Here is a 49731-nt window from a genome sequence, read left to right as displayed (position 1 = left end):
GGGGCCGTCGTCGGGAAGCGGAATTCCCGACGACGGCCCCTCGCCCGTGTCTGCCCGGGTCAGCCGGCACTGCCGCGGGTGAAGATGGCCTCGCGGATGTCGTCGTCGTCCTCGAGGCCGGCGCCGAGGGCCGAGCCGATCGTGGCCAGGCCGCCGATGAACCAGGCGAGCTTGCAGTACTGCCAGAACGTGGCCGGGTCCCCGGTGACCTCCTCGAAGACCGTGTCGTCCACGAACATCAGCGCACCCACCAGGGACAGCAGCGTCAGGGCGGCGTGCAGGACGAGGACGCCGATCAGCACCGTGATGACCGTGGCGATGTTGAAGACCATCACCTGCTCGCGCTCGCCCTTGCGGCGCGGCTTCTCCCACAGCTTCGCGCCCACGATCATCGAGATCGTCACGGACAGGATTGCGAGGCTGCCGACCAGCGCCATCTGGATGCCGCTGTACTCCGCGGACAGCATCCACAGGTCCGTGGTCATCAGGGTCAGCAAGCCCGCGGCGAGCGCTGCGGACAGGGACTTCGAGAGCGTCGCCGCCAGCATCCAGGGACGGTTCGCGCGGATCGTCTGCCAGAGCAGGCTCAGGTTCGCCGCACCCACGCGCCAGGCGTAGAGCAGGGGGACCTCGCGGCCGCGGTCCTCCACGTCCGTGGCCAGCTGACGGGCCGCCCGGGACGCCGCGCGCCGCTCGGACTCGGTGGGGGCGTCGCCGTCCTCGTCGTTGTCCAGGCCGAGGATCTTGCCCACCACCCGGGCCACCGCCGCCTCGACCGGCTCCTCCACGAGCTCCAGTGCCAGCACGCCCACCGCGTGCGCCGGGGACACCTGGCTGCGCAGCGTGTGCTTGCCCTGCTCCAGTGGCTCGTTGCGGACCGCCACCGCCAGGTCCCAGCCCTCGTCCAGCATCCGGTCGCGGGCGATCTCCAGCAGGTCGAGGGAGTCGCCCTCCTCGTCGTCCAGGTGGTGCGGGAGTGCCGAGACCTGCCACTCCAGGTCCGGGTAGGTGGCGTGCAGGTCCTCCTTCAGGACGTTCAGGTCCGGGTCCGGGATCGCCGGGTCCACGAGCACGCCCAGGCTGACCAGGGTGCCCGTCGCCGTACCGGCGGCCGGCCCATCCCCGACGGTCGGCCGCTCCCCGGGCGACGCCGATCCGCCCGCCGCCGCGGAGCCGCCGGAGGCGGCCTGACGGGGCGAGGACGGGGCGGGCCGGGAGCCGGAGGGGCGGGGGCCGTCGTCGGGAAGGGGGTGCTGAGGATGCTCGGTCACGGCGACCATCCTCCCAGGTCCGCAGGTCCACGCACTGACGGCGGACTCCCGAGCAGACGCACTGTGGGCTCCTTCTGGCTGGGCGTTGTCCTTCCAGGCGACGTCTCCCCCTGCAGGCGGAGGTGCCCGGTCCGGCTCCTGCCTAGGGTGGAGGTCATGTCCGTCCCCACCGCAGCCTCCCCGCGACCGGACGCCGACTCCGCCGCGGACAGCACATCCCCGGCGGCCGCGCCGGCACCCGACCGCCCGACCCGCACCCTGCCGGAGCGCTGGCTGCGCAAGGACATCATCATCGCGGCGGTCCTGGCGATCGCCTCGGTGGAGATGGCCTACCTGGGCCAGTGGGCCGGCATGGACGCCGTGTACCGGTCCTCCGTCCATGTGGTGGCTGCCACCGGCGCCGCCGCCGCGCTGCTGCTGGGGTTCCGCCGCCGCGCCCCCATGACGGTGGCCGTGCTCTACGCGGCCGCCTACATCGCCCTGGCCTCGTCGGTGGGCGTGGAGATGTACGCCTCCCAGGTGCTGCTGTTCATGAGCTTCTACACGGTGGGCGCCTGGTGCCCGGACCGGCGCCGCGCCTTCTGGGTCCGCCTGGCGATCGTGGCGGCGATGGCGTCCTGGCTGCTGATCGCCTCCGTGCTCGGCTTCTCCTCGGGCACGGCCGGCGAGCGCGGTGTGAACGCCTACTTCGCGTTCCTGCTGATCCAGTGGCTCATCAACGCCGCGTACTTCACCGGTGCGTGGATGTTCGGCGACCGCGCCTGGCAGCAGGCGATGGAACGGCAGGAGCTGGAGCGGGCCCACGCGGAGATCCGCGCCCAGCAGGAGCAGCTGGCCGAGCAGGCGGTGTCCTTGGAGCGGGTGCGCATCGCCCGCGAGCTGCACGACGTGGTGGCCCACCACGTCACCGCCATGGGCGTACAGGCCGGCGCCGCCCGCATGCTCCAGGCGAAGGACCCGGAGGCCGCCGCCGGCCACCTCAAGGGCGTGGAGGACTCCTCCCGCCAGGCGGTGCGGGAGCTCCAGTCCCTCGTCCACACCCTCAGGGACGACGACGGCGCCGTCGCCTCGGTGCCCCGTCTGTCCGACCTCGACACGCTCGCCGAGAAGGCACGCTCCACGGGCACGCAGCAGGTGGTCCTCGAACGGATCGGGCCGGCCCCGGCGCTGCCGCCCGCGGCCGAGCTGGCCCTCTACCGTGTGGCCCAGGAGGGCCTGACCAACGCCCGCAAGCACGCCGGCCCCCGGGCGGCCGTGACGCTCCGCCTGCGCACCGAGGAGGACCGCGTGGAGCTGGAGGTGTCCGACGACGGCCGCGGCACCCGGGGCCGGCTCCTGGTCCCCGGCACCCACCTGGGTCTGCGCGGCATGCGCGAGCGCATGGACTCCGTGGGCGGCACGGTGGACGCCGGCCCCAAGCCCACCGGAGGATGGCTGGTGCGCGCCACCGTGCCGACCGCCGGGGCCGCCGCCACCGCACCCGCCGCATCCGCTGAGGAGACCCGATGAGCATCCGCGTCCTGCTGGTGGACGACCAGCCCCTGATCCGCCTCGGCTTCGCCGCGATCCTCGGCTCGGAGGACGGCCTCGAGGTGGTCGGCGAGGCCGGCGACGGCCGCGAGGCCCTCGAGAAGGTCGCAGAGCTGGACCCGGACGTGGTCTGCATGGACGTGCAGATGCCGGTGATGGACGGCATCGCGGCCACCCGGGCCCTTGCGGAGTCCGACGCCCGCGCCGCGATCCTCATCCTCACGACCTTCGACCGGGACGACTTCCTCTTCGACACCCTCACCGCCGGTGCCTCCGGGTTCCTGCTGAAGTCCGCCGGACCGGAGGAGCTGATCGAGGCCGTCCGTGTGCTCGGCCGCGGCGACGCCCTGCTGGACCCCCAGGTCACCCGCCGCGTGCTCGCCCGCCTCGCCACCGGCGCCCAGGGCGCGGGGACAGCGGACACCCCCGCCGTCGTCCCTGCCGAGGACGGGGCGGCCGCCCCCTCCGAGCCGGCCTCCATGCCCGAGCCGGCCTCCACGCCCGGGCCGGCCGAGGAGCCCGGTACGGGGCAGGCGGAGGCCAGTGCCGCCGTCGGGACGGCGGGGCTGACCGCCCGGGAGACGGAGATCCTGCGGCTGATGGCGCGCGGGCTGTCCAACGGGGAGATCGCGCAGGAGCTGGTCGTGGGCGAGTCCACCGTGAAGACCCACGTGTCCAACGTGCTGATGAAGCTGCAGGCCCGGGACCGCGTGCATGCGGTGATCTGGGCCTTCGAGCACGGCTTCGCCGACTGACCCGGGGCCGTTCCCACCGCCGGAGGCGACGCCCTGCCCTGACCCGTCTCCTCCCCCGGCAGGAGGAGGCCGCCCCTGCAGGCCGACGTCGCAGATCTCCCCCGCCGGGCGGATCCGCCGGGTGGTCCGCGGCACATAACGTGGCAGACATGATCAGCGTCAGAGACCTCAACAAGTCCTACGGCGGCACCCACGTCCTCCACGACCTGTCCTTCGACATCAAGCCCGGCCTGATGACAGGCTTCGTGGGCGGCAACGGTGCCGGCAAGACCACCACCATGCGCATCCTGCTGGGCGTGCTCTCCCACGACTCCGGCGAGATCCTCGTGCACGGCTCCCCCATCACAGCGGCCTACCGCGCCGGCATCGGCTACATGCCGGAGGAGCGCGGCCTCTACCCGAAGATGCCGGTGATCGACCAGCTCGTCTACCTGGCCCGCCTGCACGGCTCCTCCGCGAAGGCCGCCAAGGCCCGCGCCACAGACCTGCTCGAGCGCCTGGACCTGAACCACCGCGCCAAGGACAAGCTCGAGGAGCTCTCCCTCGGCAACCAGCAGCGCGCCCAGGTGGCCGCCGCCCTGGTGCACGAGCCGAACGCCCTGGTGCTGGACGAGCCGTTCTCCGGCCTGGACCCGCACGCGGTGGACACCACCCTGCAGGTGCTGCGCGAGACCGCGGACACCGGCGTCCCGGTGCTGTTCTCCTCCCACCAGCTGGACGTGGTGGAGCGGCTCTGCGACGAGCTCGTCATCCTCGCCGACGGCCGCGTGGTGGCGAACGGCACCCGCCAGGAGCTCATCGAGCAGCACGCCGAGACCGAATGGGAGCTGATCGCCGGCACGGACACCGGCTGGGTCCGTTCCATGTCCGGTGTGGACGTCACCAGCTTCGACGGCGGCCACGTCCGCTTCCGGGCCGCCGACGCGGAGGCCGCCAACGCGGTGCTGCGCGAGGCGAGCGCCCGCGGCACCGTCACCCGCTTCGGCACCGTCCGCCACTCCCTGCACGAGATCTTCACGGAGGTCACCCGATGAACGCCTCGACCCAGAACCAGATCCTCACCCACGACGACCGACCCGCAGCAGGCGGAACCGGCACCTCGGGCGCCGGCACGCAGGCCGGCCGCACCCCCTTCTGGACCGCCGTCGGCCTGGTGGCCGGCCGCGAGATGAAGGTCAAGATGATGTCCAAGGCGTTCGTGGTGACCACCGCGATCATGCTCGGCCTGCTCCTGCTGGCCGTGCTGCTGGCCCCGCGCCTGGGCGACCTCTTCGGCGGCGGCGACGGCGACAAGGTGGCCGTGACCGCGGAGACCTCCCAGGCGGTGGGTGCGCTCGGCGACGCCTACGACCCGCAGACCGTGGACTCCCCGGACGCCGCGAAGGAGGCCGTGCGCGCCGGCGACGTCGAGGCCGCGGTCATCCCGGACGACGCCGGCCCGGCGGGCATCGCCGTGATCGGCCTGGACTCCGCGCCGACCGGCCTGGTGGAGGCGCTCTCCGTCTCCCCGTCCGTGGAGCTGCTGGACCCGAACGCCCCGAATCCGGGCCTGCAGTATCTGATCGCCTTCGGCTTCGGCATCGTGTTCTTCATGATCGCCATCACCTACGGCCAGCAGATCGCGGTCTCGGTGATCGAGGAGAAGCAGTCCCGCGTGGTGGAGATCCTGCTCGCCGCCATCCCGGCGAAGGCCATGATGGCCGGCAAGGTGATCGGCAACTCCGCGATGGCCCTGTTCCAGGTGGCGCTGATCGCCGGCGTGCTCCTGCTGGGCATGCAGGTCAACGAGGCGGTCCTGCCGCTGGACGGCCTGGGCGCACCGATCCTGTGGTTCGTGCTGCTGTTCGCGATCGGGTTCGTGATGATCGCCTCGCTGTACGCGGCGGCCGCCTCCCTGGTCTCCCGCCAGGAGGACATCGGCTCCACCTCGATGCCGGTGATGATGCTGATCATGCTCCCGTACTTCGCGGTGATCTTCTTCAACGACAACCCGGAGGCCCTGCGGATCATGGCCCTGGTGCCGTTCTCCGCCCCGGTGGCCACGCCGCTGCGGGTGTTCCTGGACCAGGGGGCGATGTGGGAGCACCTGCTCTCCCTCGGCATCCTGATCGCGTCCACCGCCCTGGCGATCTGGTTCGCGGCGAAGATCTACGAGCGCTCCATCCTGCGCACCGGCAAGGCCCTGAAGTGGTCCGAGGCGCTGCGCGCGAAGAAGGACTGATCCCCCGGCGCTGATAATCGACGGTTCGTCACCGGATCGCAGAGATTCTCCGCGATCCGGTGACGAACCGTCGATCCGCGCGCACGGCCGGAGGCGCGGCCCGGACCTACAGTGGTCTGCATGAGCACCGCCACCGCCACCCGCTCGCGAGCCGCGGAGGACCGCTCGGCCCGGCTCGCGGTCAGCGTCTTCCCCCTGCTCGTGCTGGCTGCCGCCGTGATCGGCTTCCTGGCACCGGAGGCCACCAAGCAGCTGATCCCGCAGGTCAACCTGTTCCTGGGGATCATCATGTTCGGCATGGGCCTGACCCTGACCTGGCCGGATTTCGCCCTGGTCTTCAAGCGCCCGCTGCCGATCCTGCTCGGCGTGGTGGCGCAGTACGCGATCATGCCGCTGCTGGGCCTGGGCGTGGCCCTGATCCTGGAGCTGCCGCCGGAACTGGCGGCGGGCGTGATCCTCGTGGGCTCGGCCCCGGGCGGCACCGCCTCGAACGTGGTCGCCTACCTGTCCCGCGCGGACACCGCACTCTCGGTGACCATGACCTCCGTCTCCACGCTCCTGGCGCCCCTGCTGACCCCGCTGCTCACCCTGTGGCTGGCCGGCCAGTACATGGACGTGGACGCCGGCGCCATGGCGATGTCGATCGTGAACATCGTGCTGCTGCCCGTGCTCGGCGGACTGGTCGTCCGCATGCTGCTGCGCCGCGCAGTGGAGATCGTCCTGCCGGCGCTGCCGTGGATCTCGGTCCTCTTCATCTCCCTGGTGGCCGCCGCGGTGGTGGGCAACTCGGCCGAGACGGTGCTCTCCGCCGGCTTCCTGGTGCTGCTCGCGGTGGTCCTGCACAACGGCCTCGGCTACGCACTGGGCTACGCCGGCGCCCACCTCTGCGGCCTGCCGCGGCCCTCGGCCCGCACGGTGTCCATCGAGGTCGGCATGCAGAACTCCGGCCTCGCCGCCGGCCTGGCCGCCCAGTACCTCTCCCCCGCCGCCGCCCTGCCTGCCGCCGTCTTCTCCATCTGGCACAACCTCTCCGGCGCCGTCCTCGCGATGGTCTTCCGCCGTTCGGACAAGCCGATGGAGCACGACGAGCCCCTCACCGAGGGCCGCGCCCGCGACTGAGCCGGCGGCAGGCCCCTCCGGGCGCCGAACACGGGCCCGAACTCAACCGACAGTGCGGAGGGGAGGGGAACGCGCGGAGGGGAGGGTCAGAACAGCGGGTCGGCCGCGATCCCCTCGAGCACCGAGCACAGCAGCGGAGCCAGCCCGTGGCCGTCCGGAGCCTGCGGCGCCGCCGGGTCGAGCCAGGTCAGGTCCGCGATCTCGGCGGCCTTCACCGGGGCTTCGTGCTCGGCCAGCGGACGGGCGAGGGCGAAGACGTGACCCACCACGCGGAAGCCGGCCTCGTTGGCGGCGGCTGCCTCGTGGACGCCCAGGCAGGTCAGCTCGTCCGGGCGCAGGCGGATGCCGGTCTCCTCGGCCACCTCGCGCACGGCGGCCTCCCGTGCCGTCTCTCCGGGCTCGGGCTTGCCGCCGGGGAACATGTACATCCTCGTGCCGCCCTTGCGGACCGACAGGGTGCGGCCGTCCGGGCGTCGCAGCACCACGGCGGAGACGCGGATCGTCTGCACGTCCGGTCCGGCGGGGTCCTGGGCGTCGTTCACGTCAGCGGCGGGCATGCCGTCCATTCAACACCCGCGGGGATCAGAACAGGGTGAAGGTGATCTTCACCGCGATGCCGATCATCAGCACGCCCACCACGGAGTCCACGATCCGCCACATCTTCGGCGAGTTCATGAACGGGGCGATCTTGGTGCCGCCCCAGCCCAGCAGGACGATCCACAGCGTGGAGGCGAGGATGGCACCGCCGGCGAACAGCCAGCGGCCGTCTCCGTAGGCCTGGGAGACGGTGCCGAGCATGACGACCATGTCCAGGATCGCGTGCGGGTTCAGCAGGGACACGGACAGGGCGAGCATGATCGCCTTGCCCAGCGGGGTCTGCGGGGCGTCGAGGGCGACCGTCCGGACCTTCGGCGTGGCCTGCACGGCCACCGAGCCGCTGCCGGAGGGCTTGACGACGACGGACGGGCGGGCGGGCTCGGCCGGCTCACCGGAGCGCGGGGCCCGGTGGACGGTGCCGTCCTCGGTGAGGTGTCCGGAGCGGTGGGCGGCGAGCATCTCGCTGTCGATGACCGGCAGCTGGCCCGTCAGGGTGACCACATCGGTGAGGGAGGGCGCGTGCTCCGGGTCGTTCTGCTGGGCCTCGGCGGCCGCGGAGGCGAGGGTGGTCTGTCCCTTCCAGGCCGACCTCAGGGAGGCGAAGGCGAACCAGAGCAGGTAGGCGATGCCGGCCACGGTCATCGCGGGGATGAGCCACGGCACAGCGTCGGCGACGACTCCCACGCCGGCGACTCCGGCGGCGAGCAGGATCATGTCACCGGCCAGGCAGATGCCGAGCGAGAGCAGCACGCGGTCTCGTCGGACGACCTGGCGCAGCAGGAACAGAGTCTGCGCGCCCACGGCGACGACGAGGGCGAGGTTGGTCAGGAACCCGGTGGCGAAGATGGTCACGGGAAGAGAGTAGGAGCGCCTCGGCAACCGCCTCCAGCGCAGAATCCTTCAGGTTCTGAAGCTGTCCTTCAGACCTTGGCGTAGGCTGTGCTCGTGTGAACTCCGACCACCTGCGCGCCCTCGCCGCCGCCGTCGACGAAGGCACCTTCGACGCCGCCGCCGCCTCCCTCCGCATCTCCGGCTCCGCCCTCTCTCAGCGCATCCGCGCCCTGGAGAAGCAGGTCGGCCAGGTCCTGCTGACGCGCACCGTGCCGGTGCAGGCCACCTCGGCCGGCGAGCACATGCTGCGTCTGGCCCGTCAGGTCCTGGCGCTGGAGGACGACGCCCTCAGCACCCTCGGTGTGGGCGAGCAGGGCCGCACCCGTCTGCCGATCGCCGTGAACGCAGACTCTCTGGACACCTGGTTCCTGGGGGTCCTCAAACGGGCCGCCACCTGGGACGACGTGGTCCTCAACATCCACGCCGAGGACCAGGCCCACACGGCCCGGCTGCTGCGCTCCGGCACCGTGATGGCGGTGGTCACGGCGGTCCCGGAGCCGGTCTCCGGCTGCGTGGTGGTCCCGTTGGGCACCATGCGGTACCACGCAGTGACCACCCGATTCCTCGCGGACCTGCACCGGAGGGAGGACGGCACCCCTGACCTCACCACGCTCCCGGCGGTGGACTACGGCGTGCGCGATCTGCTCCAGCACCAGGTGCTCGTCCGCGCCGGCCTCGGCACTCCCCCACACCATCTGATCCCCTCGGTCACCGCCTACTATCGCGCCGTGACCGGCGGCCTGGGCTGGGGCATGATCCCGGATTCCCAGATGCCGGCCGGCGTGCTCGAGGGCACCCACCCGGAACTGACGACCATCCCGGACCTCGGGGACATGGACGTGGAGCTGCACTGGCAGCGCTGGAACTCCGGACCGGACTCGCTGGACCGGTTGACGGAGGCCGTCATCGCAGCGGCCCAGGACATGCGCTGACCGATGCGGTCGGCAGCCGGGGCCGGCTGCGGCACGGCCGGGTCAGCCGCGGAGAGTGCCGTCGTCGTCCACGGCGGGCAGGGTCACCACCATGCGGGTGCGACCCGGCTCGGAGTCCGCCGTGATGGTGCCGCCGTGGGCCTCCACCACGGCCCTGACGATCGCCAGACCCAGGCCGGTGGAGCCCTCCACCGGCTCGCGGGCGGCCGAGGCGCGGATGAAGCGGTCGAAGAGGACGGGCATGATCTGTTCGGGGACTCCGGGGCCGTCGTCCTGCACCACCAGACGCACGCCCCTGCCGGACGGGGCCTCCGGGAACGGGACCACGTCCACGTACACCCAGACCGTGGTGCCGGCAGGGGTGTGCTTGCGGGCATTGGAGAGCAGGTTGCCCACCACGCGCTCGAGCTGGTGCAGGTCACCGCAGACCCTGGGGCCCTGGGAGAGCTTCTCCTCCGAGATCTCCACGTCCCACTCGTGGTCCGGCGCAGCGGCCCGGGCATCCGCGACGGCGTCCACCGCGAGCTCGGCCACGGAGACGAGGCGGCGTTCGGTGTCGCCGGGCCCTCCGGAGGCGAGGCGGCGCTGTTCCTCTCGGTCCATGCGGGCCAGGAAGAGGAGGTCGTCCACGAGCCGGGTCATGCGGTCCGACTGCGCCAGCACCCGGTTCAGCGACTCACGGCCCCGCTCGGACAGCGGCTCGGTGAAGCCGATCATCTCCGAATAGCCGCGGATCGAGGCGAGCGGGGTGCGCAGCTCGTGGGAGGCGTCCGCCACGAAGCGGCGGAGCTTGTCCTCGAGGTGCTGGCGCTCGTCGAGGGATTCGTCCATGGAGGTGAGCATGTGGTTGAACGCAGAGGCCACCACGGCCATCTCGTCCTCGCGGCGGCTGGCCGACTCCGGCACCCGATAGTCCGCCAGATGCACCCCCGGTGTGCCCACCGGCAGCGCGGAGACCGCGTTCGCGCTGGCAGAGATGTCCGCCAGCGGCCCCAGGGATCGGCGCACCCACGCCCAGGAGCCGATGGCCACCACGATGATGACGACCGCAATGCTGCCGAGGGTGCCGACGCGGCTGTCGTTGAGGACCTTGAGCTGGCTGTCGATCGGGACGCCCACCACCAGGAAGCGACCCCCGGAGGCCGCCGCGACGGCGGGGGACAGACGCTTCCCCTGGACCACGTAGGCCGCCCCTTCGAAGTCGACCTCGGTGGCCTCCTCCACCGGGCCGTCTGCGAGGCCATCGATCAGCTCACGCCTCTCCTTCGAGGTGAGCGCACGCTGGCCGCCCACCGCATCCAGGATGTAGCCGTCGACGCTCTGGCCGGAGTGATCGGACAGCCCTTCCTCCGCGGCGATCGTCACCAGCGTGCCGGACTCGAGGCCGGCACCGGTGGGCAGGGGCGTCCCGGCGCCCATGGCGGACAGCGGCGCGCTGAACCCGGCTGTGGGTCCACGGTGCTCCAGCTGCACCCAGGCGCGGTGCAGCGTGGCCCCCAGATCCTCTGCGATCCTGTCCCGGATGGTCTGCTCGGCGACGCTCAGCGTGAAGACCGCGTAGAGGCAGAACACCAGGGTGACGAAGGCGACGAGCCCTGCCGAGATGCGAACCGCCAGGGACTGCGGCCGCCCCGCCTCCCGCCTGCGCTCAGGGGCCGGGGCGGTCGGTGTGCCCGGGACCGGTTCAGGCCGGTCGGATGACATAGCCCGCGCCGCGGACCGTGTGGATCATCGGGTCACGGCCGACGTCGATCTTCTTGCGCAGGTAGGAGATGTAGAGCTCCACGATGTTCGCCCGGCCTCCGAAGTCATAGCCCCAGACGTGGTCGAGGATCTGGGACTTGGAGAGCACGGTGCGCACGTTGAGCATCAGGTACTGCAGCAGGTTGTACTGGGTGGCGGTCAGGTCGATGAGGTCGCCGCCACGGGTCACCTCGTGGGTGCGGGTGTTCATCACCAGGTCGCCGACCACGATCACCTCGTTGGCTGCGGCCATCAGACCGGAGCGCTGCACGAGGCGGTGGAGGCGGATGAGGACCTCCTCCATGGAGAACGGCTTGGTGACGTAGTCGTCGCCGCCGGCTGCCAGGCCGGAGATGCGGTCGTCCGTGGAGTCCTTCGCGGTGAGGAACATGACCGGCAGGTCCGGCCAGAACGCGCGCAGGCGGTCCAGCACCTCGAACCCGTCGAAGTCCGGGAGCATGATGTCCAGCACGGCGACGTCGGGCTGCTTCTCCTTGCTCTTCTCCAGAGCGGTCGCGCCGTCATGGGCCACCACGACCTCCCAGCCGCACAGGGACAGGCCGATGGACATGAGGTCGGCGATCATCGGCTCGTCGTCCACCACCAGGGCGCGCACCGGCGAGCCGTCCGGGTGGGACAGCTTCGGGAGGATCTCCTGCAGCTCGGCCACAGAGGTGGGGGTGCCGACGGTCCGAGGCTCGGTCACTGGAGGCTCCTTCGTATGGGGCAGAGGGCCGCCCTTCGGCGGAGGGGAACGGGGACCCGACGGTGCGGTCACCCTATGACGGAATTGTCTGTGATGAAACCGTTATCTGTCCACGTCGCGACGATCCTACGCCGTGATCACCGAGATCGCCGAGTCGGATCCTGTGCATCTCATCAGACGACCGGCTTCATGGCCCAGTGGACGGCCAGGGTGCCGAAGAGGAAGGTCTCGTGGCCCACGTTCACGAAGCCTGCGTCCTCCAGCAGCGCGGCGATCTGCGCCGGGGACTTGAAGGCACGGCTGGACTCGGAGAGGTAGGCGTAGGCCTCCGGGGTCTTCGTGATCATCTTCGCCACCCGGGGCACCACGTTCCGGATGTAGAAGGTGGAGAAGGGCTTGAAGACGTCGTCGGGCGCCGGAGAGGTCTCGAGCGCCGCCATCCACCCGCCGGGACGCAGCACGCGGAACTGCTCGGCGAGCGTGGTCGGGATGTCAGCGACGTTCCGCAGCAGATAGCCGTGGGTGACGGAGTCGAAGGATTCGTCTTCGAAGGGCAGGTCCATGGCGTCGGCCTCGACCCACTCCACCCTGTCCCCGTTCGGCCGGGCGCGGCCGACCTCCATCATCTCGGGGGCGAAGTCCACGCCGACCACCCGGGCGTCCGGGTCTCGGCGCAGCACCTCGAGGGCGATGTCCCCCGTGCCCGTCGCCAGGTCCAGGACGCGGCCGCCGGCCGGGATGTGCGCGTGGTCCACCGTGCGGCGGACGAAGCGCGGCTCCTGCCCCCACGTCATGACCAGGTTCATCAGGTCGTAGCGGCCTGCGATGCCGTTGAACATGGAGGCGACCCGCGCACCGTGGTCGGCGGGGCGCGGCTGATCGCCGCCGGCGGAGGAGGTGTTCTGCTGACTCACAGGTCCACGGTATCCGTTCGGACGCCGGACGCCTGCCATACGTGCCCCCGGGACCGGCGCCGGGTGCCCGGCGCCCGGCGAGCGCAGCCGGGCCCGCGCAGCCCCTCCCAGGCAACTGCCAGGAGAATCTGCGGTGAGTCCTGGTTGTCCGGAGAACTTAGGGTGGGCTAACCTCCCGCATTAGGGCATATCGATGTTCCGTAATCGAACTCGAGTGCCGCTGGCTCCGTCGGCGGGCTCTCGTCCAGCCGCCGCACAGAGCCGACCCGTGAGCGTCGTCGGCACGTCACGGCCCTACTCCCAGGGGGCCGGGCGTGCCGACGCCGTGTCCGCACCCCCGCCGTCGCCCGACGACGGGGCACCGCCCCAGAGAAAGGCTCTCTCCGTGCCGTCTTCCTCCCAGCTCTCCCGCCGCACCCTCCTGGGCGCGGGCGGATCCAGCCTGGCACTGCTCCTGGCCTCCTGCGCCACGGGCCCGGCCGGCGGCTCGGATTCCTCCACCACCTCCGCGTCGTCCTCGTCCGGTGCAGACGCCGAGACCTTCCCCGTGACGATCGAGCATGTCTACGGCAGCACCGAGATCCCGGCGGCACCGCAGCGCGTTGTCACGGTCTCCTGGGTCAACCAGGACGTCTGCGTCGCCCTCGGCGTGGTGCCGGTGGGCATGGCCGCCGTGGAGTTCGGGGGCAACAGCAACAAGTCCACCGACTGGTTCGACGCCGCCCTGGAGAAGATCGACGGCGCAGAGCGCCCGACCACTTGGTCCGAGGCGGACGGCCTGGACGTGCAGGCGATCGCCGCGGTGAAGCCGGACCTGATCCTGGCGGTCTACTCCGGGATCACGCAGGAGGACTACGACCGTCTGTCCAAGATCGCCCGGACTGTGGCCTATCCGAAGGACGTCCCGGCGTTCGGCACCTCGTGGCAGCAGTCCACGGAGATCATCGGCCGGGCTCTGGGCCGCGCGGAGCAGGCGAGGGAGCTGGTCTCCGACCTGGAGGGACAGATCGCCGAGGCCGGTGCCGAGCATGAGGCGTTGAAGGGCGCCACGTTCGTGTACGGCACGATCGACCCGGCCGCGGCGGACCAGATCAGCATCTACACGGATGTGGACAACCGCCCGAAGTTCCTGGAACTGCTGGGCATGGAGCAGGCAGAGGTGGTGCGAAAGAACTCGCCGAAGGACCAGGAGTTCTTCTTCACCTGGTCCCCTGAGCGGGCCGACGAGCTGGAGTCGGACGTGTTCGTCTCCTGGGCCGCGTCCGAAGACGTGCGGAAGGACATCGAGTCCGACCCCCTGCTCGGAAAGATCCCGGCGGTGGAGTCCGGCGGGCTGGTCCTCCAGGTGGACGAGCAGCAGGTGCTCTCCGTGTCCGCGATCTCGCCCCTGTCCATCCCGTATGCACTGAAGGAGATCGTCCCGCCCCTCGCCGAGGCCGCCGCGGCCTCGAAGGGCTGATACGCCGCCCATGACCCCTGTTTCCGTCGCCCCAACGACAGAGCACCGGAACCGCTCGGCCGTGCCGATGGCTGCCGCCGTCCTGCCCGTGGTGCTCCCGCTCGGCCTGCTGGCGGTGGCGGCGGTCGCCGGGCTGGCGCTCGGCGCCCGCACCGTGGACCCGACGACGGCCCTGCGCACCCTGACGGCGATGCTCTCCGGACAGCCCCTGCCCGGAGGCATCGACGCCGCCGCCGTCGCCTCCCGGGTGCCCCGCACCGTCACCGCAGCGCTGGTCGGGTCCTCCCTGGCCGTGGCCGGTGCCTGCCTGCAGGGCGCCACTCGCAACCCGCTCGGGGACCCGGGGCTGCTCGGCCTGTCCGGCGGAGCCTCTTTGGCGATGGCGATCGGTCTCGCGCTCGGCGTCCCCGCCTCCGCCCCGGCGACGCTGGGTCTCGCCGCGCTGGGGACGGCCGGCGCCGCCGCCCTCGTCTACGCCTGCGCATCCGCGGCGACGCGCATCGGCGGCACGCCGGGGGCACCGTCTCCCATCGCGTTGGTGCTCGCCGGCGCCGCAGTCACCGCCGGGACCACCGCGGTGACGACCGCCCTGCTGGTGCTGTCCCCCGCGGTGCGGGACCGACTCCGGTTCTGGAGCATCGGCACCGTTGCCAGGGCCGAGCTGTCCGAGGCCCTCCTGCTGGCCCCCGTGATCCTCGCCGCCGTGCTGGCCGCGATCGCGGTGGGGTCAGGCCTGGACGCCTTGGCCCTGGGCGAGGACCTCGCCCACGGACTCGGCTCCCGGCCGGGGCACGTGCGCGCCGTGCTGCTCGCCGCCGTCGTGGTGCTGACCGCCGCCGCCGTCGCTCTGGCCGGCCCGGTGGCGTTCGTCGGTCTCGTGGTCCCCCACGCCCTGCGACGCCTCCGTCCGCAGGGCGCGCGGATGCTCCTCTGCGGCAGCGCCCTCTGGGGCGCCGTGCTCGTGATCGTCGCGGATCTGCTCGGCCGCACCGTCGTGGCACCGGGCGAGGTGCATCTGGGCGTCACCACCGTGCTGATCGGTGTGCCGGTGTTGCTGGTCCTGCTCCGTCGGACCGGGGTGGCCGCATGATGCCCCGCTCCTCTGTGACCGCGGCATGCGGAACCGGCGTGTCGGCCCACCGTGCCGTGTCCCGCATGCGGCGGGCGGACCGGCTCCGGCTCGGCTCGGCCGTGGCAGGCCTGAGCGTGACGCTGCTCGTCCTCGCCGCTCTGCGAGTGCTCTGGGGCGCCTATCAGGTGACCCCCGCCGACTTCGTGCGCATCCTGTCCGGCCAGACGATCGCGGGGGCGAGCTTCATCGTGCTCGAGGAGAAGCTCCCTCGCGCCGTGGCCGCCATGCTCGCCGGTGCGGCCCTCGGCGCCTCGGGGGCGCTCTACCGCCGAACCCTGCGCAACCCGCTGGCCTCCCCGGACATCCTGGGCGTCACCACCGGGGCGGCCGCGGCCGTCGTGGCCTGGCTCGCGGCCACTGCCGCCCAGATGGGCGGGGGCTCCGACCTCGCCCGCTCGGCGGCCGCCCTCGTCGGGGCCCTGGCAGCGGGAGCAGCGGTGTTCCTGGCTGCACGGTCGATCGGCGGGGAGCGCTTCATCGTGGCCGGCATCGCCGTCGGCGCGGCCGGGCAGGCGATCGTGGCCGGCACCATGCTATCCCTGTCCCAGCACGACCTGCAGGCGGCGACCGTCTGGCTGGCCGGCTCCCTGAACGGTGTGACCTGGGGGAGGATCGCGCTGCTGGCGGCGGCGACGGCTCTGCTCCTGCCTGCCGCCGGTCTGCTGCACCGCGCCCTCGCTCCGGTCGATCTGGGCCTGCCCACGGCCACAGCCCTGGGGGCGAGGCCTCGGCGGACGGGCGCAGCCGCCCTGATCGTCGGCGCCGGACTCGCGGCGGCCGCCACCGCAGCGGTGGGGCCGCTTGCCTTCGTGGCGCTGCTCGCCGGCCCGGCGGCTCAGTTCCTCACCGGCGGCCGTCCCTCCTTGACCTGCTCTGCGCTGGCCGGTGCCGCCATGGTGGTCCTGGCCGACCTTCTGGCCGCGGAGACGACCGCCCTGCTGTTCGACGGCGCCCGCCTGCCCACCGGAGTGCTCACCGGTGCCGCCGGTGCCCCACTGATGCTCTGGATGCTGCTGCGCCAGGGCCGTGAAAGAGGAGGACGCGCATGACCACCGCCCGCACCGACCCGGACACCCCGACGGTCGGCCTGCGCCTGCGCGGCGTGGAACTCGGCTACGGCCCGGCTTCCGCGCCGCCCGTCGTCGGTCCGATCGACCTGGACCTGCCTGCCGGGGCGACCACCGCGATCATCGGGGCCAACGGCTGCGGCAAGTCCACGCTGCTGCGGGGCCTCACCCGGCAGCTGCCGCTGCGGGCCGGACACATCGAGGTCCTGGGCCAGGACCTGTCCGGGGCCGGAGCACGGGAGTACGCGCGCACGGTGGCCCTCCTCCCCCAGCATCCGGTAGCGCTCGAGGGGATGACGGTCGCCCAACTCGTGGCCCGGGGCCGCCACCCGCATCGCGGCCTTCTCGGGGGCCGCGGGGACGGAGACGATGCGGCGATCGCCGCGGCCCTGGAGAGCACGGCGCTGACCGAGCTCGCCGACCGTGAGGTCACCTCCCTCTCCGGCGGGCAGCGCCAGCGCGCCTGGCTCGCCCTCGTGCTCGCCCAGCAGACCCCAGTGGTGCTGCTCGACGAGCCGACGAGCTACCTCGACCTCGCCCACCAGGTGGACGTGCTGGACCTGGTCCGGCTCCTGCCGGACCCGCGATCCGCGGCACCACCGGAGAGTGCCGGACCCCACGCCAGCAGACCCGCCGACAACGGCCCCGCACAGACCGCCGGAGCCCCACCGGCCGCCGCGCCACGGGCCACGGTGGTGGCCGTCCTGCACGAGCTGAATCTCGCCGCCCGCTGCGCCGACCACCTCGTGGCGATGGTCCGGGGGCAGGTCGTGGCCGCCGGGCGCCCCGCCGAGGTGCTCGTGCCCGAGGTCCTCGCCGACGTCTTCGGGCTGGATGCCGACGTGATGCCGGACCCGCTGCTCGGACACCCGGTGGTGCTGCCTCGAGGCATCGGAGACCGTCTGCCGCCCCGCACCGCCCCCGCTTCCCCCACCGCACAGGAGTACCGATGACCGAAGGCATGACCGTCGCCCACACCCGCGTGGTGTCCGTGGAGCAGCCCTGCCGAGGCTTCCGCCGCATCGTCCTCGCAGGGACGGACCTGGAACGGGCGAGCGCCGAGCTGCTCGGGCTCCTGCCCCCGGGGGCGCCGGACCTCCATCAGCTCTACCGGGGCTCCCGGCCTCGCCGGGACGCCTACGTGAAGGTCCTCGTCCCGCCGCCGGGCGGAGTCTCCGCGGACCCGGACCTGTCCCACGGGTTCCGCAGCGGATTCCTGGCGATCCCCGAAGCCGAGCGCGGCTGGATGCGGACGTACACGGTGCGCTCGGCCGGGCGTGTGCGCCTGGACGGACGCCTTGTCCCCTCGCTCACCCTGGATGTGGTCCTGCACGGCGCCCCCGACGACCCCCACCAGGGGCCCGGACTGCGCTGGGCGCGCTCCGTCTCCGCCGGGGACGAGGTCAATGTCCTCGTGCCCGGCGCGGAGGCACCTGCGTGGACCGGGTGGCGGGATACCGGCGCACGCCGTGTGTTGGCCGTGGGAGACGAGACCGCGGTCCCGGCCCTGCTGTCCGTGGCCGAGGAGCTCGCCGACCCCTTCGGCGGCTTCGACGGCGAGGCCGACCTTGTCCTGGAGCTACCCGCCGGAACCGGCCACACCGATCTGATCGCCGAGCGCCTGGCCGTGCCTGAGCCCTGGGACCGTTCCCGCCCGCTCGCCGTCGCCGAACACGGCCGGGTCCGCCTGCACCTCGGACATCGCGGCGTCGCCGACGGGCGGGGGGACCTCCCCTCCGGCACGGACCTGCCCCAGGGGTCCTGGGCCCACGGGCGCGTGGCGGCGCTGCTGGGACTGCGCGGCCACGGGCACGGCGAGACGGCCGCCGTCATGCCGGAGGCCCCGCCGGCCGAGGGCCGGCAGCGCGAGTGGACGATCGCGGAGGTCGACCCGGTCTCCGGTGCCGAGCGCCCGGACACCTACGTCTTCCTCGCCGGCGAGTCCGCCATGGTGCGCGGCCTCCGCCGTCTGTGTGTGGGCGAGGGCGGGATCCCCAAGACCCACGTCTCCTTCATGGGGTACTGGAGGCACGGTCAGGCGGAGAGCTGAGCCGGCGGGGAATGAAGGGACCGGCAGGCCCGCTGCACGCGGGACACCTGCAATCGACTTCTCAAGGAGGCTTCATCATGGCCGATGTCATCCTGATCGGCGGCCACGGCAAGGTGGCCCTGCTCGCCGCACCCCTGCTCGTGGAGGCCGGGCACACCGTCACCTCCGTGATCCGCAACCCGGACCACGTGGACGAGGTCCGGGCAACCGGCGCCGAGCCGCTGGTGCTGGACGTGGAGCAGGCGGACGAGACCGAGCTGGCCGCCGCCTTCGACGGGAAGGACGCCGTCGTCTGGTCGGCCGGCGCCGGCGGCGGGAACCCCGCCCGCACGACGGCTGTGGACCGGGACGCCGCGATCCGCTCGATGGACGCCGCGCGCACCGCAGGCGTGGACCGCTACGTGATGGTCTCCTACCTGGGTGCCTCCCTGGACCACGGAGTCCCGGAGGACGACGACTTCCACGCCTACGCCCAGGCGAAGGCCGAGGCGGACGAGCACCTGCGCGGCTCCGGCCTGGACTGGACCATCCTCGGCCCGGGAGCCCTCACGCTGGACGAGCCGACCGGCCGGATCGCGGCAAACCCCTCCCGCGAACAGGTGGCGGACTCCTCCGCCACCTCCCGCGGCAATGTGGCCCGCACGATCGTGGCGGCCCTCGCCTCGGGCGAGAGCATCGGCCGCCAGGTCGAGTACGTGGACGGCGACACCCCGATCGAGGACGTCTTCCCGGCCTGACGTTGACGGGGCGGGGGTCCGGCCGCGGCGGCATGCACGCCAGGGGCCGGACCTCCGCCCGGACCCCCGTGCGCACGCCCCGGCCGTGGCCGGCGTTCAGCGGTCCCCGCGGTGCGCGGAGAGGAGCCTGTCCGCCTCGGTGAGGCCCATGAGAAGCCCGGAGAACAGGGTCAGGATGCCGGCGAGCACGCCGGAGACGGCCGTGAGGCCGTAGCGCTTCACGTCCAGGAACGGATACGGATACCAGTCCACGCGCGGGCCACGGGCCATGGTGACCCCGGTCCAGGTGAGAGGCAGGGCGGCGGCGAGGAGCCGGCGTCGGCGGTTGAGCTGGCCGCGGGGGTCGAAGGCCGCCCACACGACCGGGGCGAGCAGCGGGTTCACCACGTGCTGGACGGCGTCGTTGGCACGGTAGAGTAGCGTGTCCTGCCCGTGGCCGCGCAGCACCGTGTTGTAGACCAGCCCCGTGACCATCACCGAGCCGAGTCCGGCGGCGCGGACGGCCCAGAAGGCGTCCGAGCGGGGAGCGCGCCGGGCTGCGGCCAGGACCAGGGAGGTCACCGCGACCACCGCGTTCGAGCACCACGTGAAGTAGGCGGGCTGGTTGAGGACGTTGCCCCAGCCGGCCTCGAAGCCGCCCCGGTAGGAGGTCCCCTCGAACACCGGGGTGCCCTTGGACGCGCCGATCACGAAGGAGCTGGCGCAGCCGGCCAGCGGCAGCAGCCCGGCGCCGAGCCAGGCCGTGCGCGCCAGACGGGTCGGGGCAGGGTCCCTGCGGCGGCCGCGCAGCAGGGCGCGCAGGCTCACCGTGGACGTCCTCTTCGGCGGCCGCGCCCAGCGCACGCCTGAGGCCACAGTGGGCTGCGCGAACCAGCGCGTCAGGGGCCCGGCCGAGGCACGGCGGCGTGGCACGGCGTGGTTCAGGGTGAGCTGCATCGTGGTTCTCGCAGGGTCGGGGACAGCGATGGCCCCCCATCCTGACATGAACGGCAGGTGAACAACACCCCTCGCGTGCGAGAACACAGAGGGTCGTGAGGGTGGTCTCAGAAGAGCTGGTCCGGATCCTCCACATCCACGGTGAGGCCGTCCTCGCGCAGGCGACGGATGCCCTCCTGCACCATGCGGCGGCCGACGTCCGTCACACGGTCCACGCGTTCGAAGCTGACCACCACACGCTCCGGGCGCTCCTGGCTGATCTCCACGAGCGCCGCCTGCACGGCCTCGGCACCGCCGAAGCGGATCACGCCCTGCAGGTGGAGGCGGACGGCGTCGTCCTCACGGCGGACGAAACGCACCACGGTGGCGCCGAGCGGGTCGGCCTCCATCAGGTGCAGGTTCAGGTCCTCGGAGAGGCGGCGGAAGAACTCCATGCCGCGCACCGAGTTGCCGTGCTCGTCCAGGCGGGGCGAGTACACGCCGATGCCGACCTGCCCGGGCAGGGCTCCCATGACGCCGCCGGCCACGCCGGACTTGGCCGGGATGCCCACGTCCGTCAGCCACTCGCCCGCGGCGTCGTACATGCCGGAGGCGGACATCACGGAGAGCACCTGACGCGTGACGAGGGAGCCCAGGACGCGCTCACCGGTGAGGGGGTGCACACCGCCGGCGGCGAGGCAGGCACCCATCACGGCCAGGTCCCGCACGGTGACCCTCACGGAGCACTGCGCCACATAGCCGGCCACGATGTCCTCGGCGCGGTCGTGCAGGATGCCGTGGCTGCGGAGCATGTGGGCCAGCGCCAGGTTGCGGTCCGCGCAGTTCATCTCCGATTCGAAGGTCGCGTGGTCGATGCTCAGCTGCCGGCCGGCCAGCGTGGACATCAGCGAGACGACACGGTCGATGCGCTCCTGACGCCCGGCGTACGGTCCCACGAGCAGCTGGTGGGTGGCCAGCGCGCCGGCGTTGATCATCGCATTGTCCGGCCGCTTGGACTCCGCCTCCAGGGACAGCTCGTTGAAGGCCTCGCCGGAGGGGTTGAGGCCCACGAAGCGGTCCACGGTCTCCACACCCCGGTCCGCGAGGGCGGCGGCGTAGGCGAACGGCTTCGCGATGGACTGGATGGTGAACTCGGTCCGGTCGTCACCGGCGGAGTGGAGCCGGCCGGTGACGGTGGCCACGGCCGCACCCAGGGGACGGGGGTCCGCCTGCGCGAGCTCCGGGATGTACTGCGCGACCTCTCCGTGCTCCAGGTGGCGGATGGACTCCAGGACCCCACGCAGGTAGTCGGGGACGGGATGCTGCATGCGTCTCAGTCCTTCTGCCACATGGCGGTCAGGTCGTTCGTGCCCTTGGTCCCGATCGTCTCGACCTCCTCGAACCCGAGCTTCTCGTAGAAGGGCACGTTGTCCCGGGTGGAGGACTCGAGGTACACGCCCACCCCCTGCTGCCGTGCGTGGGCGATGCGGTGCTTGACCAGCCCGGAACCGACCCCGCGGCCCCGGGCGGCCGGGGTGGTGCCGAGCTCGGTCAGGTACCAGTGGTCCTCGGACGGGCGGGCGCGGTCGCAGGCGGCGGTGGTGCGCAGCGCGTCCCAGGCTCTGGCGCCGTGGGTGCGCACGTAGGTGGGCACACGGCTGAGCTGGTCCCGCCAGGTGGGGTCCGAGTGTCCGGGGCGTTCCCAGAGGGCGACGCCCAGGACGGAGCCGTCGGCCGGATCCACGGCCACGTCCACAGCGCCGCACGGCAGGCCGTCAGAGCCTTCGGCGAGCATGGACCTGATCATCCGGACGAACTTCACGGACAGGCGGGCTGCGTGGCCGTCCGAGTCGCCGGGCAGCAGCCCCGTGGTGAACGGGTCCGTGGCGAAGGCCTCGGCGAGCACGCCGGCGACGTGCTCCACGGTGGTGCGCGAGGCGTCCTGGGCCGTGAGCGTCTCGATCTCGAAGGAGGAACGGTGGGCAGGGCTGGGCGGGGCGGCGTTCGTGGGGGTCATCGTCTCCATCATACGAAGCCGCCCGCCGCGCCCCCGGGGCGGGGCCTCCGCACAGGCGGAGAGCGGAAGGGGCGACGACGGCACGCACCGGGCATGCCGTCGTCGCCCCTTCCGGACGGGGTCGGGTCGCGGCGGCGGCCCTGCCCCGTGCGCCGGTCGGTCAGCTCTCCTGGAGAGCGTCCACGTCCTCGTCGATCCAGCCGCGGGTGCGGTCGACGGCCTTCTTCCAGAGGCGCAGGCGCCGCTCGGCCTCCTCCTCGTCCATCTGCGGCTCCCAGCGCGTGTCCTCGGACCAGTTCTCTGCGAGCTCCTCCTGGGACTCCCAGAATCCGACGGCCAGGCCGGCGGCGTAGGCGGCGCCGAGGGCGGTGGTCTCGATGACCTTCGGCCGGACGACGGGCACGCGCAGCAGGTCCGCCTGGAACTGCATCAGCAGCTCGTTCTTGACCATGCCGCCGTCCACCTTGAGCTCGGTGAGGTCCACCCCGGAGTCCGCGTTCATGGCGTCCATGACCTCGCGGGTCTGGAAGGCGGTGGCCTCGAGCACGGCGCGGGCGATGTGACCCTTGTTCACGTAGCGGGTCATGCCGACCATCGCACCGCGGGCCGAGGAGTCCCAGTACGGGGCGAACAGGCCGGAGAAGGCGGGGACCAGGTAGACGCCGCCGTTGTCCTCGACCTCCTCGGCGAGCCTCTCGATCTCGGGGGCGTCCTTGATGAGGCCGAGGTTGTCCCGCAGCCACTGGACGAGCGAGCCGGTGACCGCGATCGAGCCCTCGAGGGCATAGACCGGCTTCTGGTCCCCGATCCGGTAGCAGACCGTGGTCAGCAGGCCGTTCTCCGAGTGCACGAGCTCCTCGCCCGTGTTGATCAGCATGAAGTTGCCGGTGCCGTAGGTGTTCTTCGCCTGGCCCTCCTCGAAGCAGGCCTGACCGAAGGTCGCCGCCTGCTGGTCGCCGAGGATGCCGGAGATCGGCACTCCCTTGATCAGCGTGTGCGGGCCTCCCGTGCCGATCTGGTCCGACGAGGAGCTGACGATCTTCGGGAGCATGGACATCGGGATACCCATGTCCGCGGCGATGTCCTCGTTCCAGTCGAGGGTGTCGATGTTCATCAGCAGGGTGCGGGAGGCGTTGGTGACGTCCGTGACGTGCTCACCGCCGTTCCTGCCGCCGGTGAGGTTCCAGACGACCCAGGAGTCCGTGGTGCCGAAGAGCAGGTCGCCGTTCTCCGCGGCCTCCTTCGCACCGTCCACGTTCTCCAGGATCCAGGTGACCTTGGGCCCGGAGAAGTAGGTGGCCAGAGGCAGGCCGACCCGCTCCTTGTACTTGTCGTCGCCGTCGTCTCCGGCAAGGCGGTCGCAGATCTTCTGGGTGCGGGTGTCCTGCCAGACGATCGCGTTGTAGACGGGCTTGCCGGTCTTCCTGTTCCACACCACCGCGGTCTCGCGCTGGTTGGTGATGCCGACGGCTGCGAGGTCGTCGCGGGTGATGTCCGCGCGGGACAGGGCCTGGCCGATCACCTCGCGGGTGTTCTTCCAGATCTCCATGGGGTCATGCTCGACCCAGCCCGCCCTGGGGAAGATCTGCCTGTGCTCCATCTGCCCCAGGGACACGATGGTGCCGTCGTGGTCGAACACGATCGCCCGGGACGAGGTGGTCCCCTGGTCGATCGCCAGGACGTACTTGTCGGTCTTGTCAGCGGACATGGGCTTCTCCTTCGAAGCTCGGGGTCGGTTTCAGGCGTGCGGGGCCCTCAGGCGGCGAAGGCCATGGAGGCCAGGCCGGCCAGAACGGCGCCGACGAGGGGGCCGACGATCGGCACCCAGGCGTAGCCCCAGTCCGAGCCGCCCTTGTTCGGGATGGGTGCGACGGCATGGAACATGCGCGGGCCGAGGTCACGGGCCGGGTTGATGGCGTAGCCGGTGGGGCCGCCGAGGGAGGCGCCGATGCTCAGCACCAGCAGCGCCACCGCGAGGGGGCCGAGGCCGGAGGGGGTGTTGCCGAACATGAGGATCACGAACACCAGCACGAAGGTGGCGATCACCTCCGTGATCATGTTCCACACGGGGTTGCGGATCTCCGGGCCGGTGGCGAAGGTGCCGAGGATCGTGGCCGGGTCCTCCTCCTGCGCGTAGTGGTCGCGGTAGGCCAGCCAGGCCAGGGCGGCTCCGAGGAAGCCGCCGATCATCTGGGCCACCAGGTAGGCCACGGTGTGCCCGAAGGTCACGGCGATGCCGGGGGCGTACTCCGCGGCACCGCTGGCGAGCAGGCCGACGGTGACGGCCGGGTTCAGGTGGGCGCCGGTGGAGAAGGCGACGTAGACACCGGCGAAGACACCGAGGCCCCAGCCGAAGTTGATCAGCAGCCAGCCGCCGCCGTGACCCTTCGTCTTCGTCAGCGTCACATTGGCCACGACGCCGACGCCGAGCAGCAGCAGCATGGCCGTGCCCGCGATCTCGTGGAGGAAGATCGTTCCCATATGTTCAGTCCTTGTGTCGGTTCGGGAGTGTTGCGGCGACGCGGCGGTCCGCCGCGGCACCACTGGCCCCGCCTCCCCACTTGAGGGAGCGGGCCGAGGTCAGTCGGTGGGGTCCGCGTCCGCAGCCGCGAGCGCCTGGGCGGCCGCCGCGTCCGAGTCCGTCTGCTCGCCGCGCCGGCGGGCGTCCATGAGTCCCCGGTAGCGCTCCACCTCGGCGGCCCGGCGGGCCTCGTCCCAGCCGAGTTCGGCTGCCACGATCGCGGCGACCTCATCGGCGGCGGCCACGCCGCGGTCCGGGACCTCGGTGGACAGGCGCGTGCGGCGCTCGAGCACGTCGTCCAGTCGGACCACGCCCTCCGCGCGGGCCGCGTAGACGATCTCGGCACGCAGATAGCGCGGCGCCGCCTCGAGCGGCCGGCCCAGATCGGGGTCCGCGTCGATCAGTGCGAGCACGTCCCGCAGGACGGTGCCATAGCGGGACAGCAGGCGGTCCGTGCGCACCTCGTCGAAGCCGTAGTCCTCGGCGATCTGCTCCGCCTGCTCGGCGATCTCGGCGTAGCCGAGGCCGCCCAGCACCGGAATGTGCTCGGTGAGGCTGGGGCGCGTCGGATGGGTCTCGCGGGTGACGAAGTCCATGACGTCCTCGGCCATGGCGCGGTAGGTGGTCCACTTGCCGCCGGCCACCGCGGTGAGCCCGGGAGCCACCTCGGTGACGGTGTGCTCGCGGGAGATTTTGGTGGAGCCGCCGTCGTCGGCCGTCTTCACCGGCTGCAGCAGCGGCCGCAGCCCGGCATAGGTGGCGATCACGTCCTCCCGGGTCAGGTGCTCCTTGAGGATCTCGTTGGCGTGCTCGATCACGTAGTCGATGTCGTCCGCAGTGGCCGCCGGATGCCGCACGTCCTCCTTCCACGGGGTGTCCGTGGTGCCGATGACCCAGTACTCGTCCCACGGGATCAAGAAGAGCACGGACTTCTCCGTCTTGGTGATGACGCCGGTGTGCGGGTCGGCCTCGATCCGGTCCTTGGGCACGATGATGTGGACACCCTTGGAGGCGAGCACCTCCAGTCCCTCCTCGGCCCCGGCCAGATCCTGCTGCTCCTGGGTCCAGACACCACCGGCCAGGACCGTGGCGCGGGCGTGGACGTCGAACTCCTCGCCCGTGATCTCCTCGCGCAGGCGGGCGCCGCAGACGCGGCCGTCCCCGTCCCGGAGGTAGGAGACGACCTTCGTGTAGTTCGCGGCGAGCGCCCCGTGGTCCACGGCCGAGCGGACGAGCATCATCGCCAGGCGGGCGTCGTCGAACTGCGCGTCCGCATACTCGACGGCACCGACGATCTTCTGATCGTCCAGCGCGGGGATGGTGGCCGCCATGGAGCGGCGGGTGAGGTGGCGGTGGCCGGCCACCGCGCGCTTGCGGCCCAGGGACTGCATCGCGTCGTACATCGTGACGCCGGCGCCGATGAAGCCGCGGTCGATCACCTTGTGGAAGAACGGGAAGACGAAGCGCAGCGGCCGCACCAGGTGCGGGGCCGTCTTGGTCAGCAGCAGGTCCCGCTCGCGCAGCGCCTCGTAGACGAGCTTCACGTCCAGCATCTCGAGGTAGCGCAGGCCGCCGTGCATGAGGCGGGAGGAGCGCGAGGAGGTGCCGGACGCCCAGTCGCGGGCCTCCACGATGCCCACGTCCAGGCCGCGGGTGGCGGCGTCGAACGCCGCGCCGACCCCGGAGGACCCGCCGCCGACGATCAGCACGTCCAGCGGCGCGTCCGGACCGGCGCCCTTCAGGCGGGCGAGGTGGTCGGCGCGGAGGTCTGCGGAGAGGTCGGTGGTGCGCAGCGTGGGCAAGAGCGGCTCCCTCGGATCAGTGGTCGGTGCTCGGGCGTCGGGGCGGGGTGCTCCTCGACGGCCTGACATGTAGCCGCCATTCAAGGCGAACACTGTGACCTGCGCAATACCCCCCAGCCGACGACTCGGTGTCGGAGCCCTCGCCCCCCGCAAGTCAAAGCCATGTCATGGGTCACACTGGACCCATGCAGACCGACCGCCGCTCCCCCGACGACGTCCTGACCCGCCTCTCCGAGTCCCTGCCCGGCCGCGTGGACACGGCCGCCGAAGTCCTCACCGCCGCGCGGACCGACCGCTCCGGCCACCGCTCCGGCGCGGACCCGCTGGCCGTGGTGCACGCGCAGTCCGTGGAGGACGTGCAGGCGGTGTGCCGCATCGCGGACGAGACCCGGACCCCGCTGGTCGTCCGTGCAGCGGGAACCGGGCTGGCCGGCGGGGCCGTGGCCGGCGCCGGCGAGCTCGTGCTGGACCTGACCGGCATGGACCGGATCCTCGAGGTGTCCCCCGCGGACCGTCTGGCCGTGGTCGAGCCGGGCATCCTCAACGGCGACCTCAACCGCGCGCTGGCCGAGCACGGCCTGTGGTGGGCCCCGGACCCGGCCTCCAAGGACATCTCCACGGTGGGCGGCAACATCGCGATGAACGCCGGCGGCCTGCTCTGCGCCAAGTACGGCGTGACCCGCGAGGCCGTGCTGGGCCTGAAGGTGGTCCTGGCGGACGGCTCGCTGATCGAGATGGGCCACCGCAGCGTCAAGGGCGTCACGGGCTATGACCTGACGGCCCTGATGATCGGCTCGGAGGGAACGCTCGGCGTGATCGTGGAGGCCACCCTTGCACTGCGCCCGGCGGTCCCCGGCGAGGTGGTCACACTCGGCGCGTTCTTCCCGGACGTCGTGGCCGGCGCCGCCACCGCCGCCGCGATCACCACGGCAGGCCTGGTGCCGGCGATCATGGAGCTCGCGGACGAGGCCACCCTCGCCGCGATCAAGGACTACGCCGGCCCGGACGGCGCCGACCTGCCCGAGGAGGGCGCGTTCCTGCTGATCCAGGCCGACGGCCCCGGCGCGGCGGCCGAGGGCACGCGCATGCTCGAGTTGGTTGTGGCCAACGGCGGCACCGGACGCATCGCCGAGACCCCCGAGGAGGCCGAGCGCCTGGTCGCCCTGCGCCGCAGCGCCTTCCCCGCCCTGGAGCGGCTCGGGACCCCGCTGGTGGAGGACGTGGCGGTGCCGCGCACCAAGATGGTCGAGATGTTCGCGCAGATCCGTGAGATCGAGGCCCGCACCGGCGTCCGGATCCCCACTGCGGCCCACGCCGGGGACGGCAACCTGCATCCGATCCTCGTGTTCGGCGAGGCCGATGGGGTGGGCGGCTCCGGCGAGATCCCGCAGCACGTGTGGGACGCCGCCGGCGAGGTCTTCCGGGCCGCCCTGGACCTCGGCGGCACCCTCACCGGCGAGCACGGCGTCGGCCTGCTCAAGCGCGACTTCCTCGCCGCCGAGCTCGGCGAGGTCCAGGACGAGCTGCAGCGCCGCATCAAGGCCGTGTTCGACCCGCACGGGATCATGAACCCCGGCAAGGTCTTCGTCTGAGCCGGCCGAGCGCCCACGGCGGGCCGGACGCGGAGGGCGAGCCGCCGTCGTCGTGGACCGCCCCGGTTCTCCACAGGCGGCGCCCACCTCCAGCGACAGCGCAGACTCGATCAGTACCCTCGAGACCATGCCCTCTCCCGCACCGCAACCGGACGAGCCCCCGGCCGGCGACGCCCCTGCCCCCGGCTCCGCCCTGGTGCCGCTGAGCGGCACGCCGGTCTCGGATCTGACGCGGCTGCCGCCGGCGGTGGCCCAGGCGCTGGACACGATGCGTTCCGAGTTCGAGCGCTTCGACCTCGAGTACCGCTCCGCCCTGAACCAGGTGGAGTCCCGCCTGGAGGTGCTGCAGGACGAGTTCACACACCTGCACGACTACAACCCGATCGAGCACATCGCCACCCGGGTGAAGTCGGCCCAGTCGATCCTGCGCAAGGCCACGGCCCGCGGGCTGACCTTCGACCTGGACGCGCTGCGCACGGAGATCACGGACATCGCCGGCGCCCGCGTGGTCGTCTCCTTCAGCGCGGACGTCTACCGGGTGTTCGAGCTGTTCACCGCCCAGCCGGACATCGAGCTGCTGCAGGTGAAGGACTACATCGCCGAGCCCAAGGCGAACGGCTACCGCTCCCTGCACTGCATCGTGCACGTGCCGGTGCACTTCTCCACGGGGGTGAAGCTCGTGGTGGTGGAGGTGCAGTTCCGCACGAGCGCCATGGACTTCTGGGCGTCCCTGGAGCACAAGATCAACTACAAGTTCGACGGGGACATCCCGCCGCACATCGTCACCGAGCTCACGGCGGCCGCGGACGTCGCCAACGAGCTCGATGCCCGCATGGAGCACCTGCACCGGCAGGTCCGGATGCACGAGGCGGACGCGGAGGACGAGGGGCTCTTCCCGGCCGACATGCTGTTCACACCGTCCGAGGAGGAGTAGAACCGGGCCCGGATGGGGGAGGATGACGTGCTGTGAGCACCCCGCACCCCTCCTCCGGCCCCGACGTACAGTCGGTGCTGCGTGCCGTCCTGCTCGTGGCGGTGGCGGCCGTGTTCCTGTGGCTGGCCCTGACGGTGCGCCTGCCGGAGCTGGACGAGCTGCGCGAGACCCTCGACGGCTACGGGGCGTGGTCCGGGCTCGTGTTCGTCGGGGCCTACGCCGTGGTGGCGCTGACGCCCATCCCGGTGACGATCATGGCCGTGGCCGGCGGCCTGCTCTTCGGTCCCCTCGCAGGGTCGCTGCTGTCCGTGGCGGGGGCCTCCGCAGGGGCGGTCGGGGCGTACGGCATCGCCCGGCTCGCCGGCCACCAGGTGGTCATGAAGGGTCTGGGTCGGCACGCGCACCGGATCGACAAGGCCCTCGAAGAGCGCGGGTTCCTGGCGATCATGGCCCTGCGCTGCGCACCCGGCCTGCCCTACTGGCCGGTGAACTACGGTGCGGGCGCCGTGGGCGTTCCCTTGGGCACGTTCGCACTCGCCTCCACGCTCGGCTCGATCCCCGGTCAGGTGTCTCTGGTGTCGATCGGCGCGTTCATCGCGAAGCCGGGCGTGGTCAACGGCGTGATCGTGGCCCTGGCCTGGGTCGCCGTCCTCGCGCTGACCTGGTGGTCCGCACGCCGCTGGAAGCGGCAGCGGGACGAGGCCCGCGAGGGGCACGACGACGGCCGCTCACCCTCCGAGGGCTCCTCGCCGTCCCGTCCGGCTGGGTCGGCCGACGGGGACGGCTGAGACCCCGCCGGACGTCAGCCCTCGGCGGGGACGGCCTCCGGGACGAGCTCGTAGATCCAGGCGGTGACGGTCTCCTCCTCCACCGGCACCTCGACCTGCACGGGGACGCGGCGGTAGCCGGGACCCTCGAACTCGTCGAGGCGGCCCCAGTGGTCCGGCAGATCCGCGGAGGCGAACAGCTGCACGGGCACCGGGTCCGCGGCGGGGTCGAGCACGACGCCGGGGTAGCCCTCGGCACGGCCGACGCCCGAGGGGTAGAGCCGGGCACGGATCAGCGCCGGCGTCCAGGTGCCGTCCATGCCCTCCATGATGTGCTCGTTCGGCTCGCCGGGGCGGAGCGTGCCGTAGGCGGCGAGCAGGTGGTCCTGCGGTGGGACGCTCACGCGTGGTCCTCCGCGGTCAGGCCCTCCCCGGCGAGGATCTGGGAGACGGTGCGGGCCATGCGCAGGTCGCGGGAGGTGAGGCCGGAGACGTCGTGGCTGACCAGGGACACGGCCACGCGGCCCCAGCCGAACTCGAGGTCAGGGTGGTGGTCCGCGGCCTCGGCGGCGGCGGCGATCTGGTTCACGGTCATCAGTGCGGAGGCGAAGTCCGGGGTCTGGCAGGCGGTGTGCAGGCGACCCTCGCGGACGGTCCAGCCGGCCAGGGACTCGTCCTGGGACAGGGCGGCGGCCACGGCGTCCTCGGCGTGGACCTCCTTGGCCGGGGCGGACAGCAGGGCGTTCAGGTCTGCGGCGGAGTTCTCGCTCATGGACGCCATTGTGTCCGTCGGGCCGGAGGATGCGCGACCCCTCAGCCGAAGGAGAGCACCTCGCGCAGGGGTGCGAAGGCCTCCGGCACCACGGTGTAGTGCGCCCAGCGCCCCCGCTTCTCGCGCGTGACCAGGCCGGCGTCCACCAGGCGCTTCATGTGGTGGCTGACCGTGGGCTGGGAGATGCCCAGCCGGTCCACGAGGTCGCAGGAGCAGACGGCGGCGCAGTCCTGGGCGGCGAGGTGGGAGAGCAGGCGCAGGCGCATGGGGTCAGCCAGGGCCTTGAGCACGGCGGCGTGCGCCTCGGCCTGCTCGGCCGAGAGCTCACGGACGGCGGGTCGGCAGCAGGTCATGCGGGCCACAATACATCGACGCTCATCGATGTGTACTGTGGGTGCGTCACCACCGCCCCGTCACCGAAGGATCCCCGATGACCTCCACTCCGGATCGCTCCGCGCCGGACCGGGCCCCGCTCCGGCACTCCGGCGGCACGCCGAGTGCGGCCGCCGAGGTCCCGCGCCTGTCCTTCCTCGACCGCTGGCTGCCCGCCTGGATCCTGCTGGCCATGGCCGCCGGGCTGCTGCTGGGCCGGCTCGTCCCGGGCCTGGACGAGGCCCTGGACTCCCTGAAGGTCGGCAACGTGTCCCTGCCGATCGCCCTCGGCCTGCTCGTGATGATGTACCCGGTGCTGGCCAAGGTCCGGTATGACGAGACCGCCCGCATCACCGCGGACCGCAGGCTCATGGGGCTGTCGATCCTGTTGAACTGGGTGGTCGGTCCGGCGCTGATGTTCGTGCTGGCCTGGATCTTCCTGGCGGACCTGCCGGAGTACCGGACAGGCCTGATCATCGTGGGCCTGGCCCGCTGCATCGCCATGGTGCTGATCTGGAACGACCTCGCGTGCGGCGACCGCGAGGCCGCCGCCGTGCTGGTGGCCGTGAACTCGGTGTTCCAGGTGCTCGCCTTCGGCCTGCTGGGCTGGTTCTACCTGCAGGTCCTGCCCGGCTGGCTGGGCCTGGAGACGACGACGGCCGGGTTCTCCTTCTGGGCGATCGTCGCCTCCGTCCTGGTGTTCCTGGGCATCCCCCTGCTGGCCGGCTTCCTCACCCGGCTGATCGGCGAGCGCGCCCGCGGCCGCCAGTGGTACGAGGACACGTTCCTGCCGAAGATCGGCCCCTGGGCGCTCTACGGCCTGCTGTTCACGATCGTGCTGCTGTTCGCCCTCCAGGGCGAGGCCATCACCACGCGCCCGTGGGACGTCGCCCGGATCGCCCTGCCGCTGCTCGCGTACTTCGTGGTGATGTTCGGCGGCTCGCTGCTGGCCGCCAAGGCGGCCGGCTTCGACTACGCCCGCTCGGCCACGGTGGCCTTCACCGCCGCCGGCAACAACTTCGAGCTGGCGATCGCCGTGGCGATCGGCACCTTCGGCGTGACCTCCGGTCAGGCGCTGGCCGGCGTGGTCGGCCCGCTCATCGAGGTCCCCGTGCTGGTGGCCCTGGTGTACGTCTCGATGTGGGCGGGGCGCTGCCTCTTCCCCGCCGATCCCACCGTCCCCAGGAGGGTCTCCCGATGACCGCCGACACCGCCCGCCCGTCCGTCCTCTTCGTCTGCGTCCACAACGCCGGCCGCTCCCAGATGGCCGCCGCCTGGCTCGAGCACCTGTCCCGGGGCCGGATCGAGGTCCGCTCCGCCGGCTCCGCGCCGAGGGACAGCGTGAACCCCGCGGCCGTGGAGGCCATGGCCGAGGAGGGCATCGACATCTCCGCGAACACCCCGAAGGTCCTCACCCCGGAGGCCGTGCAGGCCTCGGACGTGGTGGTCACCATGGGCTGCGGGGACACCTGCCCGTTCTTCCCGGGTAAGCGCTACGAGGACTGGGTGCTGGAGGACCCGGCCGGCCTCGGCGTCGAGGCCGTCCGTCCGATCCGGGACGAGATCCGCCGGCGCGTGGAGGCCCTGGTGCAGGAGCTGCTCCCCGGCGCCTGACGCCCGCCCCGGACCACCGGCCGGACACGGTCGGCTCGAACGGCCGCGGGCTCCGCATGCTCTGGATAGCCTGAGGACGGCCCCTCGGCTCCGGACCGACGGGCAGGACAACCGGCGCCGGACCGACAGGCGGGAGAGCACATGGACAGGCAGAAGCAGGCGACCGCGCCGAGCGCGACGGCCCGAGTGCCGCGCGTGCTGTTCGTGTGCGTCCAGAACGCCGGCCGCTCCCAGCTGGCCGCCATGTTCCTCCAGCAGCTCGGCGGCCGCCTGGTGCACGTCGACTCCGCCGGGTCCCGCCCGGCCGAGGCCGTCCACGAGAACGTCGCGCAGGTGATGACCGAACACGGCGCCGAGGTCGAGGGCCTGAAGCCCCGTGCGCTCACGGACGAGAAGGTCCGCAGTGCCGACTACGTGATCACCATGGGCTGCGGGGACGACTGCCCCGTGTTCGAGCACGTGCACTACGAGGACTGGCCCGTGGGAGACCCGGACGAGGCGGACTGGCAGGCCCTCGAGCGGATCGTCGAGGACATCGAGCGCCGCGTCGCGGACTTCTGGGACCGCATCCGCCGCTGACCTGCCCTCGAGGTCTCCCCGCACCGGGCGAGACCGGCCCTCAGACGCACGGAGGCCGCCCGCCGGGAGGCGAGCGGCCGTCGTCGTGAAGGGAGCGAGGTCAGCCCTTGCGGCCCATGCGGGCCAGAAGCCTCTGCTGCCGGGAGGCGTCCTCAGCCACCTGCACCGGCTCCGCGAGAATGCCGGGCGTGTAGGCGCGGTCCCCGAACGCGTCCAGGGTGGCCTCGAGTCGGTCCATCTCGACGTCCGTGAACTGCACGTCGATGCCCTGGGAGCGGCCCAGGTCCCAGCGGTGCACCACCAGGTCGAAGCCGTGGAAGCGCAGCAGGGCGTCGCCCACCGTGGACTGGCCCAGGGCCGTGGACATGGTCTGGTTGACGAAGCTCTTGTCCCCCGCCAGGGCCTGAATGGCGGCGGAGTGCTTGATCCACTGGACGCGGCGGTCCATGGAGCGGGAGCCGTCGAAGATCGGCACCTCACGGCCGTTGCGGGCCGCGAAGTCGCGCTGCGCGGTCACCATGTGCTCCAGCAGCTGCGCGGCGTCCCACTCGGCGCAGGGCGTCTGCGCGTGCCAGTCGGTCACCTGGTCCACCACGGCGGTGAAGTCCTTGGCGTACGCGGTCCAGCGCGCCTCGATGTCGGTCTGTGCGGTCATGGAGCCATTCTCCCCGGTCAGTGCCCGGTTCGCCATAGGGAACGACGGGGCGAATCGTCACATCGCCGCCTCGCTGCAGGGAGGAAGCGCGCCCTCCCGTGCCGGGACCCGGCTCAGCGCAGCAGGTCCCCGAACCGCTCCCGCAGGCGACGGCTCGCCGGGTCCATGCCGACGATCTCGACGGCGGTCCCGCGTCGGTCGTACTTCTCCAGCACCGAGTCCAGGGCGGCCACGGTGGAGGCGTCCCAGAGCTGCGCGCCGGTGAGGTCGATCTGCACGTGCGCCGGGTCTTCTGCGTAGTGGAACTGCGTGTAGAGGTCGTTGGAGGAGGCGAAGAACAGCTGCCCGGTGACGGTGTAGGCGGCGGTGGTGCGGCCGTCGTCGTCCTTCAGGACCCGCTCCACTCGGACGAGGTGGGCCACACGGCGGGCGAAGGCGACCATGGCCACGAGCACGCCGGCGCCCACGCCGAGGGCGAGGTTGTGGGTGGCCACCGTGACGACCACCGTGGTGACCATGACGACCGTCTCGGACAGCGGCATGCGGCGCAGCGTGGACGGGCGGACGGAGTGCCAGTCGAAGGCGGTGACGGAGACGTAGACCATCACGGCGACCAGCGCGGCCATGGGCATGAGGGCCACCCAGTCGCCGAGCAGCAGGATCAAGGCGAGCAGGAAGACGCCGGCCAGGAACGTGGACAGGCGGGTGCGGGCGCCGGAGGCCTTCACGTTCATGAGGGTCTGCCCGACGACGGCGCAGCCACCCATCGCACCGAACAGGCCTGAGATGCCGTTGGCCACACCCTGCGCCCAGGACTCGCGGGTCTTGTCCGAGCGGGTGTCCGTGATGTCGTCCACCAGCTTGGCGCTCAGCAGCGACTCGATCAGCCCGACCAGGGCCATGGTGAGGGCGAACGGGGCGATGGTCCGCAGCGTCTCCGCGGTGAGCGGAACGTCCGGGAGGACGAAGAACGGCAAGGACCGCGGCAGCTCGCCCTTGTCGCCGACCGCCGGGATCTGGATGCCGCCAAGCACCGCGACGGCGGTGACCACCACGATCGCGATGAGCGGCGCCGGGACGTTCGGGCCGAGGCGGGAAAGCCCGACGACCACCGCCAAGCCGAGCGCGGTGAGCGGATAGACCGCCCAGGGGACGCCGATGAGCTCCGGGAGCTGGGCGGAGAACACGAAGATCGCCAGCGCGTTGACGAACCCGGCCATCACCGACCGCGGGATGAAGCGCATCAGCTTCGCGATGCCCGCGAGGGCGAAGAGGATCTGGAAGACGCCGGCCAGGACCACCGCGGCGAGCATGTACTCCACACCGTGGGAGGCCACGAGCGGGGCCAGGACCAGCGCGGTGGCACCGGTGGCCGCGGAGACCATGGCCGGGCGCCCGCCCAGCACGGACGTGGTGACCGCCATGATGAAGCTCGCGAACAGTCCGTAGCGAGGGTCGACGCCGGCGATCACCGCGAAGGCGAGCGCCTCCGGGATGAGGGCCAGCGCCACGATGAGACCCGCGAGGACCTCCGTGCGCAGCCAGCCGGGGCGGCGCAGGGTGGCCAGCACGGACTGGCGGAGCTCGGGGGCAGGCTCTGGGACGTCGCTCACTCCGCGGACCTCTTTCGCAGCAGGTGTAGGGCGGAATCAACCTAGCGGCCCGGCGCCCTCCCCTGGTCCGCGAGTCAGTCCTCGAACGGGGCAGGGTCTGTGCTGTCCAGCTGGGTGGACCGGAACAGCTCGGCCATCTCGTCCTCGTCGTAGGCGTTCGCGGGGCAGGCGTACTGGAGCGAGACCCAGGACTGCTGCTCCGGGATGACGCGGGCGAGGAAGGTGGTCTCGAACTCCTGGCCCTGGGAGTTGGCGTAGGTGCCGGACAGGCTGACCGCGTCCGTGGTGCCGGCGTCCATGAACAGGTGGATCTCTGCCTCGCCATAGGTGAAGTCGGTCTCGGCGGCCTGCCTGGACAGCCCCTGCTCGAACTCCTCGGCAAGGTCCTGGCTGGCCTCCCGTGCGCTCTGGTCCGGGTCCGGCTGCACGCGGTTCTGGGAGGACGTGAACCGGCAGCCCTGGGAGTTCTGCAGCTGGTTGATGCCGTTCTTGTCGATCACGGAGGTCTCCCAGCCCTCCACGTTCAGGGGGAAGGACCAGCGCGGAGGATCCTCCGGGAGGCTCGGACCGGCCTCGGCAGAGGAGGCGTCGGTAGACGAAGCGTCGGCGGAGCCTGTCTCCGAGGTGGACGGCGAGGCGGATTCAGAGGCGTCGTCGGCCGACTCGGACGCCTCGGTGGCCGAGGCGGACTCGTCCCCGGTGGGCTCGGTCCCGTCGGACTCGTCCCCTGCGGATTCTCCTTCGCTCTGGCTGGGCGAGGCGGCAGACGGCGAGGCCTCGGTGGCGGTTCCCTCATCCGGGTCCGACTCGTCGGCTCCGCCACAAGCGGTGAGCGCGAGGGCTCCGGCGGCGAGCAGGGCGGTCAGTGATGTGGTCCTGGACGCACGCATCGGCTTTTCCTCCATGGTCCGCGGTGACTGTGATCTACCTCTCACGCTAGCCGGATACACGGCTCTTCCCAGATGAGGGTGTAGCGCACGTCGCGCGGCGGGCCGGCTCGTCGATGTGGCCGGTGGCGAGGATTTCGCCGGTGTGCCGGCCGTCGCGGGTCAGCTGACGGCGTGAGGCGATGACCCGTTCTCGGACCGGGCGCGGCCCTCGCCGCCACGCGATTCTATGGCCTGCCCAGCCTCTGACCGATGTCTCGACTCATCCGTCCCGGTGGACCTAGGGAGTCGAGCCCTAGGTGTTGTGGGTCATGAGGTTCTTGGCACGAGGCCCGGGCTGAGATGAGACGAGCGGGCCCCGCCCGGCAGGATGGAAGTTCCTACACCACCCATCCGCTGGAAAGAGCCCGCTCATGACCCACGCTAACGCACCCCTGACCCCCACCGGCCGTCTCAGGATGGTCCACCGCCACCTGAACGACGGGATCCCACAGGCGCACGTGGCCGCCGAGTTCCGGGTCGCACGTCCCACGGTGGCCACCTGGGTGGCCCGCTACCGTGCCGAAGGCGAGGCAGGACTGCAAGACCGCTCCTGCCGGCCACGACGCTCTCCCGCCCAGCTCGACCCGACCCTGGTCACCCAGATCCTCACCCTGCGCCGGGAGTGCAAGTGGTCAGCCCGCCGGATCCATCACCACCTCGTCTCCGAAGGCCACCAGCTGTGCCTCCGAACGGTGGGCAGGTGGCTGCACCGGCTGGACATCTCCCGGTTGCCAGACCTCGCGCCCACGGGTGAGGACCTGCGCCAACGACCGCAGAAGATCACCGCCCGGGCTCCGGGGCACATGGTGCACCTGGACGTGAAGAAGATCGGGCGCATCCCTGACGGGGGCGGCTGGCGTGCTCACGGACGGGACTCCGAGAACGCGCGAGCGGCCAAGCGCGGGACTGGCCGACGGGTCGGCTACACCTACCTGCACTCGGCGATCGACGGGTACACCCGGCTGGCGTACACCGAGGCGTTGGAGGATGAGCGGACGGTGACCACGATCGGGTTCTTCTGCCGGGCGCGGGCGTTCTTCGCCGCCCACGGCATCCGGATCGACAGGGTGGTCACGGACAACGGGAACAACTACCGGGCCGCGGACTTCACCGCCAAGGTGGTCTCGCTCGGGGGCCGGCACCACCGGATCCGCCCATACACCCCGCGTCACAACGGGAAGATCGAGCGGTACAACCGGCTGATGGTCGACGAGGTCCTCTACGCCCGCCCGTATACCTCAGAGACAGCTCGGCGTGAGGCGCTGGCCGTGTGGGTGAACCACTACAACTACCATCGGCCTCATACCTCCTGCGGGAACGCCCCGCCGGCCTCGTTGGTCCCGGCCCGAGTCAACAACGTCATGACCTCTTACACCTAGGTCCACCCGAGATGGATAAGACATCGCTCAGGCTCTCACGGCGTCGCGCTACCTTGGGGACTTAGGCCCAGTCCTTGTGCGGCGACGTGCCGCCGATACCGGCGTTGAACGTATTCGTCGGATCGAGCTCCTTGAAGTGCTCTTCCATGGACTCCGGCAGCTTGTAGATGCGACCGTAGTTGTGCTCGGCGGGCAGCTTCGCGCCGCGCTCCTCCAGCAGGTGCTGGATGCGGTCGTGCAGCGCCTCGAGATCCACGCCCTGCTTGGCGACATAGTCCTGGTGCATCACATGGCAGAAGAAGTGCCCGTAATACGCCTTGACCTCAAGCTGGTCGTCGATCTCCTCCGGCAGCACCTCGAGCCAGTTCCAATCGTCGCGACGCAGGGCCACATCGATGGGGATGAGCCCTGCGATGTGCCGGCGCTTCAACGCGGCGTAGCGAGTGGCGGCACTGGCCGCGCCGAACCGGTTGAGCGACGCGCTCTTTTCTTCATCAGACGTGCAGATGAAGAACTCACCAGTGTGCTCGGGCTCTGCGAAGAACTCCTTGAGCATCTTCTCGCTCGCGGCCTTCTGCGACTCGCTGACGGTGAGCAGCAGGTGATGCTCGAAACGGTTGCGGTACTCCATCATGCGCTTGGGCAGCTGGTTGGGCAGCACGCTGAACATGGCTTGCGATACCGTGTCGGCGAAGGTCGGACCAATGCCGGGAATCTTCGAGAACAAGCCGTTGGCCCACGTCTTGAACGAGAACATGCGCGTCTGCAGCGCTGGACTCATGAACTTCAGGAAGACGAAGGTGTCTTTGCCGTACTTCTCGGCCAAGTCGAAGGCACTGCGGCCCATGTACTCACCAGAGATAGGCAGCGGCATGTCGGCTTCGAGGAACAACCGACGGATCTCTTCGAGCTCGTGCGTGTTGTTCGTGCCGATGTAAAACACGGTCGGGTGCACTTCGCGAGGGAAGGTGCGGGTGCGCACCGCGAACACCATCAGCTTGCCGGCCGAGCCGGAAGCCTCGAACAGGTACTCGGGGTTCGCATTGTAGCGAGCAGGCGAAGGCACGATCTTGCGCAAGTGCTCGGCGTACTCGGTCTCGTTCGAGTCTTCGGGAGCTGGGGTGACATCCTCGGGAGACCACTCGCCGCGCTGTAGACGGTCGAGTGCGACCTCAGGGTCGTCTCCGAGCGAGATGCCCAGGTGATTGACCAGCTCGACCTTGCCGTCGTCGTTGACGCGGGCGAAGATCGCTTCGCGCGTGAATGCCGGACCCTTGCGAATCTGGCTGCCGCCCGAGTTGTTCGCGATGCCGCCGATGACCGAGGCGCCGATTGATGTCGACCCGATCACCGAGTGCGGCTCGCGCTGGTGCTTGGCGAGCGCGTCGGTCAGGTGTGTCAGCGGGGTGCCCGCGAGCGAGATCGCCTCGCGCGCGTCGTTGATGAGGTGCACCTCATCGATGCGGTGAGTCGAGATGATCACAATGGGGCGATCGTAGTCTTGGAAGCCGGGGCCGGATCCACCAGTCAGGCCCGTGTTCGATGCCTGCGGGATGACGATGAGGTTGTTGTCGACGGATACCTGCAGCGCCCGCCACATCTCGACCAGCGTGCCGGGGCGCACCACGGCGAAGACTGGTCCCCCGCCGAATCGATAGCCTTTGCTGAATGGCATCGTGGCACGCTCAGAGGTCAGTACATGTTCGTCGCCGACGATTCTCTTGAACGCATCGATCGCTTCGTGCGAAGCCGTGGTGGTCTGTCCTGGTCGCGTCATCTCTAAGCTTCCTATATTCAGTTGCATCACAAGCGCGTCATGATGCTGAGGGGATGTCGCCTTGATCCGAGCTAGTCCGCGGTCGTTCATTTTTTGATGGGCGGGGAAACGAGCCAGGGGGGCGACGTCTGCGACCGTCTGCCCGGAAGCTCGCTACGGCGTCCAAGGAGTGTGCGTATGCATGTGCATACGCGCATCCTCATTGTAGAAGATGCGCATCAGATAGTTTCGGACCGCGGTACTTTCGGACTCCGGTAGGTTCGGAGGCTCTTCCCAGATGAGGGCGTAGCGCACGTCGCGCGGCGGGCCGGCGCGTCGGTGTCGGGGTGAGGGTCGAGGTCTCCCGAGGATGAGAGCTCCTACACACTCAGCCCGAAAGACCTCGACGTGCACGACGCTACCGTCGGCGGGCGCGCTGATGCGTTCGCCAGCCCCGACCTGACTGCCTTCTGCCGCCTCGACGAACTCGGCCTCGTTGTCACCGGGCAGCGACTCGAGCCGGATCGTGCCGTATTGGCCTGTCAGGTGGTCGAGCCCGACCAGTGGTGCCGGCGCTGCGGCTGCGAAGGGAGACCACGTGACACCGTGGTCCGACGGCTTGCCCACGAACCACTGGGCTGGCGGCCCACGACGCTGGAGGTCGTCGTGCGCCGTTACCGCTGCAGCGGCTGCGGGTATGTGTGGCGCCAGGACACCACCGCCGCGGCCGAGCCCCGGGCCAAGTTGTCTCGGCGCGCTCTGCGGTGGGCGCTGGAAGGGATCGTGGTCCAGCACCTGACCGTGGCTCGGGTCGCCGAGGGGCTCGGGGTGGCCTGGGACACCGCCAACGACGCCGTTCTGGTCGAGGGCAAGCGGGTGCTGATCGACGAGGAGCACCGCTTCGAGGGGGTGAAGGTCGTCGGGGTCGATGAGCACGTGTGGAGGCACACCCGTCGCGGCGACAGGTACGTCACCGTGATCATCGACCTCACCCCAGTGCGAGATGGCACCGGCCCGGCACGGCTGCTGGACATGGTCGAAGGACGCTCCAAGCAGGCGTTCAAGACCTGGCTGGTCGACCGCCCGCAGGAGTGGCGCGACGGCGTGGAGGTGGTCGCGATGGACGGCTTCACCGGGTTCAAGACCGCCGCCGTCGAGGAACTGCCCGACGTGGTGACCGTGCTAGATCCCTTCCACGTCACGCGCCTCGCTCGCGAGGCGCTCGATGAGTGCCGACGGCGAGTTCAGCAGGCCATCTGTGGGCACCGCGGCCGCAAGGGCGACCCGCTCTATGCCGCCCGCCGGACCCTGTCCACCGGCGCCGACCTGCTCAACGACAAGCAGAAGGACCGACTGGACACCCTGTTCGCCGACGACGCCCACGTCGAGGTCGAGGTCACCTGGAGCGTCTACCAGCGCATGATCGCCGCCTACCGCCACGAGAACCGGCGCCACGGCCGCGAGCTGATGGCCCGGCTCATCGACTCGATCAGCACCGGCGTCCCCAAGGCCCTGGTCGAGATCACCAAGCTCGGCAGGACGCTGAAGAAGCGCGCCGCCGACGTCCTGGCCTACTTCGACCGGCCCAGCACCTCCAACGGGCCCACCGAGGCGATCAACGGCAGGCTCGAGCACCTGCGCGGCTCGGCGCTGGGGTTCCGCAACCTGACCAACTACATCGCCAGATCCCTGCTCGAGACCGGCGGGTTCAGACCCCGACTACACCCTGGATTCGGATGAGCCGGATACACCTGTGAGGACCAGGGCCGGGGCGTCTCGAGGGCGCGGCGTGCCAGACGAAACGGACGGGCCGAGCGCGACGATCACTCCCGGGCCGTGTTCAGCCGACGAGTTCTCCCACACCTCGAACGACCGCCAGCACACCGCCGGCGGAGGCGATGCAGAGCGCCAGGACACGTGCCTTGGCCGGGTCCACCCGTCGGGCGACGCGCGAGCCGATGAGGATGCCGAGCGGCGCGCCGAGGAGGACGGCGCCCCAGACCGGCCAGGGAACGTGCACGTCCCCGGGGACGGCGGCGCCGAAGAGGGCCTTGGTGCCGATCGAGGTGAGGTTGGCGAGCAGGAAGATCGGCTGGAGGGTGGCTGCCCAGGACCGCTGCTCCCACTTGGCGGCCACCGCATAGACGGCGAGCGCGGGCCCGGCGACCCCGGCGGTGGTGTTCATGAACCCGGCGACCGCTCCGGACCCGTAGACCGCGCTGTTGCCGGTGAGGGTGAACCGCTGCTGCAGACCGAGGGCGGCGGCGATGGCGATGAGGATGCAGGTGCCGAGCAGGATCTCGAGCCATCCGTGGTCCAGGGAGGCCACCGCCCAGGCGCCGAGGAAGGAGCCGGCGATCAGCAGCGGCGCCAGCCGCAGGAACCTGGGCCAGTCCACGTGCCGGCGGAGCATGAGGAACAGGATCAGTGCGGCGACCGAGGCGGCCACGTTGGAGAGGGTGACGCCGGCGATCGGGCCGACGAGCAGGGACAGCGTGGGCGCGGCGATCATGCCGACGCCCATGCCGGCGACCCGCTGCAGCACGGCGCCGAGAGCGATGAAGCCCAGGGCGATCAGGGCATGCAGCAGGTCCATGGGGTGAAGTATGCCGACGCGGCCTGTGGACGACTCGCAGATGTCCTGGCGGGTCTGCCTACACTGTGAGCCGAGTCACCGCCGACCACGGGGGTCGGGGACGTTGGGGATCAGCGGACCTGCCGGTGGCGTCAACTGTCGAATGAGACATCTGGAGGGGTTTCTCATGCGCTTTCGCGCACCTTCCCGCGGGCTCGCCCTGTCCGCGGCGCTTCTGCTCAGCCTGACGGCCTGCGCCGGCGGTGACCCGGAGGAGGAGGCCACCGCCTCACCCACGACGACGGCACCCGCCTCCGCCTCGGACGGCACCGCCTCGGAGGGGTCGAGTTCAGAGGGGTCCGAGTCCGACGTGCCTGAGGAGGGCGAGGCGAGCGACGCCACGTCCAGCGATGCGGACTCGACCGAGGCCGGCGGCAGCGGCGACGGCGGTGAGTATGTCCCCGCCTCCGAGGACGGCCCGGCGCAGAACGTGCCGAAGCCGCAGATGCCGGAGGAGATGAAGGAGGAGACTCACGAAGGAGGCACTGCTGCCGTTGCCTATTGGTGGGACACCCTCTACTACCTGCAGCAAACTGGTGATGCGGGCCCAATGCTCGAGGTCTCGTCTGAGGACTGCGCATACTGCCACCGGTACGCGTCGGAGCTTGAGGCGCTCTACGCAGAAGGTCAGTGGCATACAGGGTCTAAGCCGCAAGTGGTCTCCTCGCAGGTTGGCGGTGACAATCCACAGAAACGCGCCTTGGCGCTTACCTCCTTGATCACCCTGGGAGAGAGCACTCACTTCGATGAGAATGGTGGGATCGTCAAGGACGGGTCCACGCCGGAGTTCAAAGATGACCCCTGGTACAACGATGTTCGCTTCAACCCAGAGAAGGGGCACTGGGATGTGACCTACACTGCGCCGGGCGGTCCAGAAAATGAGTAAACCCTTCGCTGCTACGACTCTCACTCTCGTCGCACTGACCGCATCCATGGCATTGATGACGGCCGCCCCCTCTGCGTTCGCCGAGACCAATTTTCCGAAGTGCCAGAAGGGAGAGATTGACGCAAAGGTCCACAACAAGAAGTTCCTCGTGGGACAAGACTGCAAGAGCGACGGTCGAGCCGATTTTTCGAACGGACCAGCTCGAAACGGCTACGCCAAGAAGTCTCAGAGCAAGAAGAAGCCCAGTCACATCCAGGTCTCCTACGTCGACGGGTGCTACCAGGACCAGCTGATGACACCTGACCTCCGGGACTGCAACTACCAGTTGAAGACGTTCTGTGGCGAAGGCCGGCGCTGGATCCGACGCATGGAGGTGAACACCAGGATCGAGGAGAACAAGGCAGGGTCGATCGTCTACGGACCCCGCGTCTGTGTCGACGAAGACGGCAACGTGGTCCCCGGTGCGGGGCAGGAGTCCTTCGACCTGAACGACGTCGCGGGGCTGATCACCGTGCCGCCCCGCCTGCACGCCGACAACGGCGGGCGCGGCATCCGTCACGCCCACACGAACTTCTACACGGATGCGATCTACATCCTGCAGAACTCGACCTTGAACGGTGAGCCTGCACTGATTCGTGCCACGCCCATCGAGTACCACTGGGACTACGGCGACGGAACGACCCGCACGACCGAGGTGGCCGGGTCGAGCCAGTCCGAGTTCAACGTAGAGACCGCGACAAGCCACCAGTACGAGGAGACCGGCACCTACACGGTGACCCTCAACACCGTGTACATGGGCGAATACTCCCTGGACGGTGGCCAAACATGGATACCGATCGATGGGACGATCAGCCGCGAGTCGGACCCGCTTCAGGCCGACATCTTCCGCACGGTCACCCGGAACGTCGCCGACGACTGCGTGGAGAACCCCAGCGCCTGGGGCTGTGGAGCCCCTGGCGAGGACAGCGACCCCGCCCGCTGATCGGCGTCCGCGCTGTCCCTGACCTTTCGCCGAAACCCGTGACAGCCGAAGGCCCCGTCACCGAGCCGCTCTCGGTGGCGGGGCCTTCCGCCGTCCGACGCACACACGCCGGATCGAAGTCTCACGCCCGCAGCGACTCGGCCACTGCGGCCAGCCGCTCCACGGAGGCCATGAGTTTGTCGGAGGTCGTGGCACGGGCACGCGCCTGACGCTTCGGATCGTCCACCAGCCCGGTCCAGTCATAGGTATGGATCACGCGGCACCGGTCGTCGCCTTCCGCGATGACCTCCCAGCGCCACAGGTGGCCCAGCTGAGGCTCTCCCACGAGTGAGGGCTTCCAGGCGATCAGCCGGCCCTCCTCGAACTCCACCACCTCGTTGGCACGGTCCTGCCCGTTCGTGAGAGTCATGACAAACACATCGCCGACCTCGTGGACCCGCTGGTCCGGGGCGGCCTCCTGCAGGTTGTCGTTCCCGTCCCACTCCGGCTGCTTCGCCGGGTCCGCGATCAGACCGAAGACGTCGGGCGCCGGCGCGGCGACCTCCCGCTCGGCCCGCACGACCTTCTGCTCACCCTCCGGCGCTGAGGTGGTGTTCTGCGTTGTCTCCATGGGCTCAATGTAGGACCGGCTGTCTCCCAGCACCAGACGCCGCACCCCGCCTGGGCCCGGCCGAGGGCAGGCCCCTCACGGAGACCCGCCCTCGGACATGGTGCAGACCTGGACGTCAGAGGCCGACTGCGCTGGCGCCGGCAGCGGCCTGCTCAGCGGAGAAGCCGTCGAACATCAGCTGGTCGATCAGCTCCGAGCGGGAGAAGGCCATGAACTCCAGGTAGCTCTTGGCCTTCTTCGCAGCCTGCGCCGTGTAGTCCACCGTCAGGCTGTCCACACCGTGGGTGGCCTCGGCCGTGGTGAACCCGTCGTACACCAGCTGCTCGATCAGACCCTGACGAGAGAACGCAATGAACTCCAGATAGGACTGTGCCTTCTCCACGGCCTGGGCGTTCCAGTCGACGCCGAGGCCGTCCACGGCTGCGGACGCTTCCGAGGTGGTGAACCCGTCATACGCCAGCTGCTCGATCAGACCCTGACGAGAGAACGCGATGAACTCCAGATAGGACTGTGCCTTCCGGGCCGCCTGCGTTCCGGAGACGGACTGTGCCGGGGCCTGAGCAGCCGGCGCAGCAGCCTTCTCGGCCGCCGCCTGCTCCTGCTCAGCCTTCTCGGCAGCGGCCTTCTCCGCGGCGGCCTCGGCCTCAGCGGCGGCCTGCTCCTCCGCCTCCTTCTTGGCCTGCTCCTCAGCCGCTGCCTTGGCGGCGGCCTCCTCCTCAGCCTCCTTCTTGGCCTGCTCCTCAGCCGCTGCCTTGGCGGCGGCCTCCTCCTCGGCCTTCTTCTTCGCGGCCTCCTCTTCGGCTGCCTTCTGGGCAGCGGCCTCCTCCTCGGCCTTCTTCTTCGCGGCCTTCTCCTCCGCCTCCTTCTCGGCACGGCGGGACTCCTTCGCCGCAGACTCGCTTGCGGCCGATTCGCTGGCCGCGGCCTTCTTCGACTCGTCGGCCTCCTTGGACTTGTCGACCTTGGACTTGTCAGCGTCGTCCGAGGACTCGGAGGCAGAGGCGGAGGCGGGCTGGGACGAGGAGGAGGCGGCCGCCGTCGGGGTGGAATCCGCGGCGGCGGTGGTGTCCGCATCGGCGCAGCCGGCCAGCAGGGCGAGGGCGGCCAGGCCGCCGGTCAGGACGAAGAGGGGCGAACGGGAAACGGTCATTGTCACTCCAGGACGGGAAGCACACCAGGATGCTGGTGAGTCAGCGGACACAGGGTTTGTGTCCATGCCGCGCACAGTACGGACGAGGCCGGACACGATAAGCCCATGCCCTCACCCACAGCCCGCCGACCTGCCCCGCAGGTGACGGTCCGGTGACGATCTCCCCAGTCCGCCGGTCCTTGCTGGCCTGCGCCCCGGTGAACGGCCAGTGTGGGCGGCACGGGTGCCGGCTCAGGCCCGCGCCACCATCCCCGAACAGCTGCCCGCGCCGGGCAGGACAGGAGTGATCTTCCATGACCCACATGCCGTTCGCAGACCGCGTCGCCCTCGTGACGGGAGCCGGTTCCGGCATCGGCGCCGCGATCGCCCACGAGCTGGCCGTCAAGGGCGCGAAGGTCGTGGTGTCGGACATCGACGAGAAGAACGCACAGAAGGTCGTCCAGGAGATCACGGACGCCCGCGGCACCGCGGTCGCTTTCGTGGCGGACGTGTCCTCCCGTGAGGACAATGAGAACCTCGTCCGGTTCGCCGTGCACACCTACGGCAAGCTGAACTACGCCGTGAACAACGCGGGCGTCGGCGGCCCGCCGGCACCGGTGGGAGAGACCGAGCTGGACGCCTGGGACAAGGTCATCGGCATCAACCTCAACGGCGTCCTGTACGGCATGCGCTACCAGATCCCCGCCATGCTGGAGGCCGGCGCCGAGGAGTCGGGCATCGTGAACATGGCCTCCGTGCACGGCATGGTCGCCGCACCGAACAGTGCCGCCTACACCGCGGCCAAGCACGGCGTGGTCGGCATGACCCGCAACGCCGCCGCCGAGTACGGCCCGCAGCAGCTGCGCATCAACGCTGTGGGACCGGGCTACATCCGCACTCCCCTGCTCGAGGCCAACCTGGACGCCGAGGCTATGGAGGCCATCGCCGCCAAGCACCCGATGCAGCGCCTGGGCACCTCCGCGGAGGTCTCCGCCCTGACCTGCTTCCTCCTCTCGGACGCGGCCTCCTTCATCACCGGCGGCTACTACCTCGTGGACGGCGGCTACACGGTCGTCTGACCGCTCTCCCTGGGCCTACGGCCGGGCTCCTTCCCCGCGGAAGGCGCCCGGCCGTCGTCGTGGTTCCGCCATACTCATGGCATGCCCCTCCTGCTTCCCGACGACGGCACCCGACTCCCCCTCGACCCCTCCCGGGTCCTGGTGGCAGGCCCCTCCGGAGCCGGGAAGTCCACGCTCGCCGCTGAGATCCACGCGGAGCTCGACCTGCCCTACACAGAGACGGACTCCCTGTACTGGGGCTGGAACTGGACGCCCCGGGAATGCTTCCTCGAGGACATGCGGGCCTTGGCAGCCCGTCAACGGTGGGTGGCCGAGTGGCAGTACAGGGGCGCCCGGCCGATCCTGCTGGAGCGGGCCACGGTGATGATCTGGCTGGACCTGCCCGTGCGCACCGTGATGCGTCAGGTGATCCACCGGACGCTGCGGCGAAGGAGGACGCGTGAGCGGATCTGGGGCACCTCGGTCGAGCCGCCGCTTTCCACGTTCTTCACGGACCGGGACCACATCGTCCGCTATGCCTGGCGGACACGACACACGGCCGCTGGACTGGTGGAGGCGGCTCTGGAGCAACGGCCCGGCCTTCCGGTGCTGCGGGCACGCTCCCATGTCGAGGCCCGGCGGGCGGTGCGACGACTCGCGGAGAGCAGCGCAGGCTGAGCCCGGACGACGGCAGACCCGACCGCCCCCGCACCGTGGGCGCGGCTCAGCGACCGACCGCGTCCAGGTCCTCGATCAGCTGCTCGGCGAGCGGCTGCGCCGAGGCCGGGTTCTGGCCGGTGTAGAGGTTCCCGTCCACCACCACGTGCGGACGCATGGGGATGGCGGCCTTCTCATAGACGACGCCGTTGTGCTGCAGCTGGGACTCGAGGGTCCACTTGGCCTTGCGGGCGGCGGGCACGAGCTTCTCCTCGGCGTCCGAGAAGCCGGTCATGGTGCGGCCGCGCACGGCGATGGTCCCGTCCTGTGCCTTGGACGCGAACACGGCGGCCGGGCCGTGGCAGAGGAAGGCGATCGGGGCGCCGGCGTCCATGCGTCGGGCGATCAGCAGGCCGGAGGCGGGATCGTGCGCGAGATCCTCCATGGGGCCGTGGCCGCCGGTGTAGAAGACGAGGTCGTACTCCGCCTCGTCCACGTCCTCCAGGCGCAACGGTCGGTCGAGCTCGGCGCCGATCTGCGTCAGATACGCCTTCGTCTGCTCGCGCTGGGACGGTGTGCCGCCCATGACGCCCAGGGACGCCTCGTCCACGGTGGGGGTGACGCCGCCCGGCGTGGCGATCGAGACGTCCCAGCCGGCCTCGCGGAACAGGCGGTGCGGGGTGGCGAGCTCATCCGCCCAGTAGCCGGTCGGGTGGACGGAGCCGTCCTTCAGGGTCCAGCCGTCCGCGGCGGAGACGACGAAGAGGACAGAGGTCATGGTGTGAGGATCCTTCCTTCGGTTCTTCCCGACGACGGCACCCGGGCCGGGTGCCGACGTCGCCTGGGGTGCCCCACTCTTCCGATGTCAGCGGTGTGCAGGGAAGGGGTGAGGGGTGCCCGGAAACGGATGCCGAGGGCATTCTCAGGCAGTGAGAAGGACCCAGTCAGGCGTCCTCCGCCGGAAGGTGACAGCGGAGGCGGGGATGCGCGCCGTCGTCGGGAAGGCGGCGCGGATAGGCTCGAGGGCATGACCACGCCGTTCCAGAAGCAGAAGCTGCGCTCGCTCATCGCCGACCTCGCCGAGCAGGACCAGTGGCCGGAGGACCTGGCCGAGCAGGCCTCCGCGCTGACTGCCGACGACCCGGTGTACCCGGAGATGGCGAAGGTGGCCGACGGGCTGGTGGCGGCGATCGGCGCCGGCATCCACCTCGGCCCCGAGGAGGTGTGGCCCGGCGTGAAGGAGCGGTTCCTGCAGGTGGCACCCAAGGGCGAGGACGGTCAGCCCGGCCAGCTCGAGCTGCTGACCTACCAGTGCCTGCACGCCCTGAGCGAGGGCGCCGGGTCCGAGTACTTCCGGTCCCGGCTCGACGCGTTCCCCGGCCCCTATGCGGCGCGCGGGTTCTCCAGCGCGATCGACTACCTCGTGTACTCCGTGGCCGTGGAGCTCGACGAGTCCCCCGAGTCCGTCTACGCCGGCGTGCGAGCCGGGCAGTACTCGGAGGTCGAGGCGGGGTGAGGCCCCAGGGTCACCCGCTGGGCCTGATCCTCATGACCGCGATCGTGCCGGTGCTGTGGGGCTCCACCTATGTGGTGACGCGCCAGTGGCTGCCCGCGGACATGCCGCTGACCGGCGCTGCGATCCGTTCCCTGCCGGCCGGGCTGCTCCTGCTGGCGTTCACCCGGCAGCTTCCGAAGGGCCAGTGGTGGTGGCGGTCCACGGTCCTGTCCTTCATCACGATGGCCCTGTTCTTCGTGCTCGTCTACACCTCCGGGGCACGCCTGCCCTCCGGTGTGGCGGCGACCCTCATGGCCTCGGGCCCGCTCGTGATGGTGGTGCTCGGACGGCTGCTGCTGAAGGAGAAGGCGCCGGTCATGGCGTACGTGGGGGCCGTCGTCGGGATCCTGGGGGTGGCGTTGCTGGCGGGCTCGGCGATCGCCACGCTGGACGTGATCGGCGTGGTGGCCGCGCTGGTGGCCGTGCTGATCTCCTCGCTCGGCTACGTGCTCGCGAAGAAGTGGAAGCCCCCGGTGAGCTCCCTGACGTTCACGGCCTGGCAGCTGACGATCGCCGGGGTGATGCTCACGCCGACCGCCCTGCTCGTCGAGGGGCCTCCTCCGGCGCTGGACCTGCCCGCGATCCTCGGCTTCGCCTACCTCGGGCTCATCTGCACCGGCCTGGCCTACGTGCTGTGGTTCCGCGGCCTCGCCGGGCTGCCGGCCCGGACCGTGGGCATCCTCGGCCTGCTCAACCCGCTGGCCGGAACGATCCTCGGAGCCCTCGTGGCCGGTGAGCTGCTCTCGCCCGTGCAGGCGCTCGGGGCGGCGACCATCCTCCTCGGAGTGGGGCTCGGTCTGCTCACCACGCCGAAGCGACGCCTCAGGCGCTGACCCGGCCCACGACGGCGACCGGCCCCTCCCGCCTGCCCTGCAACG

At 70.8% G+C, this 49731-nt stretch carries 49 protein-coding genes; 26 read left to right on the top strand and 23 right to left on the bottom strand.

Annotation, left to right across the window (positions count from 1 at the left end):
* Positions 1-59 precede the first annotated feature (59 nt).
* On the bottom strand, positions 60-1271 hold the full coding sequence (locus MLY01S_RS05345; RefSeq protein WP_067190028.1) for a hypothetical protein: 1212 nt from the start codon (positions 1269-1271) through the stop codon (positions 60-62).
* 156 nt (positions 1272-1427) lie between these two features.
* Between MLY01S_RS05345 and MLY01S_RS05340 the strand changes: the two genes are divergently transcribed.
* The 5 genes from MLY01S_RS05340 (at position 1428) to MLY01S_RS05320 (ending at position 6896) form a co-directional block, all read left to right on the top strand.
* Positions 1428-2780 (top strand): sensor histidine kinase, encoded by a 1353-nt coding sequence (locus MLY01S_RS05340; protein ID WP_067190026.1) that lies wholly within the window; start codon positions 1428-1430, stop codon positions 2778-2780.
* Positions 2777-3556: a response regulator gene (locus tag MLY01S_RS05335; RefSeq protein ID WP_067190024.1), complete on the top strand. Its 780-nt coding sequence runs from the start codon at positions 2777-2779 to the stop codon at positions 3554-3556. Before MLY01S_RS05340 ends, MLY01S_RS05335 begins: the two co-directional genes overlap by 4 nt.
* Before the next feature lie 149 nt (positions 3557-3705).
* On the top strand, positions 3706-4590 hold the full coding sequence (locus tag MLY01S_RS05330) for an ABC transporter ATP-binding protein (RefSeq protein ID WP_067190022.1): 885 nt from the start codon (positions 3706-3708) through the stop codon (positions 4588-4590).
* Positions 4587-5777: an ABC transporter permease gene (locus tag MLY01S_RS05325; RefSeq protein WP_082739740.1), complete on the top strand. Its 1191-nt coding sequence runs from the start codon at positions 4587-4589 to the stop codon at positions 5775-5777. The genes MLY01S_RS05330 and MLY01S_RS05325 overlap by 4 nt, the downstream gene beginning before the upstream one ends.
* 120 nt (positions 5778-5897) lie before the next feature.
* A complete protein-coding gene (locus tag MLY01S_RS05320) occupies positions 5898-6896 on the top strand; it encodes a bile acid:sodium symporter family protein (RefSeq protein ID WP_067190021.1) in 999 nt (332 codons plus the stop codon).
* An 86-nt stretch (positions 6897-6982) separates the two neighbouring features.
* Here the strand turns inward: MLY01S_RS05320 and MLY01S_RS05315 are convergent, their stop codons facing one another.
* Positions 6983-7453 (bottom strand): NUDIX hydrolase, encoded by a 471-nt coding sequence (locus tag MLY01S_RS05315; protein WP_067190019.1) that lies wholly within the window; start codon positions 7451-7453, stop codon positions 6983-6985.
* Between the two features lie 25 nt (positions 7454-7478).
* A complete protein-coding gene (locus MLY01S_RS05310) occupies positions 7479-8345 on the bottom strand; it encodes a LysE/ArgO family amino acid transporter (protein ID WP_082739739.1) in 867 nt (288 codons plus the stop codon).
* A 95-nt stretch (positions 8346-8440) separates the two neighbouring features.
* Between MLY01S_RS05310 and MLY01S_RS05305 the strand changes: the two genes are divergently transcribed.
* Positions 8441-9316, top strand: coding sequence for an ArgP/LysG family DNA-binding transcriptional regulator (locus tag MLY01S_RS05305; RefSeq protein ID WP_067190015.1), 876 nt, complete (start codon positions 8441-8443; stop codon positions 9314-9316).
* Between the two features lie 42 nt (positions 9317-9358).
* Here the strand turns inward: MLY01S_RS05305 and MLY01S_RS05300 are convergent, their stop codons facing one another.
* From MLY01S_RS05300 to MLY01S_RS05290, 3 genes are all read right to left on the bottom strand, one after another.
* On the bottom strand, positions 9359-10888 hold the full coding sequence (locus tag MLY01S_RS05300; RefSeq protein ID WP_167635503.1) for a sensor histidine kinase: 1530 nt from the start codon (positions 10886-10888) through the stop codon (positions 9359-9361).
* A gap of 112 nt (positions 10889-11000) precedes the next feature.
* Complete coding sequence (locus MLY01S_RS05295; RefSeq protein ID WP_067190011.1) at positions 11001-11765, bottom strand: response regulator transcription factor; 765 nt, start codon at positions 11763-11765, stop codon at positions 11001-11003.
* A 173-nt stretch (positions 11766-11938) separates the two neighbouring features.
* Positions 11939-12679, bottom strand: coding sequence for a ubiquinone/menaquinone biosynthesis methyltransferase (locus MLY01S_RS05290; RefSeq protein WP_067190009.1), 741 nt, complete (start codon positions 12677-12679; stop codon positions 11939-11941).
* A gap of 385 nt (positions 12680-13064) precedes the next feature.
* Here MLY01S_RS05290 and MLY01S_RS05285 point away from each other — a divergent pair, with 385 nt between their 5' ends.
* From MLY01S_RS05285 to MLY01S_RS05260, 6 genes are all read left to right on the top strand, one after another.
* Positions 13065-14138, top strand: coding sequence for an iron-siderophore ABC transporter substrate-binding protein (locus MLY01S_RS05285; protein WP_067190007.1), 1074 nt, complete (start codon positions 13065-13067; stop codon positions 14136-14138).
* Positions 14139-14205: 67 nt separating this feature from the next.
* Positions 14206-15228 (top strand): FecCD family ABC transporter permease, encoded by a 1023-nt coding sequence (locus MLY01S_RS05280; protein WP_087134434.1) that lies wholly within the window; start codon positions 14206-14208, stop codon positions 15226-15228.
* Positions 15229-15344: 116 nt separating this feature from the next.
* Positions 15345-16319: an iron chelate uptake ABC transporter family permease subunit gene (locus tag MLY01S_RS05275; protein WP_246828861.1), complete on the top strand. Its 975-nt coding sequence runs from the start codon at positions 15345-15347 to the stop codon at positions 16317-16319.
* On the top strand, positions 16316-17290 hold the full coding sequence (locus MLY01S_RS05270) for an ABC transporter ATP-binding protein (RefSeq protein ID WP_067190001.1): 975 nt from the start codon (positions 16316-16318) through the stop codon (positions 17288-17290). The genes MLY01S_RS05275 and MLY01S_RS05270 overlap by 4 nt, the downstream gene beginning before the upstream one ends.
* On the top strand, positions 17287-18387 hold the full coding sequence (locus tag MLY01S_RS05265; protein ID WP_067189999.1) for a siderophore-interacting protein: 1101 nt from the start codon (positions 17287-17289) through the stop codon (positions 18385-18387). Before MLY01S_RS05270 ends, MLY01S_RS05265 begins: the two co-directional genes overlap by 4 nt.
* A 77-nt stretch (positions 18388-18464) precedes the next feature.
* Complete coding sequence (locus tag MLY01S_RS05260; protein ID WP_067189997.1) at positions 18465-19124, top strand: SDR family oxidoreductase; 660 nt, start codon at positions 18465-18467, stop codon at positions 19122-19124.
* Between the two features lie 96 nt (positions 19125-19220).
* On the opposite strand, the gene MLY01S_RS05255 is transcribed toward MLY01S_RS05260, so the two are convergent.
* The 6 genes from MLY01S_RS05255 to MLY01S_RS05230 form a co-directional block, all read right to left on the bottom strand.
* Positions 19221-19931 carry a Pr6Pr family membrane protein gene (locus tag MLY01S_RS05255; protein WP_135103297.1) on the bottom strand — a complete coding sequence of 237 codons (711 nt, stop codon included), beginning with the start codon at positions 19929-19931 and terminating at the stop codon, positions 19221-19223.
* A 236-nt stretch (positions 19932-20167) separates the two neighbouring features.
* Complete coding sequence (locus MLY01S_RS05250; protein WP_067189994.1) at positions 20168-21367, bottom strand: glutaminase; 1200 nt, start codon at positions 21365-21367, stop codon at positions 20168-20170.
* Positions 21368-21372: 5 nt separating this feature from the next.
* Positions 21373-22056: a GNAT family N-acetyltransferase gene (locus MLY01S_RS05245; RefSeq protein ID WP_067189992.1), complete on the bottom strand. Its 684-nt coding sequence runs from the start codon at positions 22054-22056 to the stop codon at positions 21373-21375.
* Between the two features lie 160 nt (positions 22057-22216).
* Complete coding sequence (gene glpK / locus MLY01S_RS05240) at positions 22217-23764, bottom strand: glycerol kinase GlpK (protein WP_067189990.1); 1548 nt, start codon at positions 23762-23764, stop codon at positions 22217-22219.
* A 47-nt stretch (positions 23765-23811) separates the two neighbouring features.
* A complete protein-coding gene (locus MLY01S_RS05235; protein WP_067189988.1) occupies positions 23812-24537 on the bottom strand; it encodes an MIP/aquaporin family protein in 726 nt (241 codons plus the stop codon).
* Positions 24538-24636: 99 nt separating this feature from the next.
* Positions 24637-26379 carry a glycerol-3-phosphate dehydrogenase/oxidase gene (locus MLY01S_RS05230; protein WP_067189986.1) on the bottom strand — a complete coding sequence of 581 codons (1743 nt, stop codon included), beginning with the start codon at positions 26377-26379 and terminating at the stop codon, positions 24637-24639.
* Positions 26380-26564: 185 nt separating this feature from the next.
* On the opposite strand from MLY01S_RS05230, the gene MLY01S_RS05225 reads away from it, so the two are divergent.
* The 3 genes from MLY01S_RS05225 (at position 26565) to MLY01S_RS05215 (ending at position 29693) form a co-directional block, all read left to right on the top strand.
* Positions 26565-27971: an FAD-binding oxidoreductase gene (locus MLY01S_RS05225; RefSeq protein ID WP_067189985.1), complete on the top strand. Its 1407-nt coding sequence runs from the start codon at positions 26565-26567 to the stop codon at positions 27969-27971.
* 127 nt (positions 27972-28098) lie between these two features.
* On the top strand, positions 28099-28905 hold the full coding sequence (locus MLY01S_RS05220) for a GTP pyrophosphokinase (protein ID WP_082739737.1): 807 nt from the start codon (positions 28099-28101) through the stop codon (positions 28903-28905).
* A 32-nt stretch (positions 28906-28937) separates the two neighbouring features.
* A complete protein-coding gene (locus MLY01S_RS05215; RefSeq protein ID WP_070639467.1) occupies positions 28938-29693 on the top strand; it encodes a TVP38/TMEM64 family protein in 756 nt (251 codons plus the stop codon).
* A gap of 14 nt (positions 29694-29707) precedes the next feature.
* Here the strand turns inward: MLY01S_RS05215 and MLY01S_RS05210 are convergent, their stop codons facing one another.
* Genes MLY01S_RS05210 through MLY01S_RS05200 form a run of 3 tightly spaced genes read right to left on the bottom strand, consistent with a single transcriptional unit; the run spans position 29708 to position 30797 of the window.
* Entirely contained in the window at positions 29708-30076 is a 369-nt protein-coding gene (locus tag MLY01S_RS05210) for a gamma-glutamylcyclotransferase (RefSeq protein WP_209279940.1), read from the bottom strand.
* On the bottom strand, positions 30073-30444 hold the full coding sequence (locus MLY01S_RS05205; protein ID WP_167635502.1) for a 4a-hydroxytetrahydrobiopterin dehydratase: 372 nt from the start codon (positions 30442-30444) through the stop codon (positions 30073-30075). The genes MLY01S_RS05210 and MLY01S_RS05205 overlap by 4 nt, the downstream gene beginning before the upstream one ends.
* A gap of 41 nt (positions 30445-30485) precedes the next feature.
* Entirely contained in the window at positions 30486-30797 is a 312-nt protein-coding gene (locus tag MLY01S_RS05200) for an ArsR/SmtB family transcription factor (RefSeq protein WP_067189981.1), read from the bottom strand.
* Positions 30798-30874: 77 nt separating this feature from the next.
* Between MLY01S_RS05200 and arsB the strand changes: the two genes are divergently transcribed.
* The 3 genes from arsB (at position 30875) to MLY01S_RS05185 (ending at position 33009) form a co-directional block, all read left to right on the top strand.
* Positions 30875-32017: an ACR3 family arsenite efflux transporter gene (gene arsB / locus MLY01S_RS05195; protein ID WP_082739736.1), complete on the top strand. Its 1143-nt coding sequence runs from the start codon at positions 30875-30877 to the stop codon at positions 32015-32017.
* Complete coding sequence (locus MLY01S_RS05190) at positions 32014-32430, top strand: arsenate reductase ArsC (protein ID WP_067189979.1); 417 nt, start codon at positions 32014-32016, stop codon at positions 32428-32430. Before arsB ends, MLY01S_RS05190 begins: the two co-directional genes overlap by 4 nt.
* A gap of 141 nt (positions 32431-32571) precedes the next feature.
* Positions 32572-33009, top strand: coding sequence for an arsenate-mycothiol transferase ArsC (locus MLY01S_RS05185; protein ID WP_067189978.1), 438 nt, complete (start codon positions 32572-32574; stop codon positions 33007-33009).
* 100 nt (positions 33010-33109) lie between these two features.
* On the opposite strand, the gene MLY01S_RS05180 is transcribed toward MLY01S_RS05185, so the two are convergent.
* From MLY01S_RS05180 to MLY01S_RS05170, 3 genes are all read right to left on the bottom strand, one after another.
* A complete protein-coding gene (locus tag MLY01S_RS05180; RefSeq protein WP_067189976.1) occupies positions 33110-33664 on the bottom strand; it encodes a maleylpyruvate isomerase N-terminal domain-containing protein in 555 nt (184 codons plus the stop codon).
* 113 nt (positions 33665-33777) lie between these two features.
* Positions 33778-35277, bottom strand: coding sequence for a SulP family inorganic anion transporter (locus MLY01S_RS05175; protein WP_067189975.1), 1500 nt, complete (start codon positions 35275-35277; stop codon positions 33778-33780).
* A gap of 74 nt (positions 35278-35351) precedes the next feature.
* Complete coding sequence (locus tag MLY01S_RS05170) at positions 35352-36167, bottom strand: hypothetical protein (protein ID WP_067189973.1); 816 nt, start codon at positions 36165-36167, stop codon at positions 35352-35354.
* A gap of 410 nt (positions 36168-36577) precedes the next feature.
* Here MLY01S_RS05170 and MLY01S_RS05165 point away from each other — a divergent pair, with 410 nt between their 5' ends.
* Positions 36578-37585, top strand: coding sequence for an IS481 family transposase (locus tag MLY01S_RS05165; RefSeq protein ID WP_067189971.1), 1008 nt, complete (start codon positions 36578-36580; stop codon positions 37583-37585).
* 61 nt (positions 37586-37646) lie between these two features.
* On the opposite strand, the gene dld is transcribed toward MLY01S_RS05165, so the two are convergent.
* Positions 37647-39362, bottom strand: coding sequence for a D-lactate dehydrogenase (gene dld, locus MLY01S_RS05160; protein WP_067189969.1), 1716 nt, complete (start codon positions 39360-39362; stop codon positions 37647-37649).
* Positions 39363-39749: 387 nt separating this feature from the next.
* On the opposite strand from dld, the gene MLY01S_RS05155 reads away from it, so the two are divergent.
* On the top strand, positions 39750-41081 hold the full coding sequence (locus MLY01S_RS05155; protein WP_067189967.1) for an ISL3-like element ISPfr3 family transposase: 1332 nt from the start codon (positions 39750-39752) through the stop codon (positions 41079-41081).
* 100 nt (positions 41082-41181) lie between these two features.
* Here the strand turns inward: MLY01S_RS05155 and MLY01S_RS05150 are convergent, their stop codons facing one another.
* Complete coding sequence (locus MLY01S_RS05150) at positions 41182-41937, bottom strand: sulfite exporter TauE/SafE family protein (RefSeq protein WP_067189965.1); 756 nt, start codon at positions 41935-41937, stop codon at positions 41182-41184.
* A gap of 166 nt (positions 41938-42103) precedes the next feature.
* Here MLY01S_RS05150 and MLY01S_RS12390 point away from each other — a divergent pair, with 166 nt between their 5' ends.
* Positions 42104-42862, top strand: coding sequence for a DUF6318 family protein (locus MLY01S_RS12390; RefSeq protein ID WP_067189963.1), 759 nt, complete (start codon positions 42104-42106; stop codon positions 42860-42862).
* Positions 42863-42917: 55 nt separating this feature from the next.
* On the top strand, positions 42918-43844 hold the full coding sequence (locus tag MLY01S_RS05140) for a PKD domain-containing protein (protein ID WP_245232129.1): 927 nt from the start codon (positions 42918-42920) through the stop codon (positions 43842-43844).
* Between the two features lie 121 nt (positions 43845-43965).
* On the opposite strand, the gene MLY01S_RS05135 is transcribed toward MLY01S_RS05140, so the two are convergent.
* Entirely contained in the window at positions 43966-44454 is a 489-nt protein-coding gene (locus MLY01S_RS05135; RefSeq protein ID WP_067189961.1) for an SRPBCC family protein, read from the bottom strand.
* Positions 44455-44569: 115 nt separating this feature from the next.
* Entirely contained in the window at positions 44570-45604 is a 1035-nt protein-coding gene (locus tag MLY01S_RS05130; protein ID WP_067189959.1) for an Ltp family lipoprotein, read from the bottom strand.
* A 302-nt stretch (positions 45605-45906) separates the two neighbouring features.
* Here MLY01S_RS05130 and MLY01S_RS05125 point away from each other — a divergent pair, with 302 nt between their 5' ends.
* Together MLY01S_RS05125 and MLY01S_RS05120 are read left to right on the top strand one after the other, a co-directional pair.
* Positions 45907-46662, top strand: coding sequence for an SDR family NAD(P)-dependent oxidoreductase (locus MLY01S_RS05125; RefSeq protein ID WP_067190032.1), 756 nt, complete (start codon positions 45907-45909; stop codon positions 46660-46662).
* A gap of 81 nt (positions 46663-46743) precedes the next feature.
* Positions 46744-47319: a P-loop NTPase family protein gene (locus tag MLY01S_RS05120; protein WP_067189957.1), complete on the top strand. Its 576-nt coding sequence runs from the start codon at positions 46744-46746 to the stop codon at positions 47317-47319.
* 46 nt (positions 47320-47365) lie between these two features.
* Here the strand turns inward: MLY01S_RS05120 and MLY01S_RS05115 are convergent, their stop codons facing one another.
* Positions 47366-48076, bottom strand: a complete 711-nt coding sequence (locus MLY01S_RS05115; RefSeq protein WP_067189955.1) for a type 1 glutamine amidotransferase domain-containing protein — start codon at positions 48074-48076, stop codon at positions 47366-47368.
* Between the two features lie 249 nt (positions 48077-48325).
* Between MLY01S_RS05115 and MLY01S_RS05110 the strand changes: the two genes are divergently transcribed.
* The gene (locus tag MLY01S_RS05110; RefSeq protein WP_067189953.1) at positions 48326-48814 is read left to right on the top strand and encodes a hypothetical protein; all 489 of its coding nucleotides are present in this window, start codon (positions 48326-48328) and stop codon (positions 48812-48814) included.
* Positions 48811-49686: an EamA family transporter gene (locus MLY01S_RS05105; protein ID WP_245232206.1), complete on the top strand. Its 876-nt coding sequence runs from the start codon at positions 48811-48813 to the stop codon at positions 49684-49686. Before MLY01S_RS05110 ends, MLY01S_RS05105 begins: the two co-directional genes overlap by 4 nt.
* The last annotated feature ends 45 nt before the right edge of the window (positions 49687-49731 follow it).

Source organism: Micrococcus lylae NBRC 15355 (assembly GCF_001570885.1).
Taxonomy (GTDB): domain Bacteria; phylum Actinomycetota; class Actinomycetes; order Actinomycetales; family Micrococcaceae; genus Micrococcus; species Micrococcus lylae.
Note: the sequence above shows the minus strand (reverse complement) of the source record. Positions and strands in the feature narration are given on the sequence as shown.

Coding starts and splice junctions, on each gene's coding strand:
- MLY01S_RS05340 (WP_067190026.1), top strand. CDS start 1,428: ATGTCCGTCCCCACCGCAGCCTCCCCGCGACCGGACGCCGACTCCGCC.
- MLY01S_RS05150 (WP_067189965.1), bottom strand. CDS start 41,937: ATGGACCTGCTGCATGCCCTGATCGCCCTGGGCTTCATCGCTCTCGGC.
- MLY01S_RS05140 (WP_245232129.1), top strand. CDS start 42,918: ATGACGGCCGCCCCCTCTGCGTTCGCCGAGACCAATTTTCCGAAGTGC.
- MLY01S_RS05225 (WP_067189985.1), top strand. CDS start 26,565: ATGCAGACCGACCGCCGCTCCCCCGACGACGTCCTGACCCGCCTCTCC.
- MLY01S_RS05315 (WP_067190019.1), bottom strand. CDS start 7,453: ATGCCCGCCGCTGACGTGAACGACGCCCAGGACCCCGCCGGACCGGAC.
- MLY01S_RS05330 (WP_067190022.1), top strand. CDS start 3,706: ATGATCAGCGTCAGAGACCTCAACAAGTCCTACGGCGGCACCCACGTC.
- MLY01S_RS05200 (WP_067189981.1), bottom strand. CDS start 30,797: ATGACCTGCTGCCGACCCGCCGTCCGTGAGCTCTCGGCCGAGCAGGCC.
- glpK (WP_067189990.1), bottom strand. CDS start 23,764: ATGTCCGCTGACAAGACCGACAAGTACGTCCTGGCGATCGACCAGGGG.
- MLY01S_RS05205 (WP_167635502.1), bottom strand. CDS start 30,444: ATGAGCGAGAACTCCGCCGCAGACCTGAACGCCCTGCTGTCCGCCCCG.
- MLY01S_RS05335 (WP_067190024.1), top strand. CDS start 2,777: ATGAGCATCCGCGTCCTGCTGGTGGACGACCAGCCCCTGATCCGCCTC.
- MLY01S_RS05260 (WP_067189997.1), top strand. CDS start 18,465: ATGGCCGATGTCATCCTGATCGGCGGCCACGGCAAGGTGGCCCTGCTC.
- MLY01S_RS05135 (WP_067189961.1), bottom strand. CDS start 44,454: ATGGAGACAACGCAGAACACCACCTCAGCGCCGGAGGGTGAGCAGAAG.
- MLY01S_RS05270 (WP_067190001.1), top strand. CDS start 16,316: ATGACCACCGCCCGCACCGACCCGGACACCCCGACGGTCGGCCTGCGC.
- MLY01S_RS12390 (WP_067189963.1), top strand. CDS start 42,104: ATGCGCTTTCGCGCACCTTCCCGCGGGCTCGCCCTGTCCGCGGCGCTT.
- MLY01S_RS05190 (WP_067189979.1), top strand. CDS start 32,014: ATGACCGCCGACACCGCCCGCCCGTCCGTCCTCTTCGTCTGCGTCCAC.
- MLY01S_RS05265 (WP_067189999.1), top strand. CDS start 17,287: ATGACCGAAGGCATGACCGTCGCCCACACCCGCGTGGTGTCCGTGGAG.
- MLY01S_RS05170 (WP_067189973.1), bottom strand. CDS start 36,167: ATGCGTGCGTCCAGGACCACATCACTGACCGCCCTGCTCGCCGCCGGA.
- MLY01S_RS05120 (WP_067189957.1), top strand. CDS start 46,744: ATGCCCCTCCTGCTTCCCGACGACGGCACCCGACTCCCCCTCGACCCC.
- MLY01S_RS05250 (WP_067189994.1), bottom strand. CDS start 21,367: ATGCAGCATCCCGTCCCCGACTACCTGCGTGGGGTCCTGGAGTCCATC.
- MLY01S_RS05235 (WP_067189988.1), bottom strand. CDS start 24,537: ATGGGAACGATCTTCCTCCACGAGATCGCGGGCACGGCCATGCTGCTG.
- arsB (WP_082739736.1), top strand. CDS start 30,875: ATGACCTCCACTCCGGATCGCTCCGCGCCGGACCGGGCCCCGCTCCGG.
- MLY01S_RS05325 (WP_082739740.1), top strand. CDS start 4,587: ATGAACGCCTCGACCCAGAACCAGATCCTCACCCACGACGACCGACCC.
- MLY01S_RS05110 (WP_067189953.1), top strand. CDS start 48,326: ATGACCACGCCGTTCCAGAAGCAGAAGCTGCGCTCGCTCATCGCCGAC.
- MLY01S_RS05125 (WP_067190032.1), top strand. CDS start 45,907: ATGCCGTTCGCAGACCGCGTCGCCCTCGTGACGGGAGCCGGTTCCGGC.
- MLY01S_RS05280 (WP_087134434.1), top strand. CDS start 14,206: ATGGCTGCCGCCGTCCTGCCCGTGGTGCTCCCGCTCGGCCTGCTGGCG.
- MLY01S_RS05130 (WP_067189959.1), bottom strand. CDS start 45,604: ATGACCGTTTCCCGTTCGCCCCTCTTCGTCCTGACCGGCGGCCTGGCC.
- MLY01S_RS05180 (WP_067189976.1), bottom strand. CDS start 33,664: ATGACCGCACAGACCGACATCGAGGCGCGCTGGACCGCGTACGCCAAG.
- MLY01S_RS05220 (WP_082739737.1), top strand. CDS start 28,099: ATGCCCTCTCCCGCACCGCAACCGGACGAGCCCCCGGCCGGCGACGCC.
- MLY01S_RS05245 (WP_067189992.1), bottom strand. CDS start 22,056: ATGACCCCCACGAACGCCGCCCCGCCCAGCCCTGCCCACCGTTCCTCC.
- MLY01S_RS05185 (WP_067189978.1), top strand. CDS start 32,572: ATGGACAGGCAGAAGCAGGCGACCGCGCCGAGCGCGACGGCCCGAGTG.
- dld (WP_067189969.1), bottom strand. CDS start 39,362: ATGACGCGACCAGGACAGACCACCACGGCTTCGCACGAAGCGATCGAT.
- MLY01S_RS05165 (WP_067189971.1), top strand. CDS start 36,578: ATGACCCACGCTAACGCACCCCTGACCCCCACCGGCCGTCTCAGGATG.
- MLY01S_RS05320 (WP_067190021.1), top strand. CDS start 5,898: ATGAGCACCGCCACCGCCACCCGCTCGCGAGCCGCGGAGGACCGCTCG.
- MLY01S_RS05115 (WP_067189955.1), bottom strand. CDS start 48,076: ATGACCTCTGTCCTCTTCGTCGTCTCCGCCGCGGACGGCTGGACCCTG.